This window comes from Bradyrhizobium sp. LB14.3 (assembly GCF_040547985.1).
GTDB lineage: Bacteria > Pseudomonadota > Alphaproteobacteria > Rhizobiales > Xanthobacteraceae > Bradyrhizobium.
The window spans coordinates 227,478-282,366 of the sequence record NZ_JBEPQT010000007.1 but is presented as its reverse complement, the minus strand read 5'-3'; the positions used below and the strand labels follow the sequence as shown (position 1 = coordinate 282,366).

Annotated in this window: 59 protein-coding genes, 1 pseudogene and 1 riboswitch; of the genes and pseudogenes, 27 read left to right on the top strand and 33 right to left on the bottom strand. The window is 64.1% G+C overall.

The genetic code is table 11. The features are described 5' to 3' along the window. Positions 1–189: 189 nt before the first annotated feature. Positions 190–396, top strand: a complete 207-nt coding sequence (locus ABIB00_RS17095) for a hypothetical protein (RefSeq protein ID WP_247347987.1) — start codon at positions 190–192, stop codon at positions 394–396. Between the two features lie 137 nt (positions 397–533). On the opposite strand, the gene ABIB00_RS17090 is transcribed toward ABIB00_RS17095, so the two are convergent. The 7 genes from ABIB00_RS17090 to ABIB00_RS17060 all read right to left on the bottom strand — a co-directional run bounded on the left by ABIB00_RS17090 (position 534) and on the right by ABIB00_RS17060 (position 5,141). Next, positions 534–782, bottom strand: a complete 249-nt coding sequence (locus ABIB00_RS17090; protein WP_247347989.1) for a hypothetical protein — start codon at positions 780–782, stop codon at positions 534–536. 169 nt (positions 783–951) lie between these two features. After that, a complete protein-coding gene (locus ABIB00_RS17085; protein WP_354105136.1) occupies positions 952–1,440 on the bottom strand; it encodes a DUF3147 family protein in 489 nt (162 codons plus the stop codon). Beyond that, complete coding sequence (locus tag ABIB00_RS17080) at positions 1,440–1,787, bottom strand: DUF3147 family protein (RefSeq protein WP_247347993.1); 348 nt, start codon at positions 1,785–1,787, stop codon at positions 1,440–1,442. Before ABIB00_RS17080 ends, ABIB00_RS17085 begins: the two co-directional genes overlap by 1 nt. Beyond that, positions 1,784–2,368: a phosphatase PAP2 family protein gene (locus ABIB00_RS17075; RefSeq protein WP_354045947.1), complete on the bottom strand. Its 585-nt coding sequence runs from the start codon at positions 2,366–2,368 to the stop codon at positions 1,784–1,786. The genes ABIB00_RS17080 and ABIB00_RS17075 overlap by 4 nt, the downstream gene beginning before the upstream one ends. A 110-nt stretch (positions 2,369–2,478) precedes the next feature. Continuing rightward, positions 2,479–3,030 (bottom strand): DUF4142 domain-containing protein, encoded by a 552-nt coding sequence (locus ABIB00_RS17070; RefSeq protein WP_354045949.1) that lies wholly within the window; start codon positions 3,028–3,030, stop codon positions 2,479–2,481. A gap of 87 nt (positions 3,031–3,117) precedes the next feature. Then, the gene (locus ABIB00_RS17065) at positions 3,118–3,345 is read right to left on the bottom strand and encodes a hypothetical protein (RefSeq protein WP_211397214.1); all 228 of its coding nucleotides are present in this window, start codon (positions 3,343–3,345) and stop codon (positions 3,118–3,120) included. An 8-nt stretch (positions 3,346–3,353) separates the two neighbouring features. Beyond that, a complete protein-coding gene (locus ABIB00_RS17060) occupies positions 3,354–5,141 on the bottom strand; it encodes a thiamine pyrophosphate-requiring protein (protein WP_354105135.1) in 1,788 nt (595 codons plus the stop codon). 156 nt (positions 5,142–5,297) lie between these two features. On the opposite strand from ABIB00_RS17060, the gene ABIB00_RS17055 reads away from it, so the two are divergent. From ABIB00_RS17055 to ABIB00_RS17020, 8 genes and pseudogenes are all read left to right on the top strand, one after another. Beyond that, entirely contained in the window at positions 5,298–5,672 is a 375-nt protein-coding gene (locus tag ABIB00_RS17055) for a PRC-barrel domain-containing protein (protein WP_027516524.1), read from the top strand. Positions 5,673–5,694: 22 nt separating this feature from the next. Continuing rightward, positions 5,695–5,853 (top strand): hypothetical protein, encoded by a 159-nt coding sequence (locus ABIB00_RS17050; protein WP_247348003.1) that lies wholly within the window; start codon positions 5,695–5,697, stop codon positions 5,851–5,853. Positions 5,854–6,036: 183 nt separating this feature from the next. Then, entirely contained in the window at positions 6,037–7,191 is a 1,155-nt protein-coding gene (locus ABIB00_RS17045) for an HlyD family secretion protein (RefSeq protein WP_354105134.1), read from the top strand. Beyond that, positions 7,188–8,807, top strand: a complete 1,620-nt coding sequence (locus tag ABIB00_RS17040) for a DHA2 family efflux MFS transporter permease subunit (RefSeq protein WP_354105133.1) — start codon at positions 7,188–7,190, stop codon at positions 8,805–8,807. The genes ABIB00_RS17045 and ABIB00_RS17040 overlap by 4 nt, the downstream gene beginning before the upstream one ends. Before the next feature lie 93 nt (positions 8,808–8,900). Then, entirely contained in the window at positions 8,901–9,902 is a 1,002-nt protein-coding gene (locus ABIB00_RS17035; protein WP_354105132.1) for an NAD(P)H-dependent flavin oxidoreductase, read from the top strand. Positions 9,903–10,012: 110 nt separating this feature from the next. Beyond that, the gene (locus tag ABIB00_RS17030; RefSeq protein ID WP_354105131.1) at positions 10,013–10,429 is read left to right on the top strand and encodes a hypothetical protein; all 417 of its coding nucleotides are present in this window, start codon (positions 10,013–10,015) and stop codon (positions 10,427–10,429) included. Between the two features lie 119 nt (positions 10,430–10,548). After that, positions 10,549–11,230 (top strand): annotated as a pseudogene (locus ABIB00_RS17025) (alkaline phosphatase D family protein); the annotation flags it as partial. A gap of 152 nt (positions 11,231–11,382) precedes the next feature. Further along, the gene (locus ABIB00_RS17020) at positions 11,383–12,201 is read left to right on the top strand and encodes an aldo/keto reductase (protein ID WP_354105130.1); all 819 of its coding nucleotides are present in this window, start codon (positions 11,383–11,385) and stop codon (positions 12,199–12,201) included. Between the two features lie 69 nt (positions 12,202–12,270). Here ABIB00_RS17020 and ABIB00_RS17015 read toward each other — a convergent pair whose 3' ends face one another. From ABIB00_RS17015 to ABIB00_RS17000, 4 genes are all read right to left on the bottom strand, one after another. After that, positions 12,271–12,495 (bottom strand): hypothetical protein, encoded by a 225-nt coding sequence (locus ABIB00_RS17015; protein WP_354068475.1) that lies wholly within the window; start codon positions 12,493–12,495, stop codon positions 12,271–12,273. Positions 12,496–12,741: 246 nt separating this feature from the next. Further along, positions 12,742–13,098: a hypothetical protein gene (locus ABIB00_RS17010; protein WP_354105129.1), complete on the bottom strand. Its 357-nt coding sequence runs from the start codon at positions 13,096–13,098 to the stop codon at positions 12,742–12,744. 167 nt (positions 13,099–13,265) lie between these two features. Then, positions 13,266–14,498, bottom strand: a complete 1,233-nt coding sequence (locus ABIB00_RS17005) for an aminotransferase-like domain-containing protein (RefSeq protein WP_354105128.1) — start codon at positions 14,496–14,498, stop codon at positions 13,266–13,268. A 64-nt stretch (positions 14,499–14,562) separates the two neighbouring features. Then, on the bottom strand, positions 14,563–15,090 hold the full coding sequence (locus tag ABIB00_RS17000) for a DUF3124 domain-containing protein (RefSeq protein WP_354105127.1): 528 nt from the start codon (positions 15,088–15,090) through the stop codon (positions 14,563–14,565). 67 nt (positions 15,091–15,157) lie between these two features. Between ABIB00_RS17000 and ABIB00_RS16995 the strand changes: the two genes are divergently transcribed. The 4 genes from ABIB00_RS16995 to ABIB00_RS16980 all read left to right on the top strand — a co-directional run bounded on the left by ABIB00_RS16995 (position 15,158) and on the right by ABIB00_RS16980 (position 20,575). Then, entirely contained in the window at positions 15,158–16,888 is a 1,731-nt protein-coding gene (locus tag ABIB00_RS16995) for a cation:proton antiporter domain-containing protein (RefSeq protein WP_354105126.1), read from the top strand. Positions 16,889–17,065: 177 nt separating this feature from the next. Beyond that, positions 17,066–18,142, top strand: coding sequence for a 3,4-dihydroxy-2-butanone-4-phosphate synthase (gene ribB / locus ABIB00_RS16990; RefSeq protein ID WP_247348021.1), 1,077 nt, complete (start codon positions 17,066–17,068; stop codon positions 18,140–18,142). A 136-nt stretch (positions 18,143–18,278) separates the two neighbouring features. Continuing rightward, a complete protein-coding gene (locus ABIB00_RS16985; protein WP_354105125.1) occupies positions 18,279–19,493 on the top strand; it encodes an acyl-CoA dehydrogenase in 1,215 nt (404 codons plus the stop codon). A gap of 158 nt (positions 19,494–19,651) precedes the next feature. Then, positions 19,652–20,575, top strand: a complete 924-nt coding sequence (locus ABIB00_RS16980; protein WP_354105124.1) for an MBL fold metallo-hydrolase — start codon at positions 19,652–19,654, stop codon at positions 20,573–20,575. A gap of 7 nt (positions 20,576–20,582) precedes the next feature. On the opposite strand, the gene ABIB00_RS16975 is transcribed toward ABIB00_RS16980, so the two are convergent. Further along, positions 20,583–21,437 carry a DUF1499 domain-containing protein gene (locus ABIB00_RS16975; protein ID WP_354105123.1) on the bottom strand — a complete coding sequence of 285 codons (855 nt, stop codon included), beginning with the start codon at positions 21,435–21,437 and terminating at the stop codon, positions 20,583–20,585. A 173-nt stretch (positions 21,438–21,610) separates the two neighbouring features. Then, the gene (locus ABIB00_RS16970; protein WP_354105122.1) at positions 21,611–23,239 is read right to left on the bottom strand and encodes a fatty-acid--CoA ligase; all 1,629 of its coding nucleotides are present in this window, start codon (positions 23,237–23,239) and stop codon (positions 21,611–21,613) included. A gap of 65 nt (positions 23,240–23,304) precedes the next feature. Between ABIB00_RS16970 and ABIB00_RS16965 the strand changes: the two genes are divergently transcribed. Further along, entirely contained in the window at positions 23,305–24,429 is a 1,125-nt protein-coding gene (locus ABIB00_RS16965) for an extensin family protein (protein ID WP_354105121.1), read from the top strand. A gap of 38 nt (positions 24,430–24,467) precedes the next feature. Here ABIB00_RS16965 and ABIB00_RS16960 read toward each other — a convergent pair whose 3' ends face one another. Then, positions 24,468–25,154, bottom strand: coding sequence for a L,D-transpeptidase (locus tag ABIB00_RS16960; protein ID WP_247348037.1), 687 nt, complete (start codon positions 25,152–25,154; stop codon positions 24,468–24,470). 335 nt (positions 25,155–25,489) lie between these two features. On the opposite strand from ABIB00_RS16960, the gene ABIB00_RS16955 reads away from it, so the two are divergent. The 3 genes from ABIB00_RS16955 (at position 25,490) to ABIB00_RS16945 (ending at position 27,753) form a co-directional block, all read left to right on the top strand. Then, a complete protein-coding gene (locus ABIB00_RS16955; RefSeq protein ID WP_247348038.1) occupies positions 25,490–26,467 on the top strand; it encodes a magnesium transporter CorA family protein in 978 nt (325 codons plus the stop codon). A 244-nt stretch (positions 26,468–26,711) separates the two neighbouring features. After that, positions 26,712–26,930 carry a hypothetical protein gene (locus ABIB00_RS16950; RefSeq protein WP_247348039.1) on the top strand — a complete coding sequence of 73 codons (219 nt, stop codon included), beginning with the start codon at positions 26,712–26,714 and terminating at the stop codon, positions 26,928–26,930. A gap of 196 nt (positions 26,931–27,126) precedes the next feature. Further along, positions 27,127–27,753, top strand: a complete 627-nt coding sequence (locus ABIB00_RS16945; RefSeq protein WP_354105120.1) for a Uma2 family endonuclease — start codon at positions 27,127–27,129, stop codon at positions 27,751–27,753. Positions 27,754–27,803: 50 nt separating this feature from the next. Here the strand turns inward: ABIB00_RS16945 and ABIB00_RS16940 are convergent, their stop codons facing one another. Both ABIB00_RS16940 and pdxH read right to left on the bottom strand, forming a co-directional pair. Next, a complete protein-coding gene (locus ABIB00_RS16940; protein ID WP_247348040.1) occupies positions 27,804–28,556 on the bottom strand; it encodes an SDR family NAD(P)-dependent oxidoreductase in 753 nt (250 codons plus the stop codon). A gap of 76 nt (positions 28,557–28,632) precedes the next feature. Continuing rightward, positions 28,633–29,274, bottom strand: a complete 642-nt coding sequence (pdxH, locus tag ABIB00_RS16935) for a pyridoxamine 5'-phosphate oxidase (RefSeq protein ID WP_354045980.1) — start codon at positions 29,272–29,274, stop codon at positions 28,633–28,635. Positions 29,275–29,387: 113 nt separating this feature from the next. Here pdxH and ABIB00_RS16930 point away from each other — a divergent pair, with 113 nt between their 5' ends. Continuing rightward, on the top strand, positions 29,388–29,795 hold the full coding sequence (locus tag ABIB00_RS16930; protein ID WP_345946830.1) for an RT0821/Lpp0805 family surface protein: 408 nt from the start codon (positions 29,388–29,390) through the stop codon (positions 29,793–29,795). 108 nt (positions 29,796–29,903) lie between these two features. Next, positions 29,904–30,872: a DnaJ C-terminal domain-containing protein gene (locus ABIB00_RS16925; protein ID WP_354105119.1), complete on the top strand. Its 969-nt coding sequence runs from the start codon at positions 29,904–29,906 to the stop codon at positions 30,870–30,872. Positions 30,873–31,198: 326 nt separating this feature from the next. Here the strand turns inward: ABIB00_RS16925 and ABIB00_RS16920 are convergent, their stop codons facing one another. Together ABIB00_RS16920 and ABIB00_RS16915 are read right to left on the bottom strand one after the other, a co-directional pair. After that, on the bottom strand, positions 31,199–31,969 hold the full coding sequence (locus tag ABIB00_RS16920; RefSeq protein ID WP_354105118.1) for an anti-sigma factor family protein: 771 nt from the start codon (positions 31,967–31,969) through the stop codon (positions 31,199–31,201). Positions 31,970–32,075: 106 nt separating this feature from the next. Then, positions 32,076–32,564: a sigma-70 family RNA polymerase sigma factor gene (locus ABIB00_RS16915; protein WP_354045984.1), complete on the bottom strand. Its 489-nt coding sequence runs from the start codon at positions 32,562–32,564 to the stop codon at positions 32,076–32,078. Positions 32,565–32,736: 172 nt separating this feature from the next. Between ABIB00_RS16915 and fabI the strand changes: the two genes are divergently transcribed. The 4 genes from fabI to ABIB00_RS16895 all read left to right on the top strand — a co-directional run bounded on the left by fabI (position 32,737) and on the right by ABIB00_RS16895 (position 36,613). Further along, positions 32,737–33,552: an enoyl-ACP reductase FabI gene (gene fabI / locus ABIB00_RS16910; protein ID WP_354105117.1), complete on the top strand. Its 816-nt coding sequence runs from the start codon at positions 32,737–32,739 to the stop codon at positions 33,550–33,552. Between the two features lie 12 nt (positions 33,553–33,564). After that, positions 33,565–34,164 carry a histidine phosphatase family protein gene (locus ABIB00_RS16905; protein WP_354105116.1) on the top strand — a complete coding sequence of 200 codons (600 nt, stop codon included), beginning with the start codon at positions 33,565–33,567 and terminating at the stop codon, positions 34,162–34,164. Between the two features lie 89 nt (positions 34,165–34,253). Continuing rightward, complete coding sequence (aroC, locus tag ABIB00_RS16900) at positions 34,254–35,342, top strand: chorismate synthase (RefSeq protein WP_354105115.1); 1,089 nt, start codon at positions 34,254–34,256, stop codon at positions 35,340–35,342. Positions 35,343–35,422: 80 nt separating this feature from the next. Continuing rightward, positions 35,423–36,613 (top strand): adenylate/guanylate cyclase domain-containing protein, encoded by a 1,191-nt coding sequence (locus tag ABIB00_RS16895; RefSeq protein WP_354105114.1) that lies wholly within the window; start codon positions 35,423–35,425, stop codon positions 36,611–36,613. A 3-nt stretch (positions 36,614–36,616) separates the two neighbouring features. On the opposite strand, the gene clpS is transcribed toward ABIB00_RS16895, so the two are convergent. Genes clpS through ABIB00_RS16870 form a run of 5 tightly spaced genes read right to left on the bottom strand, consistent with a single transcriptional unit; the run spans position 36,617 to position 39,362 of the window. Next, entirely contained in the window at positions 36,617–36,922 is a 306-nt protein-coding gene (gene clpS / locus ABIB00_RS16890) for an ATP-dependent Clp protease adapter ClpS (RefSeq protein ID WP_247441851.1), read from the bottom strand. 43 nt (positions 36,923–36,965) lie between these two features. Further along, positions 36,966–37,307, bottom strand: coding sequence for a DUF190 domain-containing protein (locus ABIB00_RS16885; RefSeq protein WP_247348056.1), 342 nt, complete (start codon positions 37,305–37,307; stop codon positions 36,966–36,968). A 2-nt stretch (positions 37,308–37,309) separates the two neighbouring features. After that, a complete protein-coding gene (gene crcB, locus ABIB00_RS16880; RefSeq protein ID WP_247348058.1) occupies positions 37,310–37,738 on the bottom strand; it encodes a fluoride efflux transporter CrcB in 429 nt (142 codons plus the stop codon). Positions 37,739–37,744: 6 nt separating this feature from the next. After that, positions 37,745–38,134 (bottom strand): fluoride efflux transporter CrcB, encoded by a 390-nt coding sequence (crcB, locus tag ABIB00_RS16875; RefSeq protein ID WP_456650910.1) that lies wholly within the window; start codon positions 38,132–38,134, stop codon positions 37,745–37,747. A gap of 19 nt (positions 38,135–38,153) precedes the next feature. Further along, the gene (locus ABIB00_RS16870) at positions 38,154–39,362 is read right to left on the bottom strand and encodes an MFS transporter (protein WP_354105113.1); all 1,209 of its coding nucleotides are present in this window, start codon (positions 39,360–39,362) and stop codon (positions 38,154–38,156) included. A 137-nt stretch (positions 39,363–39,499) separates the two neighbouring features. Continuing rightward, positions 39,500–39,577, bottom strand: a riboswitch (Fluoride riboswitch). 274 nt (positions 39,578–39,851) lie between these two features. Here ABIB00_RS16870 and ABIB00_RS16865 point away from each other — a divergent pair. Together ABIB00_RS16865 and ABIB00_RS16860 are read left to right on the top strand one after the other, a co-directional pair. Further along, positions 39,852–40,721: a DUF1194 domain-containing protein gene (locus tag ABIB00_RS16865; RefSeq protein WP_247348061.1), complete on the top strand. Its 870-nt coding sequence runs from the start codon at positions 39,852–39,854 to the stop codon at positions 40,719–40,721. 177 nt (positions 40,722–40,898) lie between these two features. After that, entirely contained in the window at positions 40,899–41,531 is a 633-nt protein-coding gene (locus tag ABIB00_RS16860; RefSeq protein WP_354045997.1) for a hypothetical protein, read from the top strand. 67 nt (positions 41,532–41,598) lie between these two features. Here ABIB00_RS16860 and ABIB00_RS16855 read toward each other — a convergent pair whose 3' ends face one another. Continuing rightward, the gene (locus tag ABIB00_RS16855; RefSeq protein WP_354105112.1) at positions 41,599–41,859 is read right to left on the bottom strand and encodes a hypothetical protein; all 261 of its coding nucleotides are present in this window, start codon (positions 41,857–41,859) and stop codon (positions 41,599–41,601) included. 50 nt (positions 41,860–41,909) lie between these two features. Here ABIB00_RS16855 and ABIB00_RS16850 point away from each other — a divergent pair, with 50 nt between their 5' ends. Beyond that, complete coding sequence (locus tag ABIB00_RS16850; protein ID WP_354045999.1) at positions 41,910–42,512, top strand: hypothetical protein; 603 nt, start codon at positions 41,910–41,912, stop codon at positions 42,510–42,512. A gap of 59 nt (positions 42,513–42,571) precedes the next feature. Here ABIB00_RS16850 and ABIB00_RS16845 read toward each other — a convergent pair whose 3' ends face one another. From ABIB00_RS16845 to ABIB00_RS16810, 8 genes are all read right to left on the bottom strand, one after another. Next, on the bottom strand, positions 42,572–43,819 hold the full coding sequence (locus ABIB00_RS16845; protein WP_354105111.1) for a class I SAM-dependent RNA methyltransferase: 1,248 nt from the start codon (positions 43,817–43,819) through the stop codon (positions 42,572–42,574). Next, positions 43,812–44,546: a TlyA family RNA methyltransferase gene (locus ABIB00_RS16840; protein ID WP_354105110.1), complete on the bottom strand. Its 735-nt coding sequence runs from the start codon at positions 44,544–44,546 to the stop codon at positions 43,812–43,814. The genes ABIB00_RS16845 and ABIB00_RS16840 overlap by 8 nt, the downstream gene beginning before the upstream one ends. A 25-nt stretch (positions 44,547–44,571) precedes the next feature. Then, positions 44,572–45,126, bottom strand: coding sequence for a nucleoside 2-deoxyribosyltransferase (locus ABIB00_RS16835; RefSeq protein WP_247441839.1), 555 nt, complete (start codon positions 45,124–45,126; stop codon positions 44,572–44,574). Between the two features lie 33 nt (positions 45,127–45,159). Continuing rightward, on the bottom strand, positions 45,160–47,088 hold the full coding sequence (gene dxs / locus ABIB00_RS16830) for a 1-deoxy-D-xylulose-5-phosphate synthase (protein WP_354105109.1): 1,929 nt from the start codon (positions 47,086–47,088) through the stop codon (positions 45,160–45,162). Positions 47,089–47,682: 594 nt separating this feature from the next. Beyond that, entirely contained in the window at positions 47,683–47,934 is a 252-nt protein-coding gene (locus tag ABIB00_RS16825) for an exodeoxyribonuclease VII small subunit (RefSeq protein ID WP_247441837.1), read from the bottom strand. Between the two features lie 73 nt (positions 47,935–48,007). Continuing rightward, entirely contained in the window at positions 48,008–48,937 is a 930-nt protein-coding gene (locus tag ABIB00_RS16820) for a histone deacetylase family protein (protein WP_354105108.1), read from the bottom strand. A 135-nt stretch (positions 48,938–49,072) separates the two neighbouring features. Continuing rightward, the gene (locus tag ABIB00_RS16815) at positions 49,073–50,731 is read right to left on the bottom strand and encodes a bifunctional metallophosphatase/5'-nucleotidase (protein ID WP_354105107.1); all 1,659 of its coding nucleotides are present in this window, start codon (positions 50,729–50,731) and stop codon (positions 49,073–49,075) included. A gap of 51 nt (positions 50,732–50,782) precedes the next feature. After that, positions 50,783–51,541, bottom strand: a complete 759-nt coding sequence (locus ABIB00_RS16810) for an enoyl-CoA hydratase-related protein (protein WP_354105106.1) — start codon at positions 51,539–51,541, stop codon at positions 50,783–50,785. Between the two features lie 301 nt (positions 51,542–51,842). Here ABIB00_RS16810 and ABIB00_RS16805 point away from each other — a divergent pair, with 301 nt between their 5' ends. Then, a complete protein-coding gene (locus tag ABIB00_RS16805) occupies positions 51,843–53,081 on the top strand; it encodes an MFS transporter (RefSeq protein WP_354105105.1) in 1,239 nt (412 codons plus the stop codon). Between the two features lie 15 nt (positions 53,082–53,096). On the opposite strand, the gene ABIB00_RS16800 is transcribed toward ABIB00_RS16805, so the two are convergent. Next, positions 53,097–54,875, bottom strand: a complete 1,779-nt coding sequence (locus ABIB00_RS16800) for an acyl-CoA dehydrogenase family protein (protein WP_354105104.1) — start codon at positions 54,873–54,875, stop codon at positions 53,097–53,099. Positions 54,876–54,889 lie beyond the last annotated feature (14 nt).

The window sequence follows — 54,889 nt, the reverse complement described above, 5'->3', positions numbered from 1 at the left end:
TCTCATTTTCGCCTTTGGCGTCTCGGTCGCATTTGCGACGGTGACGACGGTGCGGCAGGTGCATCATGAAAATGCAACGGCCGCAGTCCACGCGGCCCATAGTTAGCCGCAGCCTCTCTTGCTCTCGGAACCTTCGAGGCTCAGGCGCGTAAGCGCTTCGAGACGACACGAGAGAGGCGAGAGCACATCATGGCCCATTCCGACCAAGGCATCATCAGAGATCAGCGCGGTGAACAGCAGCCGCGGGACAAGCAGCGCGCGCAAACGGTGCACAAGTCGAAGCGAGAGGGCTCGCCCTCTCGCGAGGCCACGCGCGATCCCAAGTTGAACGACAACAGCAAGACACCCGGCTCCGGCATGGTGCCGGATGATTCCGGCGACGCGCCGAGCGGCTAATTCCACGAGGAACGAATCCCCGCGCGAAGAGTCGAGGGAATGCTTCTGGTTGTCATGCCCCCGGTGATCCGGAAGCAATCTCCAAGGGCGGCCCTGGCACCCCGTGCCGGGGCCGTTTGCTTGAGCATCAGGCCGGGCTAATCTTCGGACTCGCGCTGCGGATGCGGGTGCGTGTGGCCGTCCGGTCCGCGCCCGAAAACCCCGAACCTGCTCGATTTGACATTAGCCCCTGCATCAACCCCGGCGGCGGCCAGTCCGAGCTTGAGGAGCTCGCGTACCGCCGCGGCTCGTGTCGGCATGCGATGTTTGAACCGGAAGTCGTCCACCGCGGCCAGTTCTTCTGGTGACAGCATGACCTGGAGCCGCTCGGCGCGAAGGTCGTTCATGGTCAATCACCCAAAATGAGTATGTTGAGTAATCCACTCAACAAACTCATTCCACGAGGGTTCCACAAAATCCGAGCCACCAGATGGTCATCGAGCAGGTAGAGCGCTGGGCCAACAGCCTGGGCCTTCAACCGCCGAGATTGCAGCCTTCGACGCAAGCGAAAGCGAGCTAACGCTTCGCGAGGGGAGAGCTCTTTGCCGACAGCGAATGGGCTGATCGGTGCGGTTTGCGGGAGACGATGCGAAGCTTGCGCCTGAGCCACCAGGCCAATACCGAAACGACGGCCCAGACGATCAACGCGGCAGCGAAAGCGCCCGGAACGCTCGCAGCCACGGTGAGATGGAAGACGGCAGCGAATGCCAGGAGACCGGCACTTCCCCAGGCGGCGCCAGCCGCGTCGAGCGCGGCGGCCTCTTGCCCGCGGCGCGTGCCGCTGAGGCCGGCCTTCTCCTTGGTGCGGCGCTCATGGCTTTCGACCAGCGTGGCGCTCGCGCAGAAGATGGCGGGAAGCGCAAGGAATAGTCCGCCAACGGACACACCAAAGTGCGCTCCCAGTATCCCCGTGAGCACGGTCGCCAGGCCACCGAGCAGGAAACGAATGCCGTATTCGTACCAGCGTGTCTGCTTTAGCGCGGAGAGTGACAGCTTGACCGGCATCAGGCCGCACCTCCGAAGCCGGCGAGCAGGCCGAAGGCGACCGCAAGCCACACGACAACAGCGAGGACGGTCGCGGGCAGCGCGGACACACGGTATCCGATCAGCAGATGGCAGACGACAACGCTGTAGCAGCCGAGCGCGACCGCGCCATAGATCATCGTCCAGCTTTCGGCCGCAGCATATTGCGGGCCGTGCTGGACGACGGCGATGCCGAGCGTCGCCAGTGCGACTGACGGCGCTGCGCCGAGCAGCCCCGCAAAGCTTTTGGGTTTGAGCATATCGCCGAAGATCGCAAAGGCGGAGACGATGACGCCACCGGCAATGAATCGCAGGACATATTCGGTCACGGCCGTTCCCGCCGATTGACCTGCTCGCGGAACGATCGCGTCAGTGTCCATGGCCGCAAAAGTCTCTCTACGGCCGCGCCAAGCGCAAATCCTGCGACGACGTCGCTTGCCCAATGCGCGAGCACCGCGATCCGTGTCAGCGAAAGCGCGACCGCAACCGTGCGCACCAATCGACGCGGCGCTTCGGGCAGCAAGCCCGCAGCCGACGCAAGTGCGCCCATATGGACCGCGTGACCGGACGGGAAGGCGTCGCGCGCCTGTCCTGAGACGGGTACTCCATGTCGGTGTCCGCGTATGGTCAGCCGGTCTGGCCTGATCTGATCGAACACGGATTTCAGGACATGAGGCAGAACGGCCGTCGCTAGCGACACAGCCAGAACGTGATTTGCCACGGGCCGCTGTTGCGGCTGCCAAATATGAGCATAGAGCCACCCCGCTGCGGCCAGCGCGAGCAGCACGTGCTCGTCGGCCGCCCAGGTTAATGTCTGCGCGGTGTGCTCGACGCCTGAATTGGTGTGATCAGCGATCTCGTTCGCGATCGCGACGTCGATCCGGGTAGGTTTGACGTTGACTAAGGCCATCGGTCTGCAAGCGTGATGTCTCCCCATGACGGTCTTGCAAAGCCCGGAGGCAAAGAAGGTTCCTGAGCTCTGCCTCGTGGCATATGCAAGCCGGCGTCCTCGGAAACTCGTTACTTGGACTGGCCGACGCTCGGTGCCTTGCCGAGCTCCTTGGCCATGTCGAGGTGGTGCTTGAGCGCCGGCAGCGTCTTGCCGGCCCAATCCTTCAGGTCGGAATTGTCCCCGCCTTTGGCGTAACGCTCGAACAGCGAGACCGCGTCCTCATGGGCGCTGACCTGGTACGAATTGTAATCCGAGCTGAAGTCCTTGCCATTCGCGCTCTTGAGCTTGTCGAGCTTGCTCTGGTGCGAGCTGTCGACCGCTGTCGGCAGGGTTGCCTGCACCTTGCCGCCGCTGACCAGGCCCTTGAGTTCGCCGCTGGTCTTGGTGTGGTCGGTCACCATCTGTTGCGCAAAACTCTTCTCCTGCGCGTTGCCCTTCTGCTCGGCGAGCTTGCTCGATTCGATCTCGAACATGTCGCTGATGGCAACCTCCTTGACGAAGTCGGCGGTCGCAGGCGCGATGCCGAGCGCCGAATTGACGCCGGTCTTCTCACCGAGCGACTGGGCGAGCGCGGGGCCTGCGAAAAGCACGCAAGCAAGGGCGATGATGGTACGTTTCATGGTCCGGTCCCTCCGATTGAGCGCGCAGCCTCTCGCCGCGCGACGTGGCGCCGACCAACACGCCGCAGGGGCCGAGGTTCCTAACGGTTAATCCGTGGGATGCCGCCCGGTGCGCGGATTGATGGGGTCGGTCGGCTTGCGCCGAAGCCGTTCGGGCAGAAACGGCTCGGTCGGCGTGGCGGTGGCCTCGGCACGTACGTCTGCATGGCGTTGTGCCCGTTCATGCGGCGTCCGGTTGTCGTTGATCTGCCGCTTCACGTCGAGGCCATCGACGGGATCGTTGACGCCGTGCTGGATATCGCGGAAATCGCTCATGCTTCACCTCATTCCTTTCCAGGCAGGATCTTTTCCAACATCTGCCGCGCCGCTCCCTTGATCACTCCGCTCTCGTTGGGATCGCCCTTCATCAGGGCGAGCGAGAAATTCTTCGCCTGCTGCAAGGTGACGTGCGGCGGCAGCGGCGGCACTTCGGGGTCGGTCTTCACCTCCAGCACCACCGGCATCTCGCTCGCCAGCGCCTGCTCCCAGGCCGAGCCCAGCAACTGCGGGCTGTCGACGTAGATGCCGCGCAAGCCGATCAACTCGGCAAAGCGCGAATAGGACACGTTTGGGATGCGCTGCGATGCCTCGAATTTTGGATCGCCGTTGATGATGCGCTGCTCCCAGGTTACCTGGTTGAGGTCTTCGTTGTTGAAGACGCAGACGATGAAGCGCGGATCCTTCCAGTCGCGCCAATACTTCGCGGCGGTGATCAGCTCGGCCATGTTGTTCATCTGCATCGCGCCGTCGCCGACGAGTGCAATCACGGGGCGGTCGGGATGGGCGTATTTCGCGGCGAGCGCATAGGGCACCGCGGCACCCATGGAGGCGAGGCCGCCGGAGAGCGAGGCCGTCATGCCGCGGCGCATCTTCAGGTCGCGCGCGAACCAGTTGGCGCAGGAGCCGGAATCACTGGTGATGATGGCCAGGTCCGGCAGGCGCGGCGACAATTCCCAGGCGACGAGCTGCGGATTGACCGGTGCTGCGGGCTGATGTGCGCGGTCATCCAGCGTCTTCCACCATTTCGCGACGTCGGCTTCGATACCCTGGCGCCAGGCGCCGTCGCTCTTGGGTTTCAGTCGCGGCAGCAGTGCGCGCAGCGTCTCGGCGGCATCGCCGACGAGGCCGACCTCCATGGGAAAGCGGATCGACAACATGCTGGCGTCGATGTCGATCTGCACGCCGCGCGCCGCGCCTTCCTTCGGCAGGAATTCGGCATAGGGAAAGGCGGAGCCGACCATCAGCAGCGTGTCGCATTCCATCATCATGTTGTAGCTGGGCTCGGTGCCGAGCAGGCCGATCGAGCCGGTGACCCAGGGCAGGTCGTCGGGCAGCACAGCCTTGCCGAGCAGCGCTTTGGCACAGCCGGCCGACAGCCGGTCGGCGACCGCGATCGCCTCCTCGGTGGCATGCAGCGCGCCGGCGCCGACGAGCATCGCGACCTTCTTGCCGGCGTTGAGCACTTCGGCGGCACGGTCGAGATCAGCGTCACGAGGCTTGATGCTGGGAGCGCTATAGCCGATGCCAGAATGCAGGGTGCCGTGAGCGCGCGGCGGGTCCTCGTACGGCTCCTCCTGGATATCGTTGGGCAAGATGATCACGGTTGGCGTCCGCCGGGCCAGCGCGATCCGGATCGATCGATCAATCAGATGCCGAATCTGCGCCGGCGAGGATGCCTGCATGACGTAGGCGCCAGCCACATCCTTGAACATCGAGACGAGGTCAAGTTCCTGCTGATAGTGTCCGCCCAGTGCATTGCGTGCCTGCTGACCGACGATCCCAAGCACCGGCTGGTGATCGAGCAGGGCATCGTAGAACCCGGTAATCAAATGCGAGGCGCCGGGGCCCGAAGTTGCGATGCAGACGCCGAGCTGACCGGAGAACTTCGCATAGGCGGTCGCCATGAAGGCGGCCATCTCCTCGTGCCGGGCTTGGACAAAGCCGATCTTGCCCTCAGCACGCTGAAGGGCACCGAACACGCCGTTGATTCCGTCGCCGGGATAGCCAAAGAGGTGGCGCACTCCCCATTGATGCAGACGCTGAACGATGAAGTCGGAGACGGTCTGGGACATCGTGGGCGGCTCTTCGTTCCAGGAACTTTTGATTCGGGGACTTGAAGTCGAGAGAACCGCCTGTTTCAGGCGATGTTCCTCAACTCACGCGGAACAAGCTGGAACGATCGCTCACTCATTCGGGTTGTCTCAATACTGGCTGAGTGGAGAATTGAGATGTTGAATCAAGGCGAACTGGACCAAAACGAGATGGGCCGCTTGATCGGCAGCGACAAGGTCGAGGGAACATCGGTCTATGGCGCCGATCGCAACAAGATCGGCTCGATCGAACGCGTGATGATCGACAAGGTCAGCGGCAAGGTGTCCTACGCCGTGCTCGGTTTCGGCGGTTTCCTGGGCCTCGGCAACGACCACTATCCGCTACCGTGGCAGTCGCTGAAATACGACACGGAGCTTGGCGGCTACGTCACCGGCATTACCACTAAGGAGCTGGAAGGCGCGCCGAAATACGGCGAACGGAGTGATTGGAACTGGGGTGATGACGCCGCAGTTCGCGGTATCAACTCCTACTATGGCGTCCCCTTCGCTTAGGGATTCACGGAAAGGGAGTTCGATGAGCAAGGAACGGCCGAACGACGATCCCCGGCAGCAGAGCGACTGGGGTTCGCACAAGCAAACGGACAAGCCCTGGAAAGGCAATCCGGAAAAGGAGCAGGGATCGGGCGAGGTGAAACCCGATCTCGAAAAATGGCATGAGACCAATACGCACTGAGCAAGCTGTTAATAATGAATTCGCAGCAAGCGCGGCGTGCACGATGCCGCGCTTGTTCTTTGAGCAGTCACATTGACGTATGACACCGTCGCTTGCGCAGGCCGGAACCATGCCTTCGCACTGCGGTTAGGCCTCCGGTGCGAGCCGGACTGAGGCGGCTTAGTACCGACAGAGGTGTTCACCGTGGATGCTCAAACCCGGGAGCATGGGCCGTCCGCGGAGCCGCCGCAGAGGGCGAAGGAAGCTCCGGAGACATCTCCTGATCAGGCCCGCGACGCCAAAGATCAGAAGCCGGCGAAGATGCCATCGCTGCGAGATCGGATGCGCGAGCATTGGCTGCTCGCCACCGTCGGCGCCATTGTGTTGCTCGCGGCCCTGATCGCTGGCCTGCTCTACTGGCTCCAGGTGCGTCACTATGAATCCACCGACGACGCCTTCGTCGCGGCGCGCAGCTTTTCGGTGGCCGCGAAGGTCGGCGGCTACGTGACCGATATTCCGGTCACGTACAACCAGCATGCCAACGCCGGCGATCTCCTTGCCAAGATCGACGAGCGCGACTATCGCATCGCCATACAGCAGGCCGCGGCTCAAGTTGCGATCTCAACGGCGAACATCGCCAACGTCGAGGCCCAGATCGTTTCACAACAGGAACAGATCAAGCAGGCCCAGGCGCAGCTCGAACAAGCGCAGGCGCAGCTCCAGTTCTCGCAGGAGGAGTTCAAGCGCGCGGAAGATCTCGTCGAGAAGGGCGCCGGCACCGTGCAGCGCCAGCAACAGACCCGCTCCGATCTTCAGGCGCAGCAGGCCAACACTGAACGTGCGAAGACCGCGGTGACCGCCGCGCAAGTCGGCATCGAGACGCTGCAAGCGCAGCTCGAGGGCGCCCGCGCGCAGCTCGCGCAGTCGCAGGCGCAGCTCGATCAGGCCAAGTTGAACCTGCAATATACCAGCGTCATTGCTGCGCAGTCTGGCCGCGTCGTCAAGCTTAGTGGTGCCAAGGGTACTTTTGTCACTGCGGGACAAAGCCTGATGATGTTCGTGCCCGACGAGGTCTGGATCGTCGCCAACTACAGGGAGACGCAGCTCAATGACATGCGACCGGGCCAGCCGGTCGAGATCCGCATCGACGCCTATCCCGGCCGTAAGCTGACCGGCCATGTCGAGTCCGTGCAGCCGGGCTCCGGCACCGCGTTCAGCCTGCTGCCGGCGGAGAACGCCACCGGCAATTACGTCAAGGTGGTGCAGCGCGTGCCGGTGAAGATCGTGGTCGACAATTGGCCGGCGGATCTGCCTGTCGGTCCCGGCATGTCGGTCGTGCCCTGGATCAGGGTGCGATGACGGACGCCGTCGACAGCGGCGCATCCGCGGGCGGCTGGTCGCCGGAGCGCTCCGCGGCGGGTGGTCATAATCCTTATCTGATCGCCTTCGTCGTCTCGATCGCGACCTTCATGGAGGTGCTCGACACCACCATCGCCAATGTCGCGCTGCGACACATCGCGGGCAGCCTCGCGGTCGGTATCGACGAGAGCACCTACGTCATCACCAGCTATCTCGTCGCCAACGCCATTGTGCTGTCGATCTCGGGCTGGCTGTCGACCGTGATCGGCCGCAAACGCTTCTACATGATTTGCGTTGCGACCTTCACGGTCTCTTCGCTTTTGTGTGGCTTCGCATGGAATTTGCAGGCGCTGGTGCTGTTCCGCATCCTTCAGGGCCTTGGCGGCGGCGGCATGGCGACCAGTGAGCAGGCGATCCTCGCCGACTCCTTCCCGCCGCACAAGCGGGGCCAGGCCTTTGCGATCTATGGCATCGCCGTCGTGGTGGCGCCGGTGATAGGACCGACGCTCGGCGGCTGGATCACCGACACCTACACCTGGCACTGGGTGTTCCTGATCAACGTCCCCATGGGGGTGCTGTCGCTGTTCCTGGTCGGCACGCTGGTCAAGGAGCCGTCGGGCGCGGAGGAGGAGAGGAAGAAGCTGCTGAGCAAGGGGCTGCGGGTCGACTATGTCGGCTTCCTGCTGGTCGCGACCGGGCTCGGCTCGCTCGAATACGTGCTCGACGAAGGCCAGCGCAGCGACTGGTTCGGCTCGAACATGATCGTGTTCTTCGCCTTGCTTTCGGCCGTATCACTGCTTGCGCTGATCCCCTGGGAGCTGACACGCGAGGATCCCATCGTCGATCTCCGCCTGCTCGGCCGCCGCCAGTTCGCCGCCTGCTTCCTGGTCATGCTTGCTACCGGTGCGGTGCTGATCTCCACAACGCAGCTTTTGCCGCAACTGCTCCAGACCGAACTGAACTACACTGCGCTGCTCGCCGGTCTCGCATTGTCACCCGGAGGCATCGCGACGCTGGTGCTGATGCCCGTGGTCGGCCGCCTCACCGGCATCGTGCAGCCGAAATATCTCATCATGCTCGGCGCTGCCATCGTCGCGTTCTCGATGTGGCATCTCACGGGGCTCACCGGCGACATCACCTACGGCTACGCCGCGATGTCGCGCATCTTCCTCGCCCTCGGTCTGCCCTTCCTGTTCCTGCCGGTCACGACAGCGTCCTACGACGGCGTGCCGCCTGAAAAGACCAACCAAGCCTCCGCGCTGATCAACGTCGCTCGCAACATCGGCGGCTCCATGGGCGTCGCGTTGGCACAGACGGTCCTGGCGCAGCGCCAGCAATTCCACCAGAGCCGGCTGATCGAGCACGCCGCGCCATCCGATCTCGGCTACCAGCAGACCATCGAGACGATGACCCGCTTCTTCCAGGCTCAGGGCTCGAGCGCGAGCGATGCGGCCTCGCAGGCCGTCGCCTGGGTCGGCCGCATCTTGCAGCAGCAGGTCGATTTGCTCGCCTATATCGACGTGTTCTGGACCCTCGCGGTTGTTGCCGTGCTGATGATCCCCACTGCCGCCGTGCTGCGGCCAATCAATCTGAACGCGCCGGCAAAGGGACATTGAGCCAACGACCGTTGGGACAGAAAGGGTGACCGCGGCGCAAAAGTCCGGCTAGACTGGTCCGAACACCAAGCAAAAGTCCGGGAGGTAACTTAAGTGAAGACCGCGATCACCGAACTGTTCGGCATCGAGCACCCCATCATCCAGGGCGGCATGCATTTCGTCGGCTTTGCACAGCTGGCGGCCGCCGTCTCCAATGCGGGCGGGCTCGGCATCATCACCGGTCTCACGCAGAAGACGCCGGAGCTGCTGGCAAAAGAGATCGCGCGCTGCCGCGACATGACCGACAAGCCGTTCGGCGTGAACCTCACCTTCCTGCCGGCCTTCGCCGCGCCGCCTCATCCTGAATATATCGCCGCGATCGTCGAGGGCGGGGTCAAATCCGTGGAGACCGCGGGCCGCAGCCCGGAAACCTACATGCCGGCGCTGAAGGCGGCCGGCATCAAGGTCATCCACAAATGCACTTCGGTGCGCCACTCCCTGAAGGCTGAGCGCATCGGCTGCGACGCCGTCAGCGTTGACGGTTTTGAGTGCGGCGGCCATCCCGGCGAGGACGACATTCCCAACATGATCCTGCTGCCGCGCGCGGCGGAGGAATTGAAGATCCCGTTCGTCGCTTCCGGCGGCATGGCCGACGGACGCAGCCTGGTCGCGGCGCTGTCGCTGGGTGCGGCCGGCATGAACATGGGCACGCGCTTCATCGCCACCAAGGAAGCGCCGGTGCATCAGAACGTGAAGAACGCGCTGGTCGCGGCGACCGAACTCGACACCCGCCTGATCATGCGGAGCCTGCGCAACACCGAGCGCGTGCTGAAGAACGCCAATGTCGACCGCCTGCTCGAGATCGAACGCGAGAAGGGCGACAAGCTCAAGATCGACGACATCCACGATCAGGTCGCGGGCGTCTATCCCAGGATCATGCTGGACGGGAAGATGGATGCAGGCGCCTGGAGCTGCGGCATGGTCGCAGGGCTCATCCACGACATCCCCACCTGCAAGGAACTCGTCGACAGGATCATGGCTGAGGCGGAAACCATCATTCGCAACCGTCTGATGGGGTTCCTTGAAGGGACCGGTGCACCGCAAAGGGTCGCCTGACACCGCCAACTTCTTAACCACGGCGGCAGTTGACCGCTGGAATTGCGCGCGACGCCTCCTAAATAAATAGAGGTAAATTACCTCTTAACAATCAATTTCAGGAGGCGTCCGTGGTCCTGAAGAGCGTTCATTTTGCAGTTGCCGTTGCCCTCGTGCTCGCATGGGGCGGCATCGCGCGCGCTGACGAGTACAAGCCGAGTGAGTATCTAGGCCTCGATCTTTCGAAGGCCGTGTTGTCGCCGAAGCGGCTCGGGCCCGAAACCCAATTCGCGCCGCTCGCGCTGGAGGCGCGCGGCGGCAACGAGGCGCAGGCGCGCTCCGAGCCGTTCGGCGTGCCGAAGAAAGTCGCGGCCGAACGCGTGCATGTGTCGGAGCCGAAGGTCGTGCACGCCAAAGTAGCGCGATCCAAGGTTGCGCGCGCCAAGCTCGCGCATCGCCACAGCAATCCGCTCGACGCGCAGGCGAGGGATACCCGCATCCAGACCTGGCCCTGCCGCTCCGGCGGCATCTGCAACTGGCAGCGCTAAGGTCAGTGCCGAGCCGTCATCCGTACGTCGCAAAACCGTAGGCCCGGGGTCAAGAAACCGTAAGCCGGGAGTCAAACGACGCAGGCACCTTCGGTCGCGATTCGACGAAGGTTTCCTGAATGGCATCGCTCCGCGCCTCGCGCGCCTGGACCCGGCGGCAATTCCTGGTCCGCTCCACCTCCAGCCTCGCCGCCGCCACGCTCGCAAAGCCACATCTCAGCCGCGCCGCCGATCGTCCGCAGATCGCAGGCGGCATCCAGTCCGGCGACGCCTCGGATGGCTCCGCCGTGGTCCGGGCGCGCGCCGACCGGCCCGCGCGGATGCAGGTGGAGTGCTCGATCGTCGAGAGCTTCAAGACCATTATTGCGTCAGCTTCGAGCGATGCATTGCCGGATACCGACTTCACCTCAAAGCTGCTGCTGAACGATCTGCCCCTCGGGCAGGACATCTTCTATCGTGTGCGCTTCGACGACATCGCGATCGGCATCGCCGACGAAAGCCGCATCGGCCATTTCCGCACCGCGCCGGCTGCCGGCCGGTCGATCTCGTTCCTGTGGTCCGGCGACACCGCGGGGCAGGGCTGGGGCATCGACACATCGCGGCGGCTATCGCAGCTATCGCACCATGCTCGACAATCGTCCGGACTTCTTCATCCATTCCGGCGATCACACTTACGCCGACTGCACGATTCCCTCGGAGCGGAAGCTGCCGAACGGCGAGACCTGGCGGAATGCCGTGACCGAGGAGAAATCCGAGATCGCGCACACGCTGGCGCAGTTCCGCGGCAATTACAAATACAACCTCGTAGGTCGCTAACCCGATCTTGATTGGCGCTCCTGCGGCTCCCACACTATGCTGTACCTTCCCGCCACCTCTTTTCCATCACCGAAGAGTCTGCTCACACGGCATCGCCGCGCGCATCCGGTGGGTTGAAATATCTTAGGAGCCTTTTCATGGACAATCTGAAGACACAGGGCATCAGCATGCCCAAGCTCGGCCTCGGCACCTTCCGCATGCAGGGCGATGCCTGCCGCGCGGCGGTCGAGAGCGCGCTGTCGATCGGCTATCGCCATATCGACACCGCCGAGATGTACGGCAACGAAGAGCCGATCGGCGCGGCGCTCGCAGCGGCCGGCGTGCCGCGTGACGAGCTGCATATCACGACCAAGGTCTGGCACGAGAACCTCGCACCCGAAGCAATCCGCCGCGCCTTCGACGCCAGCCTGAAAAAACTCCGGCTCGACCATGTCGACCTCTATCTCGTGCACTGGCCGTCCAAGGCCGCGAACTGGGGTGCTGTGTTCGAGGCCTTGATGAAGCTGAAGGAGGAGGGGCGCACGCGGGCGATTGGCGTCGCCAATTTCACCACCGCGCTGCTCAAGACCGTGGTCGAAGACATCAAGGTGCCGATCGCCTGCAATCAGATCGAATATCACGCGATGCTCGATCAATCGAAGGTGCTGGCCTATCTCCAGGCCAAGTCGATCCCGCTGGTCGCCTATTGTCCGCTGGCGCAGGGGCGTGTCGCATCCGATCCGGTGCTGGCCGAGATCGGCGCCAAGCACGACGCGACCGCCGCGCAGGTCGCGCTGAAATGGCTGCTCGACCAGGATGGCGTCGCCGCGATTCCGAAGGCCTCACGCATCGAGAGCCAACAGGCCAATCTCGACGCGCTGAAGATCACGCTCGACGATGCCGACCGCAACAAGATCGCCGCGCTGCCGAAAGACAGCCGCTGCGTCAATCCCGGCTTCGCGCCGGCGTGGGACTAACCTCGCCGAACGTTTCGAACACGCAAAGAAATGGCCCCGTGAGGGGCCATTTCCGTATTGCGTTGCGCATTAGTCCCAGTGGCGATGACCGCCACGCTTGATCACGACGACCTTGTCGCGATGGTGCCAGCCGCGATGCCAGCCGTGATCGCGATGCATGCCGTATTCGGCGCGGGCGCCGTACGGGCCGTGATGATGACCGCGCTTGATCACCACCGTCTCCGCGCTGGCGAGCGTCGGCAATGCCACCGCGAGCGCGCCGATAGCAGCAATCACATAACCAAGTTTCTTCAAGATGTCCTCCTCCAATAGAATGCCAATCTAAACGGCGCATTCGCGTGAACGTTCCGGAGGAATCACCAGAGAATTCTGAACAGCTGTTCAGACAGAAAAGTGTGGAGCAGTTTTCGAGAGATCAAGCTCGAGGGTAATAGTCAATCGCAGCGTTGCTGTGCCGGTGTTGGCGCGCCTGTCGCGACGTATTTGCCGTCCCTGATCGTGTACTCGCCGTGCTCACTGCGATTGTAGATCGCGCGCAAGCTATCTTGCTTTGAGAGTAGCAGACCGAACTCGCGCGTCTGATGCAGCGAGGGGAAGTACACGGAAGTACACCATCACATTGAGCGGGCCCTCGGCACCGACCGTGGCGGACACCACTTCGTTCTCGTCCTTGGCCTCGCCGAAATTGCGCCGGTACATCACCCTTCCGTCCTTCCGGATCTCGTAAGTCAGCGCCGCGCCCTTGTCGCGGTCAGGGCGAGCCGCGCAATCGACCGCCCAGGAGCCGAGCAGGCCCCATTGCTCGACCGTCGCCGCAAGCGTCTCGGCGCCGGCCGCTGGCGTGAATGCAAGCCACAGCAGCGCCGCCGTGATCCAGCGGCTCGGACAACGCGTCATGTCCTGAAAAGCCCCACTTCTAATAATGCCAAAGTGTAGCATCCTGCTCGCATCGGTCCGCGGCAGCCGCCATTCGCGCGCGAATTTGATCCGCGTCGATGAGGCCGGCTGCTTCCGGGGTAGGATGGCGCGGCCTCCGCGATCCACGGCAGCCAGCCCCAGGTGGCTTAGGGCCGCTTCTCCACATTGGCGCTGCGGGCCGGCACGCCGAACTCCTTGCGGCACACTTCGGCCAGCACGGCGACGCCTTCGCGGATCTGCTGATGCGAAGGGCTCGCGAAGCACAGCCGCAGCCGCGAGCTGGAATGGCTTTTGTCGGTCGACCATTCTGGCCCTGGATTGATCGATACGCCGGCCGCGAGTGCGGCCTGATACAGTTTTAGCGTATCGACCTGATGGGGCAGCTTCACCCACAGGAAGATGCCGCCCTTCGGCTCCTCGAATTCGGCTGTCGTCCCGAATTGCTCGTTGAGGGCTTCCATCAGCGTGTCGAGCTTGGTGCGCAGCGCCTTTGTCAACGCCGGGACGTGGGTCGAAAAATGCGGCTTGCAGTAGGCGGCGAGCACCATCTGCTCCAGTGCGCCGGAGCCGGCGTCCGTCTTCAGCGCCAGCATCCGCGACATCACATCCCATGGCGCAACGATGAAGCCGACGCGCAGCGCCGGCGCAATCGACTTCGAGAACGAGCCGATATGGATCACGCCGCCGTTCTGGCTCATCGCATAGATCGCCGGCGGCCGCTGTCCTGACCAGACCAGATCGGCGTAGCAATCGTCCTCGAATACAGGCACGCCGTATTCTGCCGATAGGCGCAACAACTCCGCGCGGCGGCCTTCCGGCATGATGCTGCCGGTCGGGTTCTGTACCGTCGGAATGGTGTAGATGTATTTTGGCCGGATGCCGCGGCTCTTGAGGTCTGCCAGCGTCGTGGCCAGCACGTCCATGCGCATGCCGTCCTTGTCGAGGGGGATGCCTGTTACGTTGACCCCGAGCCGTGCCAGGCGGGTCAGCGAGCCCTGATAGCTGTCCTGCTCAAAGATCACGGTGTCGCCGCGCGTCAGCAGGGTCGCGTTGACGAGGTCGAGCGCCTGCAGCGAGCCGGAGACGATCATGAGATCGTCGACCGTACAGATGATGCCGGCATCGCGCTTGAGTTTTGCGACGAGAAATTCGCGCAGGGGCAAATAACCCTGCGGGCCATGCGCCAGGCCATAAGTGGAAAGGGATCGGCCCTCGCTCCGAAGTACAGTGTTGGCAGCCTCGACCAAATCGTCGAGCGGCACCTGCTCGGAATCGTTGTTGCCGCCGACGAAGCTATATTTGGCGAGGCCCGTCCAGCGCGCGGAAGGGGCCGGCAGCCCTGCGGGAAACAGGGGCGCGAAATCGAAGCTGGATGTCATGGGGCGTTCCTCGTTCTATTCTTGTCAGGCTGCCGGCTTTGCGCCGGTCAGTCGTGCTTCTTGCTTACTTCTTGCCGACGGTCCGGGTTGGACGGCCCTGGCTAATGAAGGCGTAATGCGCATTGGCGACGCCGCCAACCATCAAGGCCTCGACAACAGGCTCGGCGATTTCGCTTGTTGCGGCCCAGTCGACGAGGAAATTGGCTCCGGTCCCGCCGCGCACGTCGTCGGTCGGAACGAAGATCGAGACGGTGGCGAGCGGTTTGAGCGCGACCGGCGCCTTCAGATAGCTCTCGACCTGCTTGCCTGCGGTGTCGAAATAGGCAATGCGCTTGACCACCAGCGCCTGGGTCTCCGAGGCGTTGTGGATGCTCAGCGTCACCGAAAAATCAACGCGCAGCTTGCCCTGGCTCATTGCCACGCTGGAATAGGCCGGCACGTAGAAGCCGCCGGAGACTGCGGGCTCCTCCTTCGGCGTGGCGGTGAGCGAATCGGCAGAACTTTGCTCGATATTGACTTTGGGCTGGGCAAGCGCGGGCAGGGCGAACGCGAGCGGACATAACAGCATTGCAACGGCGAGCCTCATCCGCATGTGACGAATTGCTCGCTTGCCGCGCCGCACTCGATCATTAGGGTGCGGCAGAACGGACCAATCTGGCATGCACGAGCTCATTCGCGACATCACTCTCTGTATCCTGTTTGCCTGGATGCTGGGCCTGCTTGCCCACTTCTCCAGGCAGCCGCTGATCCTGGCCTACCTTATCGCCGGCTTCTGCATAGGTCCATTCGGCGCCGGCTGGGTCAAGTCGCAGGAATCGATCAGCGTCATCTCCGAGCTCGGCCTGATCTTCATGCTGTTCATGATCGGCCTGGAGATCGACCTGAAGAAGATCGTGCGGGCGGGAAAGGTGATCCTGTTCGCGGCGGGCGGCCAGCTCATCGGCGGCTGCCTGCTCGGGGTGCTGTTCTTCGCCGGCATCGGCCTGTCGCTCGGCGGGGGGCAGTTCGATGCGGTTTATCTCTGCGTCGCCTGCGCGCTGTCGAGCACCGTCATCATCGTCAAGGTGCTCTACGAGAAGCGCGAGCTCGACACGCTGCCCGGCCGCATCACGCTCGGCGTGCTGGTGCTCCAGGACATCTTCGCTATCCTGTTCTTGGCGGTGCAGCCGAGCCTTGCCAATCTGGAAGTCAGCGTCATCCTGCTCTCGATCGGCCGCGTCGCGGTGCTGGTCGCCGCTGCGCTGCTGGTCAGCCGCTACGTGCTGCCGCGCCTGTTTCACCAGATCGCCCGCCGCCCCGAGTTGATCCTGCTCGGCGCACTCGCCTGGTGTTTCCTGGTCGCCGAGACCGCCGAGCGGCTGTCGCTGTCGCGCGAAATGGGCGCCCTGATCGCCGGCGTCTCGCTCTCGACCTTTCCTTATGCGCTCGACGTCACGGCCAAGGTCACCACGCTGCGGGACTTCTTCATCACGCTGTTCTTCGTCGCTCTCGGCATGACCATTCCCGTGCCCGGCCTCTCCGTGATCGGCCTTGCCTTGCTGATCGCGGTGTTCACGGTGGCGAGCCGCCTCGTCACCACTTTCGCCCCGCTCTATCTGATGAAGCAGGGCTTGCGCGCCAGCCTGTTGCCGGCCCTGAACCTCGCGCAAATCTCCGAGTTCTCGCTGGTGGTGATCCAGACCGGCGTCGCCGACCACCACATCGCAGCCGAGACGGCGAATGCGGCCTCTTTCGCCTTCGTGGTGCTGGCTGTGGTCTCGACCTTCGCGATGACCCGCAGCGACGAGATCACCCGCTGGGCCATCGGGCCCCTGAAGCGGATCGGCCTGCGCGACCTCGACCATGGCAACGGCCACGGCGAGGAAGGCCACGAGGGCGGCCATGGCGAGGCCCGCCGCATCGTCATCCTTGGCTTTTTCCGTGCGGCGAGCGCGCTGCTGGCCGAGATCGAGCGGCAGACGCCGGTGCTGCTGGAGCAGATCACCGTGGTCGACTTCAACCCCAATGTGTACCAGACCCTGCTTTCGCGCGGCCTGCACGTGATCTATGGCGACATCAGCAGCGCCGATACGCTGCTCCATGCCGGGATCGGCAAGTCCGAGATGATCATCCTCAGCGTGCCGGATTCGCTGCTCAAGGGCGCTACCAACGAGAAGCTGGTCCGCCACGTCCGTGCGCTCAACCCGACCGCCCTGATCGTGGCGAGCGCCGATCTGCTGGCCGATGTCGGCGAGCTCTACGAGGCCGGCGCCAACTACGTCACCGTGACCCGGCTCAGCGATGCCCACGAGCTGTTCACCGTGATCGAGGCCGCCCAGGCCGGGCTTCTGGCCGACAAACGTGCCGAGCTCGATCAGCGCCTCGGCGAGCGGCGCGAAGTGCTGCCCTGACAGTGTCTGGCGATCTTCCTCCTGGACTACTCCTTGCTAAAATCCCTGGTATCTTCGGTGCAAGCCTGAAACCCTTTGGCCGGCCCGCCACCCGGAATATGCGGTTGCGTCCAGGACACTAGCGCCCCGGCCCAAGTCCGGCTAAGCCTCCGGGCCATAACCGATAGAGATTGGGAAATGCCCGATAACGTTCAGGAAGTCTTGCAGGCCTTTGCCCGCGGTGAGCTCGTGGTCGTCACCGACGACGACGACCGCGAGGGCGAGGGCGATCTGATCGTCGCCGCCTCGCTCTGCACCTCCGAGAAGATGGCGTTCATCATCCGCCACACCTCCGGCATCGTTTGCGCGCCGATCACCACCGAAGATGCGCGCCGCCTGCGGCTCGATCCGATGGTGGCCCACAACGATTCCGCGCACACCACCGCATTCACGGTCTCGATCGACTACAAGCCCGACGGGGGCACCGGCATCTCGGCCGAAGAGCGCGCCTCGTGCTGCCGCGCGCTGTCCAATCCCAACGCCGGCGCCAACGACTTCGCCCGTCCCGGCCACATCTTCCCGCTGATTGCCAAGGACGGCGGCGTGCTCCTGCGCTCCGGCCATACCGAGGCCGCAGTCGATCTGTGCAAGCTCTCCGGCCTGCCGCCGGTCGGCGTCATCAGCGAGTTGATGAACGACGACGGCAGCGTGATGAAGGGCGAGCAGGTCGCCCGCTTTGCCGCCGAGCACAAGCTCAAGCACGTCACCATCGCCGACATGATCGCCTACCGCCAGGTGCGCGAGAAGCTGATCGAGCGGGTCTCGACCTTCGTCACCGAGAGCCCGATCGGGCCGCTTCAGGGCTATGCCTACCGCTCGCCGTTCGATTCCATCGCCCACGTCGCCTTCGTCTACAACGGCGTCGGCGACGGCAAGAACGTCCTGACGCGCTTCCACAAGCCGAACATCGTCAAGGACATCTTCACCGGACACAAACGCATGGCGGTGGTGCTCGAGCACTTCAAGAAATCCGGCCGTGGCGTGCTAGTCTATCTGCGCGACGGCGCGGCCGGTGTCCCCGTGGCGCCGCTGCCCGATGAGAGCGCGACCGAGGCTGACCGCAACCGCCAGTGGCGCGAAGTCGGCGTCGGCGCGCAGATCCTGCGCGATCTCGGCGTCACCTCGATCCGGCATCTCACCTCTTCGGTGCACGACTACAAGGGCCTGTCGGGCTTCGGTATCGAGATCGTCGCCAACGAGCAGCTCGAAAGCTAGCGCTGTCATTCCGGGCGCGCGACGCGCGTCCCCGGGATCCACGCAGACCCATACATCTGCAACGCAATTGCACTTGTTGCCGCGGCGCTTTACTTTGTCGGGCAAATTTTGACGGAACCAGACGAAAGGACGTTTCATGACCGCGCGCCCTCAGGCCAAGGACAAGCCGATCTCGGCTTCTTTCCAGTGGGACGATCCGTTCCTGCTCGACGAGCAGCTCACCGAAGACGAGCGCATGGTGCGCGACACCGCGCGCGCCTACGCCCAGGACAAGTTGCTGCCGCGTGTCACCAAGGCCTATCTCGAAGAGACGACCGACCGCGAGATCTTCAACGAGATGGGCGAGCTCGGCCTGATCGGCATCACGCTGCCGGAGGAATATGGCTGCGCCAATGCAGGCTATGTCGCCTACGGCCTCGTCGCCCGCGAGATCGAGCGGGTCGATTCCGGCTACCGCTCGATGAACTCGGTGCAGTCCTCGCTGGTGATGTACCCGATCTACGCCTATGGCGACGAGAACCAGCGCAAGAAATACCTGCCGAAGCTCGCCAGCGGCGAGTGGGTCGGCTGCTTCGGCCTGACCGAGCCCGACGCCGGCTCCGATCCAGCCGGCATGAAGACGCGGGCGGAGAAGGTCTCGGACGGCTATCGCCTCACCGGCAGCAAGATGTGGATCTCGAACGCGCCGATCGCCGACGTGTTCGTGGTCTGGGCCAAGTCGGCCGAGCACGACAACCAGATCCGCGGCTTCGTGCTGGAGAAGGGCATGAAAGGCCTGTCCGCACCGAAGATCGGCGGCAAGCTGTCGCTTCGCGCCTCCATCACCGGCGAGGTCGTGATGGACGGCGTCGTGGTGCCGGAAGACGCGCTGCTGCCCAACGTCTCCGGCCTGAAGGGCCCGTTCGGCTGCCTCAACCGCGCCCGCTACGGCATTTCCTGGGGCGCGCTCGGCGCGGCCGAGGATTGCATGCACCGCGCCCGCCAGTACACGCTCGACCGCAAGCAGTTCGGCAAGCCGCTCGCCGCGACCCAGCTCGTGCAGAAGAAGCTCGCCGACATGGAGACCGAGATCGCGCTGGGCCTCCAGGGCTCGCTTCGCGTCGGCCGTCTGATGGACGAGGGCAAGTTCGCCCCCGAGATGATCTCGATCATGAAGCGGAACAATTGCGGCAAGGCGCTCGACATCGCCCGCGTCGCGCGCGACATGCACGGCGGCAACGGCATCTCGGCCGAGTACCACGTGATGCGTCATGTCCATAACCTCGAGACGGTCAACACCTACGAGGGCACCCACGACGTCCACGCCCTGATCCTGGGCCGCGCGATCACGGGCATTCAGGCGTTTTTCTGAGCAGACGTCTCGGCGTGGAATTGCGTCATGGCCGGGCAGAAGCGCGAAGCGCGTCTTCGCGCTAGACGTCCCGGCCATCCACGTTCTAGGCCGCACGAAGAACGTGGATGCCCGGCACAAGCCCGGGCAAGACGAAGTCAGCAAGGTATGAGCAAGCCATGTCCGACAACGACGACGTCCCGTTCAACCGCAACTTTCCGCTGAAGCCCGGCGTCGTCGAGGAAGTCCGCCCCGGTGTGCGGCGCGTGCTTTGTAACAATCCGAGCCCGTTCACCTTCACCGGCACGGTCAGTTACATCGTCGGCCAAGGCAACGTCGCGATCATCGATCCCGGTCCGGACGACGAGGCGCATGCGGCGGCGCTGCTCGATGCTGTCAGCGGCGAGACGGTGAGCCATATCTTCGTCACCCACACCCACCGCGACCATTCACCGAACACCGCGCGGATCAAGCAGGCGACCGGCGCGCCGGTCTATGCCGAAGGCCCGCACCGCGCCTCGCGCCCGCGTTTCGAGAGCGAGAAGCACAACCCGGAATCCGGCGCCGACCGCGACTTCGCGCCCGATATCAGGATCGCCCATGGCGACGTCGTCGAAGGCGACGGCTGGCGGCTCGAGGCCGTGGCGACGCCCGGCCACACCGCCAATCATCTTGCGTTCGCCTGGCCCGAGCGAAAATTCAACTTCGTCGGCGATCACGTGATGGGCTGGTCGACCTCGATCGTGGCGCCGCCCGACGGCTCGATGATCGACTACATGGAGTCACTCGACCGCCTGGCCGCACGCGAGGAGGATCTGTATTTCTCCGGCCACGGTCCCGAGATCCCGGACGGCCCGCGTTTCGTGCGCTTCCTGATCCGTCACCGCAAGGCGCGCGAGTCCTCGATCCTGCATCGCCTTGCCAAGGGCGAGACCGACATCCCGACCATGGTCCGCGCGATCTATATCGGCATCGATCCCAGGCTGACGACAGCTGCCGGGTATTCCGTGCTGGCGCATCTGGAAGATCTGGTCGCCCGCGGCGTGGTGGCGACGGACGGCGATCCCGTGATTGGCGGGACGTATCGGATGGCGAACGCTTAGTGTTCCGTCACTTCTTCACCGTCTTCGCCGGCGCCTTCGGCGGCATCACCGGGGTCTTCTTCACCGGCTTGAGTGCGTCGGCGTCGGCGGCGGTGTTGAGGTCGTCGATGAATTTTTTCACGCGCGCGGCGTTGCTGCCGAGGTCGCTCTCGAAATAGCGCGAGGCGGACCGGATATCGACGCGGGAATCGTCGCCGTCGGGCACGACGCGGATCGCGATGTCCTCGCGGAATCCCATGATCGGCGAGCGTGCCACAGCCTCGATGCGGCCGATGCGGCGCGGCGGCTGCGGCGCGCGCTCGTCGATGACCAGCCATTTGCGCTTGTTGACGAGCTGAAGCGCGATCGCATAGGCGCGGTCGACCGAAATCTCAAGCTCGATCGGCTCGATATCAGGATAGAACTGACGCTGCTGCTCGGCCGAATAGAGGCCGGCATAAACAGCGGTATTGGTGCCATCGCTGGTGCGCAGGCGGGCCAGTGCGTCGAAGCGCGGCGGGTCGATCGGGTCGGTGGTGATGTCGTGGATCGCCGGCAGCTTGCGGTATTGCAGGCCGAGATAAGCGGGATAGGCGAGGATCGCGCCGGCGATCAGGAAGGCAAGCAGGATGCGCGCCATGCCGCGCGAGCCGTTCTGCCAGATCGCGGCAAAGCCTGCGAGCCCGAACAGGATCGAGAGCGCGGCGATCCCGAGACCGCCGAAGAAAGTCGCGAGTGCCGGCTTCATCTCCAGGAAGCCGAACCGGAGGATGATGATCGAGACCACCACCGCCACCACTGCGAACACGGCCAAATTGCGCGCCCAACTCGCGAGGCTGGACACGGGCTCCGACTGATAGGGAGCGGAAAACCTGCGGGCCATCGGGTGAGCTCTGCCGGGGGTCTTGGGGGCGGTGTCGGCCGATTTGGCGCGACTATGGGCCGTTGAGATCACGGCCCGGAGTCAAATTCAAGGGTTCCCGGGATGTTACGGCCCTGTCATTCCGGATTCGATGCCGTTGGCCTCGCCCCGGAATCGGTGTTTGGTTCGGCCGCCTACGCCGCCGCGTTCGGGAAGCGATAGCCCTTGAACTGGTCACGCAGCGCGGTCTTCAGGATCTTGCCCGTCGCCGTGTGCGGGATGCCGTCGACGAAAGCGACGTCGTCGGGCATCCACCATTTGGCGATCTTGCCGTCCATGAACTTCAGGATGTCTTCGCGGCTGGCCTGCTGGCCCTGCTTGAGCTGCACGATCAGCAGCGGACGCTCGTCCCATTTGGGATGGAACACGCCGATCACGGCGGCTTCCGCCACCGCAGGATGGCCGATTGCGAGGTTTTCCAGGTCGATCGAGGAGATCCACTCGCCGCCGGACTTGATCACGTCCTTGGAGCGGTCGGTGATCCGCATGTAGCCGGCCTCGTCGATGGTCGCGACGTCGCCGGTGTCGAAGAAGCCGTCCTCGTCGAGGATGTTGGCGTCGATGCGGAAATAGGCCTTGGCGACGGCGGGGCCGGAGACTTTCAAACGGCCGAAGGTCGTGCCGTCCCATGGCAGTTCCTTGCCGGTATCGTCGGTGATCTTCATCTCGACGGCGAACGGCGCGTAGCCCTGCATCTGGAGCACGTCGAGCCGCGCATCGCCCGTCGCATTCTGGAACGGCGGCTTCAACGCCGCGACGCTCCCGATCGGGCTCATCTCGGTCATGCCCCAGGCGTGGCGGACGTTCGAGCCCATGTCGAGGAAGGCCTTGATCATCGAGCGCGGCATCGCCGAGCCGCCGCAGATCACCATCTTCAGATCCGGTAGCTTGAGATTGTTGGCGGCCATGTGCTGGAGCAGCATCAGCCACACCGTGGGCACGCCGGCGGTATGCGTCACTCTCTCGGTCGAGAGCAGTTCGTAGACCGAGGCGCCGTCAAGCTTGGCGCCGGGCATGACCAGCTTGGTGCCCTGCGAGGGTGCGGAGAAGGCGATGCCCCAGCTGTTGGCGTGGAAGAGCGGCACCACGGGGAGCATGGTCTCGGAGGCGCTGGTGCCGAGCGCGTCGACATTGTTCGCCATCAGCGCATGCAGCACGTTGGAGCGATGCGAATACAGTACGCCCTTGGGGTCGCCGGTGGTGCCTGACGTGTAGCACATCGCGGCCGCCGTGTTCTCGTCAAAGTCCTTCCATTTAAATTCGCCGTCGGCCTCCGCAATCCAGTCCTCGTAGGCGACCACATTCTTCAGCGTCGTCTGCGGCATGTGCGCCTTGTCGGTGAGCACGACGTAGCGTTCCACGCTTGTGAGCTTGTCGGCGATCTTCTCCAGGACCGGAACGAAAGTGATGTCGGTCATCACGATGCGGTCCTGCGCATGGTTGATGATCCAGGCGATCTGCTCGGGGAAAAGCCGGGGATTGACGGTATGGCAGATGGCGCCGATCCCCATGATGCCGTACCAGACCTCGAGATGTCGCCAGGTGTTCCAGGCGATCGTTGCGACACGGTCGCCGAGCTTGATGCCGCCGCGCTCCAGCATCTGCGAGACCTTGAGCGCGCGCTTGTGGATCTCGGCATAATTGGTGCGATGGATCGGTCCTTCGACCGAGCGCGTGACGACCTCCTGCTTGCCATGAATCCTGGCGGCGTGTTCGATGATCCGGTGGCAGAGCAGGGGCCAGTCTTGCATCAAACCAAGCATTCCGTCGTTCCTCCGAGAAGCCGCTGGGCGGATTGTCGCTCTCAGCGTTGGGCCAAAGAATTGTCATGAGTTTTAGCCTGCCGGCCCTTCGCCGCAAATGGTCTTGTCGCGGCTATATGTCCGCCGGCGCGGCAATGGTTACCGTCGCGCTCGTGCTCGCGGATCGGGCAGAGGCGCGAAAATATGCCTCCCCGCTGGATATCTTCGGCATTGCTGCACCACGGCCGCGCGCGACGGTTCATTCTGCCAAGGTCCCTGGCAAGATCCCGCTCCCGAGACCCCGCCCCGAGGAGGCCCCCAAAGCATCGGACGATGCCGCTCCGGAGAGCGCCGGCAAGCCTTCTGCGGAAAAGCCTTCCCCGGAAAAGCCTTCGCCCGACAAGCCTTCCGCGGACGAACCTGGCGCCAGCAAGCCCGCCGAGGCCGCGCCGCCGCCCGAGAAGCAGGCCTCGTCCTGCCGCCTCGCGCTGACCGAGGAGATCGCTATCGCGTCGTCCATTCCGGATATCCGCGGTCCGGGCGCTTGCGGCGGTGAGGATCTGGTGCGGCTCGAAGCCATCGTGCTACCGGACAAGCGCAAGGTAGCGGTCAAGCCGGCGGCGATCCTCCGCTGCACCATGGCGTCAGCGATCGCCGATTGGGTGCGCAAGGACATGGTGCCGCTGGCCGCGAGCCTCGGCTCGACCATCAGCGATCTCGACAATTTCGACAGTTTCGAGTGCCGCGGCCGCAATCGCGTTGTCGGCGCCACGCTGTCCGAGCACGGCAAGGCCAACGCGCTCGATGTCCGCGCCATCAAGCTGGTCAACGGGCAGTCGATCGGCCTGACCGACCGCACCATGCCGCGCGAGGTCCGCGAGCGCGTGCTGCATTCGGTCTGTTCGCGCTTTTCCACCGTACTTGGGCCGGGCTCGGACTGGTACCACGAGGACCACATCCATCTCGATCTGGCGCAGCGGCGCAATGACTACCGGATCTGCCAGTGGAACGTCTGGGATCCCCTGCCGCAGGTTGCCCCGCTCCTGCCGGCGGAACGGCCCGAGGAGGCGCCGCCGCGCGAGGTCGCGGCCAAGCCCGAGCCAAAGCAGGGAGCTGATGACGAGGCGGCGCAGAAATCCCCTTCGGACAAGCCGGCGGTCGACGGCAGCAAAGCCCAGCCGCACAAGCCGGCAACAAAAAAGCGCCGGTGAAACCGGCGCTTTTGAAGCTCGGAAAGATCAGGACGGGATCAGTAGCTGCCCGCCTGGCCAGTTCCGCCGGCGCCGAGCGCCAGCCGCGAATTATAGGGCGAGTCGCCATGCTTGGGTTCGAGCACGACCACAATCGTACCGACCTTGACGCGGGTATAGAGGTCAATCGCGTCCTCGTTGGTCATGCGGATACAGCCCGACGAAATCGAGGCGCCGATATATTCCGGCTGGTTGGTACCATGGATGCGGAACAGCGTGTCCTTGCCGCCCGAATAGAGATACATCGCGCGCGAGCCCATCGGATTGTCCGGACCGGGCGCAACGAAGGTCGGTACGCCCAGACGTGAAATCTCGCCCGGGGTCGGATGCCATGCCGGCCACTCGGTCATGCTGCCGACCTTGGCGATGCCCGACCAGGCCATGGCCTCTTCGCCGACCGTGATGCCGTAGCGGATCGCCTTTCCGCCATCCATCACCCAGTAAAGGTAGTGGTTGTCGGAATCGACCACGATCGAACCCGGTGATTCCTTGCGGTGATAGTCGACGATGGCGCGGCGGAATGGCTCTGCGACCGGGGTGTTCTCGTACCGAACCTTGGCAAGCAGTTCCTTGTCCTTCGGCTTGAAGGCCTTGGTGTCGGTCGCCTCAAAATGTGTGGCCTGCATGCAGCCCGACAGCATCAGGCCAGCGGCCAAAATACCCAGCATAACTTTCAGCGACGACATGATTTGGTTCCAATCGACAACAACAAACTTGCGTGGAGCTTGGACCAAGCCCAAAGACCACGACTCCGTTGGCCCCATTATCGTTGAAATCTGCCACAATTCCAGCGTTTCGAAGCTTTTCCCGCGCTGCAAGACCTTACCTGTGGCTTTTCTGCCGCAAGTTTTGCGGTCCAGCGACGGTTTCTGGGCAACGCGCGCGCATGTGTGTTTTCGTGCCACAGTTGAGCCACGGCGCCGCCACAAATGCAAACGCTCCGTTAATGTGCTTGTCATCATGAACTTGTCAGAATCGCGCTAAACGCTGTCATTCTGTCGCAGGTTCTCTGGAGTTGTTCATGTTTTCGGTATTTGTTCCCTCCGAATCCTCCCTCAAGAAGGCCATCGTCGAGGATCTGGCGGCAGTACCGGAGCACGCGGTCTGGATCGACCTGGTCAACCCGACCGCGGCCGAGGACAAGGCCGTGGAGAAGCTGTCGGGGATCGCGATCCCCACCCGGGAGGACATGCAGGAGATCGAGATCTCCAGCCGCCTCTATATCGAGAACGGCGCGCGCTACATGACGGCGACGCTGATGTGCCAATCCGATACCGACATGCCCCGGACCACGGCCGTCACCTTCATTCTCGGCGACCATCGCCTGGTGACAGTGCGCTACGACCAGCCGAAGCCCTTTGCGCTGGTGGAAGCCAAGCTTGCCCGGTCCTGCACGCCTGCGATCACCGGCGAGATGGTGCTGATGGAACTGCTGGACGCGGTGATCGACCGGTGCGCCGACATTCTGGAACGCTGCGGCGCCGACATTGACCAGGTCTCCCATGACATCTTCGAGCCGGAGAGCGAGCGTCACGGCCACGCCAAGCAATACTCGCAAATCCTGATCTCGATCGGCCGCAAGGGCGACCTGACCTCCAAGGTCCGCGAGAGCCTGGTGTCGATCGGCCGCGTCGTCACCTTCCTCTCGGCGATCGTCGAAGGCGTGAAATGGTCGAAGGACATGCGCGAGCAGCTCAAGACCATGCAGCGCGACGTCTCCTCGCTGACCGACCACGCCTCCTACCTCTCCAGCAAGATCACCTTCGTGCTCGACGCCATGCTCGGCGTCGTCAATCTCGAGCAGAACAACATCATCAAGCTGTTTTCGGTCATGGCCGTTGTCCTGATGCCGCCGACGCTGATCGCCTCGATCTACGGCATGAACTTCAAGTCGATGCCGGAACTCGATTGGGCGCACGGCTATCCGTACGCGCTGGTTCTAATGCTGATCGCGGCGATCGTTCCTTACTGGATCTTCAAGTGGAAGAAGTGGCTGTAGGCGCATGATCCGGAAAAGTGTGCAGCGGTTTTCCGAAAAGATCATGCTCAAGCAAAGATACCTACCGAGACCTTACGCCGGTCACAGAGAGATGGCGTTGGGTGTTGCAGAATAGATCGGGATTGAGGCCGTGCGGTGATGTGTGCGCAGCGCCCCAATTCCTCCGGTAAAATTTGAGCGGTGGGCTGAACGTTTGCGCGAAACTTGTCTGCGATAAGCAGCATGTTAGCCGCGAGGAACAGCCATGGTTGAAAAACACATAACGTCGCCCCGCAACGTCATCGATCTGGCGAATTATCGTCAGGTCCTGGCGAGCGGCAAGGCGTCGTCGATGTCGGCACGCATGTGCCGGCACTGTGGTGCTCCGCTGCTCGACGGCGAGAACGACGACGACTGCTCGACTGCAATCACTTCCGCAGCTCCCCGGCTGCGCGAACAGCCGCGTCGGTTTCGCGCCGATTGACAACGGAAGGTAAGGGCGATCCAGGTCTTGCGGCGGCGTTGTCTGGATCGCCTTGCTTCCGTTCCCGTAGCTCTTCCCCACATTTGGCTCGCAGCGTCTGACGGGGACGGTGGCGTCCCCTGCCAGCCCTTCTTATCTCTATTGGCGTTCACGGCGGAGCCGATTAGGCTCGCGCCCGGTGACGTCGGAGACGCCGATGGGTGTTGGAATCGAAGAACCCACCACGGCCGGGCGCATGTCCGGCGAGCACTTCCGCCTGTTCCAGGAAGGTCGGCCGGACCATGAGCGCTGGGAGCTTGTCGGAGGTGTCGCGATGATGATGACGCCGCCAACGATTGCGCACAACCGCATCGCGGGAAATCTTGAGCGTCTGCTCAATGACGCGCTGGCGAGTCACGATCAGAGTCGCATCGCAATGCAGCGTCCCGGCATCGAACTCGGGTCGGGCGAATTCCGCCCTGAGCCGGATGTTGCCGTCATCGACGCCGAGTACGAGCCGGACCAGAGGTTCGTCGAGCGAGCCTATCTGTTGGCAGAGATCGTCTCCGCCACTGACGACACGCGGGTGCCCGCCACCGAGAAGAGGTGGATCGACGTCAAACGAACCATCTACCTCGCGCATGCGGCCTGCGAGGCGGTGCTCATCATCGAGCAGGACCGAATGGAGGTCCGTCTCGACGCCAGAACGCCGAGTGGTTGGAACTCGCAAACACTCGGCGGGTCCGAGGAATTCAAGCTGCCTGCATTCGGACCGCAATGCGCCGTCGCTGATCTCTATGAGGGGACGCCGTTGCAGCCACGTCGCCGGAAGCGCCCTGCTTGAAGGGCTGTCAGACTCGCCGCAACTGACCTTCATTCAATGACGACGAGAGATTACACGTGCTGACCGCCGTTGATGTGGATCTCGGCGCCGTTGACATAGGACGAGGTGTCCGTGCACAGCACGTAGATGATCTTGGCGACCTCGTCGGGCGTGCCGAGGCGGTGCATCGGGATCTGCTGGTCGACGATCTTCTCGGTGCCCGGCGACAGGATCGAGGTGTCGATCTCGCCCGGCGCGATCGCGTTGACGCGAACGCCGACGCGGCCGAAGTCGGAGGCCATCTCGCGCGTCAGGGATGCGAGCGCGGCCTTCGAGGTTGCGTAGGCGGCGCCCGCGAAGGGATGTACGCGCGAGCCGGCGATCGAAGTGACGTTGACCACCGATCCCCTGGCCGCCTTCAACTCCTCGATCAGCCCCCGCGCCATCATGATCGGAGCGAAGAAGTTGACGTTGAACACGTGCGTCCAGGTCTCGAGGTCAGTGTCGACCGAGCCGAGCCTGGAGCCGCCGACACCCTTTGGCGAGATCGCGGCGTTGTTGACCAGCGCATGCAGCATGCCGCCTTCGAGGCGGTCGCGGATGTCGGAGATCGCGCGCGTGGTATCGGTGGGGGTGGCGAGGTCGACCTGGATATGGTCCTCAGGGCCCGCATCCCAGGGACAATCCTCCGGGAACGGATGCCGCGAACAGGTGATGACGCGCCAGCCGGCCGAGGAAAATCGGATTACGGTCGCGTGGCCGATGCCGCGGCTGGCTCCGGTCAGGAGCAGCGTACGGCGTGGCGCGTTGGAAGACTGCGACATGAAGCTCTTTCAGGTTGGAGCATGATCCGGAAAATTGTGCAGCGGTTTTCCGAAAAGATCATGCTCAAACAAAATACTAAGGATACATCCGCGCCTTGGACCATGGTTGGCCGGCCGCGTCACGACGAAATTCGATGCGGTCGTGCAGGCGGAATGGGCGATCGTGCCAGAACTCGATACGCGACGGCGTGATGCGCCAGCCGCTCCAGCCCGGCGGTCGCGGCACCTCGCCGATCATGTGCTTGGCGGCGACCTTGGCGATCGCCTGCTCGAAGGCGAAGCGGCTCTCTAGCTCTTGCGACTGCTTGCTCGCCCAGGCGCCGATCTGCGCCTGCTTCGGACGGGTGGCGAAATAGGCGTCGGCTTCGGCCTCGCTTACCGGCGTCACGTTGCCGCGGATGCGGACCTGCCGGCGCAGCGACTTCCAGTGAAAAAGTAACGCGGCCTTAGGATTTGCGGCGAGTTCGCGGCCCTTCTGGCTGGCGATGTGGCTGTAGAAGACGAAACCCTCGGTATCGAAGCCTTTCATCAGCACCATGCGCACGTCCGGCAGGCCGTCGGCGTCGACGGTCGAGAGCGCCATGGCGTTCGGATCGTTCGGCTCGCTCTTGATCGCCTCGTTCAGCCAAGCCTCGAACAGCGCAAAAGGTTCGTCGGCGGCGGTGAAATCACCGGATGTTAAGGGTGTCTGGTGTTTCATCGGGGTCGTGTCGGTCATGTCTGGAGTCCGAGTTGCGTCCTGCGGCCCAAAACGCGTTGTTGTCCGCTACCGCCCTATATAGGGCATGGGGACGCGTTGGCCTATCGACGATCCGGCCGTCCGGCGTCGTCATGACGATCGTTCTGATCGGGCTTGGCACCGGCGGTTGCAGCTTTTCCCGCAATGACAAGAGTGCCTACGCCAAGGCCGACGACAGCGATCTCACCGGCTCGATCACGATGTCGGCGAAGGAGGCGGCTCCGACCGAGACCGATCTCGCCTTCGCCCGCAATGCCGCCTCGGACATCCTGAGCAAGGGCGACAAGGATTCCAGCCAACACTGGGAGAATCCCGAGACCGGCGCCCGCGGTTCGGTGACGCCGATCGCGCAATCCTATGCCGCCGAGGACGGCCGCAAGTGCCGCGACTTCCTCGCGAGCTATGTCAACGGCACCACCGAAAGCTGGCTCCAGGGCGCCGGCTGCCAAAGCAGCCGTGGCCGTTGGGAGATTCATACGCTAAAGCCGTGGCGGAGTTAGAAATCGGCTCCGCGAGCTAGTTGCAAAAATGCCACTCGCCCCCACATGAAGCCCAGGTGGGGCGGGGAGCCCTTTGAACATATCGATTTCCTGAAGGAGACGTGACGGATGCGCGACCCCTACGAGGTCTTGGGGGTGCCGCGGAGCGCCAATGCTGCCGCGATCAAGAGCGCCTATCGCAAGCTTGCCAAGAAGCACCATCCCGACAACAACCAGAACGATCCGCGGGCCGCCGAGCACTTCGCCGAGATCAACACGGCCAACGAGATCCTCGGCGACGAGGATAAGCGCAAGCAGTTTGATCGCGGTGAGATCGGCGCCGACGGCAAGCCGCGGTTCCAGGGCTTTCCCGGCGGCGGCGCCAGCGGGCCGCGCGGTCGCGCCGGTCCCGGCGGGTTCGAAAGCTACACGTTCCGCAGTGGCGGCGCGGGTCCTGGGCAGGGCGGCGGCGCGTTCGAGGACATCCTCAACAGCATGTTCGGCGGTGGGCAGCGTCCGCGGCCCGGGGCCGGCGGTGCCGGGCAGTTCGAATTCGACACCGGCGGAATCGGGGTCGATCTCGACCTGAATGTAGCCATGACCGTTTCGCTGGAAGAGTCGGTGCAGGGCGGGGAGAAGCGCGTCCGGCTGCCGACGGGCAAGGAACTCAACGTCAAGATTCCGGTCGGCGTGGTCAGCGGCCAGCAGATCCGGCTGAAGGGGCAGGGCGAGACCGCGCAGGGCCACCCGCCGGGCGATCTCCTGATCACGATTACCATTGCACCGCATTCGTTTTTCAAGGTCGAGGGTGCCGACCTCAGGATCGACCTACCGGTCACGCTCTATGAGGCGGTGCTTGGCGGTAAGGTCCGCGTGCCCACACTCGGCAATGCAGTGGAGCTGTCGGTCCCGAAAAACACGTCCAGCGGCCGGACCTTCCGCCTTAAGGGCAAAGGATTGCCAAAAGCAGGCGGAACCGGGGATCTCTTCGTCACTATCAGGATTATGCTACCGGACGGGAACGACGCCGAGCTTGAAGCATTGATGGAAAAGTGGCGGGACCAACACCCCTACAATCCACGTAGCGGGCTCGGTTAGGGCGAGATCGGCAGCTGAAGGGGTTCTCCTAAAGACTGAGAGCGTCGTCCATGGAGATGATGCTCATCATATGCCGAGGCGTGGTAGCCCCTGTTGGCTCACGTGCTCGACGTGTCGGCTGCCCGGCGGGGCAGCCGATAAAAAGGTGCGGCCTCGAGAGGGGGACCAGCGCGGTACCAAAAACCCCAATCGAGGCCGCCCGCGTCGATCGGCGGATCGAACGCTGCTCATTTTCGCGTGATCATCCGGTGCGATAATGAGACGCGCCGATGTCTTGATTCCAAATTTTCAATGTCGGAATCGAGGCACCGCGTTTGCGTGGTTGTCTAGGTGCCTTTTTTCTCTGCCTGGTCGTAGACCGCCTGCGCCACTTTGGTCAGCCGGTCCCGGTCGCCGCCACCGCTGACGACGTAGCCGACGCCGCGCTCGGCCCAGAACAGCGCCCCGTCCTTTTCCGTTCTGGCGTAGCGCATCTGCGTCGCGCCGTTCTCGGTCTTGGCGGTGTAGATCGTGTACCGCTCGCCCGAGGCGCCCTCGTACATCAGGAACGACGCCGGACCGTTCGGCCCAGGCAGGAGCCGGCCGCCGACGAGCTTCAGCCCGCTCGCCTCCAGGTTCGGTGCAAACACGGTCCAGCCGCAGCGCCGGGTCAGCCAGGCCTGAAGGTGGTCGCGCTCGTTGCCACCGACCTCGACGGGGTGGCGAACCTCGACGACGTAGAGGCGGTGTGCGTCGAGCGCGTCGGTCGTAAAGTTCTGGAAGGTCGAGGGGGCATTGGCGGCGCCATGCGCGACCCAGCCGGCGGTGCCGCCGGCGACGAAGGCAACAAGCATCGCCGCGGCGGCGCCATAGAGCCACTGGCGGGGCCGGCGCTCCAGCCGCTCGAGCTCCAGCCGCGCCGGCACCTGCTCCTGGGCGACGGAATCGTAGCGGGCGTGCAGCATCTCGGCCACGGCGCGCCAGGACTGCACGCGCTCGGCATCGTCAGGGTGGGCGACTAGCCAGGCCTCGACGTCGGTGCTGCGCTCGGCCGGCAGCTCGCCGTCGACATAGGCGTGCAGTTCGTCTTCTGTGAGGGGAATATTGCGGTCGTTCATATCGGTCGTCTCTGGCTCTGCGGCCCAAAATATCTTACGCGGTTCAACTGCGCTGCTTCCCACTCCACGCAGGGCAAGCGACATGCGCAATGCATCCACCCTGCCATTACTTCACCCGCTTGAGCGCCGGGCGCTCACCCTCCAGCGAGGCTTTAACGTGGGCACGGGCGCGGGCCAGGCGCGACATCACGGTGCCGATCGGCACGCCCTGGATGTCGGCGACCTCGCGATAGCTCATGCCCTCCAGCATCACCAGGAGCAGCACCGAGCGTTGCTCCTCGACGAGCGTCGCCAGTGCCTTCTCGATATCGCGCCCTTCGGCTTCGGTCCCGCTGGCATCCGGGTTGTTCTCCGTCAGCTGCATGAATTGCGGGCGCCTTGCCAGCGAGCGCCGCCGGTTCTTGTTGAGGTTGGTCAGGATCGTGTAGAGCCAGCTCCTGACATCGCCCCCGAGGAACAGGCGCTCTGAACGCAGCGCCCGCACCAATGTATCCTGCACCAGATCGTCGGCCGCATCCGCCTCGCGCGTGAGCGCGCGGGCGTAGCGGCGCAACGCCGGGATCATTGCTTCCACACTTTGTCGAAACGCACTCATTGCGGTCTTGACGTCCTGGTGTCCGGCGCGAGTGCCACAACGATCATAACACCCGAGCGGAACAGCTATTCCGGCGCTCGAAACAGCGTTAACGCCGCGTATTAGGACTGTACCGCAAAGGAGGGCTGGTGTACCTCCAGACCTCACCGAGAGCTCGACGGGACGTTAGCAAATGGCGCAGAATTCAGGTCTGATGCAGGGCAAGCGCGGGGTCATCCTCGGTGTTGCCAATAACCGTTCGATCGCCTGGGGCATCGCCAAGGCATGCCACGCGGCCGGCGCCGAGCTCGCCTTCACCTATCAGGGCGATGCGCTGAAGAAGCGCGTGGAGCCGCTCGCCGCCGAGATCGGCGGGCTCGTGCTCGGCCATTGCGACGTCACCGATGCCGCGACCATCGACGCGGCCTTCGCGGTGCTGAAGGAGAAGTGGGGCAAGATCGATTTCCTGGTGCACGCGATCGCCTATGGCGAGCAGCTGGATGGTCGCTACGTCGACACCACGCAGGAGAATTTTTCGAAGTCCATGCTGATCTCCTGCTATTCGTTCACGGCCGTGGCGCAGCGCGCCGAGAAGCTGATGACCGACGGCGGCTCGCTGATCACGCTCAGCTATTACGGCGCCGAGAAGTGGATGCCGCATTACAACGTGATGGGCGTGGCGAAGGCGGCGCTCGAAGCGAGCGTGCGCTATCTCGCGGCCGATCTCGGCGAGAAGAACATCCGCGTCAACGCGATCTCGGCGGGTCCGATCAAGACGCTCGCGGCGTCCGGCATCGGCGATTTCCGCTATATCCTGAAGTGGAACGAGGCCAACGCACCGATGCGGCGCAACGTGACCACTGAAGATGTCGGCGGCAGCGCGCTGTATTTCCTCTCGGACCTGTCGCGAGGCGTCACTGGCGAGGTGCACCACGTCGATTCCGGCTATCACGTGCTCGGCATGAAGCGCCCCGACGCGCCTGACATTTCGTTCGGTAGCAAGGACTAACCTTTACCTGGAATGCCCGTGCCTACGATCTATTACCTTCGCCACGGCGAGACCGAGTGGAATGCGCTCGGGCGGCTTCAGGGCACCAAGGACATTCCGCTGAACGCGCGCGGCCGCGGTCAGGCTGTGCAGGCCGGGGGCATTCTCGCCGATCTGTTCAAGCGCGACGGCCGCGACAAGACTGCATTTCCCTACGTGTCGAGCCCGCTTGGCCGCGCGCGGCAGACCATGGAACTGGCGCGGGGCAAGCTCGAACTGCCGCCTGCGGACTACATGCTCGACGATCGCCTGCGCGAGATCGGCTACGGCGCCTGGGAGGGACTGACGCTGGCCGAGAGCGAGGCCTCCGATCCCAATGTCTACGCCCGGCGTCTCGCCGACAAATGGACGGTGGGCTCCGCGGACGGGGAGACCTACGCCGAAGTACAGGTCCGCGTGCGCGCCTGGTACGACCAGCTTCGGACCGACACCGTCGCGGTTGCCCATGGCGGCACCTGCCGGGCCCTGATGGTTTCACTCGGCCTGGAGACGCCGTCGAGCGCCGCCGAACTCTATATCGAGCAGGGCGCAGTCTATGTGTTCCGCGACGGGCGGCTGGAGAAGTTTAGTTAAGCCGGTTGGCCGTCTCCCGTGGCGGCTGCGGGTTTGACCCCCGGCCCCCCGCGCGTTACCACACGCGGGAACCAAGCCAGCGAGCCGCGATGTCCTTCAACACCTTCGGCCACATGTTCCGCGTCACCACCTTCGGCGAGAGCCATGGGGTGGCGATCGGCTGCGTGGTCGACGGCTGCCCGCCCATGATCCCGCTCGTCGAGGCAGACATCCAGGGCGATCTTGATCGCCGCCGGCCCGGCCAGTCGCGCTTCACGACCCAGCGCCGGGAGCCAGATCAGGTGAAGATCCTCTCCGGCGTGATGGCGCATCCGGAGACCGGCGTACAGGTGACGACGGGCACGCCGATCGGGCTGCTGATCGAGAACACCGACCAGCGCTCGAAGGATTATTCCGAGATCAAGGACAAGTTTCGCCCGGGTCATGCCGACTTCACCTACGAGGCCAAATACGGCCTGCGCGATTACCGCGGTGGCGGTCGCTCTTCGGCGCGCGAGACGGCGACGCGCGTTGCCGCCGGTGCGATCGCACGAAAAGTGCTGCCCGACGTCAGGGTGCGCGGCGCGCTGGTGCAGATCGGTCCGCACAAGATCGACCGCGACAAGTGGGACTGGGACGAGATTGCCAAAAACCCGTTCTTCTGTCCCGACAAGGACAAGGCCGCGTTCTTCGAGACCTATCTCGACCGCATCCGCAAGAGCGGCTCCTCGATCGGCGCGGTGGTCGAGGTCGTCGCCGAAGGCGTGCCGGCCGGCCTTGGTGCGCCGATCTATGCGAAGCTCGATTCCGAGTTGGCAGCCGCGATGATGACCATCAACGCGGTGAAGGGCGTCGAGATCGGCGCCGGCTTTGGCGCGGCGGAATTGACCGGCGAAGAGAACGCCGACGAGATGCGCACCGGCAATGACGGCACGCGCTTTCTGTCCAACCACGCCGGCGGCGTGCTGGGCGGCATCTCCACGGGACAGCCGGTGGTGGTGCGCTTTGCGGTGAAGCCGACCTCGTCGATCCTGCAGCCGCGTTTGACGGTCGATCGCAACGGCGCCGACACCGAGATATTCACCAAGGGCCGCCACGACCCCTGCGTCGGCATCCGCGCCGTCCCCGTCGGCGAAGCCATGATGGCCTGCGTCTTGGCCGATCATTTTTTGCGCGACCGCGGGCAGGTGGGGCGCTAGCGCTGGGTGGGTCGCTTGTGTCGCGCCACCAGCCCACCGCGCAGCTTGACGATCCCACAACTTCGTCCGCAAATGCGGACATGCAAAACTCCGAACTCCAGCGCATCACCAACTGGTTGATCGACGGCGCCAGGTCATCGGGGACCCCGTCGGAGATGATCGCCGACGTCTGCGAACATCTGGTCGAAGCCGGCTTGCCGCTGTGGCGGTTCGGCATCTTCATTCGCACGCTGCATCCGGAAATCTTCGGCCGCAATTTCATCTGGCGGGAAGGTCAGAAGGTCGAGATCGGGACCGTCGATTTCGATATCCTGGACACGCCCGAATTCGCCAGGAGCCCGCTTCGTATCGTGTTCGAAGAGGGGATCGAGGTCAGGGGCCGCATGGACGACCCCGACAGCAAGCGCTTTCCGTTCCTCGATGACATGCGCGCCGAAGGCGTGACCGACTATATCGCGGTGCCGATGCCGTATTTCGACGGCTCGATCCACGCAACGAGTTGGGTCACGCGGGATCCCGGCGGCTTCAGCGATGACGACATCGCGGCGATCCGCACCCTCATAGCACCGCTTGCGCGCGTCAGCGAGATCATCAGCCTGCGCCGCACCGCCGAGATGCTGCTCGACACCTATGTCGGCAATCGTGCCGGCGCGCGTATCCTCGGCGGCCAGATCCGCCGCGGCCACAACGACACCATGCAGGCTGCGATCTGGCTCTCCGACCTGCGCGGCTTCACCGCGCTGTCGGACCGGCTGCCGGCCGAAACTGTGGTCGAGATCCTCAATCACTATTTCGACTGTCAGGTCACCGCGATCCGGGGCCATGGCGGCGAAGTCCTGAAATTCATGGGCGACGGCTTGCTCGCGGTGTTCCCGATCGACGAGTATGTCGGCGATGCCGCCCATGTCTGCTCGCGCGTGCTGGAGGCGGCGCGCGAATCCCGCGCCAGCGTCGAGGCGCTCGCCTTTCCGGTCGGCGACGTCATCGAGCGCTTCCGCTTCGGCGTCGCGCTCCATGTCGGCAACATCCTCTACGGCAATATTGGCGGCGGCAACCGCCTCGACTTCACTTGCATCGGCCCCGCGGTCAACCTTGCCGCCAGGCTCGAGAAGATCACGGGTCGGCTAGGGCGGACCATCGTGGCCTCGGAAGGCTTTGCCAATGTCTGCCAACACGACTGGCACGAGCTCGGAGAATTCCCGATCGCGGGATTTTCCAAGGCGCAGCGCGTGTACGGGCTGGCGGAGGAAGCGCCGGCGCTGGTCGACTGAGTGCTACTCCTCCGGCTCCGTCGTGAACAGCAGCGGATAACCCTTGGTGCGGGCGGCATCCGTTGCGCGGGTGGCCTTGGTCTCGGCGACGTCCCTGGTGAACACCGCGACCACGCAAGCGCCGAGCTTGTGGGCGGTGATCATCACCTTGTAGGCCTGATCCTCGGTCATCCGGAATTCGGCCTTGAGGATCATGGTGACGAATTCGCGCGGCGTAAAGTCGTCGTTGATCAGGATGACCTTGTGCAGCTTCGGGCGCTCGACCTTGGTCTTCGTCCTGGTTTTCGGCTTGATGACGGTGTCGTTCATTCCGCCTCCCGGATACGGCGGGCTCGGGTTCCTGCCGGCGCGCTCAGCGCGCGGCCTTCTCACCATATTGCAGGACGTGCACCTTCTCCAAGGTGATCAGGCCGCTCGACATCATGCCATCCAGGAAGGGCAGGAATGCGTTGATGTTGTCCTCGCTGTCGACGATCTCGATCAGCAGCGGTAGGTCTTCCGACAGCCGCAGGATTTTCGAAGTGTGCAGCCGGCTGGACTTTCCGAAGCCCATCGGACCGCGCAGCACGGTGGCGCCGGCCAGATGCCGCTCGCGCGCCGTCATCACGATCGCTTCATAGAGCGGCTTGCCGTCGAAATGGTCGTTCTCGCCAATGAAGATCCGGAGCGAAACTGCCTGATTGGGAATTTGCATGGTCAGCTCCTTGTCAAGCGGTTGGTGCGGCTGGCCATCATATGGCCTGCCCATACCGATACCAGCCAGCAGATGACGGACGCCGCGATATAGGCGAGCGCCGTATATTTCATGCCGTCGTGGAACAGGCGGAAGGTCTCCAGGCTGAAGGTCGAAAAGGTCGTGTAGCCGCCGCAGAACCCGGTCATGACGAACTGCCGGTGCTCGGGCCGCGCCAGCACGCGGCCGTCGGGCCCGGTCAGCGTCGCGTAGAAGCCGATGATCAGCGAGCCGGTGGCGTTGATGAACAGCGTCGCGACGGGGAAGCCGGGGCCGGTGTCGAGCGCGAGCCCGACGAGGTAGCGCGTGAGCCCGCCGACGATGCTGCCGGCGGTAACCCAGGCATAGAGCATCGCGGTGCGCCGGCGATCGGCGGAGGAGGGGGACTTCATCTGCCTCTAGACTCCCAGAGTGTCCGCGAGGAGGAAGCCGCAACTGACGGCCGCAAGGCACAGCCCGACCGAGCACACGACATTGCCAAACGCGTGCATCGGCTCGCCGTTCCGCGCCAGCGTCAGCGTTTGCAGGCTGAACGAGGACACCGTGGTGTAGCAGCCGAGAAAGCCGGTCACCGCGAACAGCCATGGATTGGGCGTGGCGAAGGCCGAGCCGGGATGGGTCGCCAGTGCGCCAAAAATCCCGATCAGGAAGGCGCCGGTGACGTTGATGGTCATGGTGCCCCATGGAAACGTCTCGCCCATCCGTCGCGCGATCGCGCCGGAGACGAAATAGCGCGCACAGCCGCCCAGCACGCTGCCGATGATGATCGCAAGCACTCCGCTCAGCACGACAAACAGCCCCCCGTCATCATTTTTGCTCCGTTGCCAGCCCGTTGCCGACGGCGAACAGCCCCATAAGCGCGACCAGCGCGAAGCCGAGCCCGGCCAGGAACGTGCCGGCCGGACCATAAGTATCCCACAGCGCGCCGGCGATCACGCTTGCGGCCAGCAAGGCAAGGCCGGTGAACAGGTTGAAATAGCCGAACGCGGTGCCGCGCAAGCTCGGTGGCGCGGCGTCGGCGACGAGGGCCGAGAGCAGGCCTTGCGTCAATCCCATATGCAGCCCCCATAGCACGACGCCGAGTGCGAGGCCCCCAAGGCTTGGTAGCAGCGCGAGCGCGAGATCGGCGCCGGCGAGCAAGACGAGGCCGAGCGCGAGCAAGCCGGTGCGGTTGATCCGGTCCGAGAGCACGCCGGCCGGATAGGCCGACAACGCATAGGCGATGTTCATCAGCACCAGCACGGCCGGCACCCACATCACATTGAGCCCAATGTGCTGTGCGCGCAGGATCAAAAAGGCCTCGCTGAAACGCGCGAGCGTGAAGACCACGCCGACCGCCACGACGCGCCAGTACACGGATCCGAGCTGCCGCATCGCGGCGCGATTGAGCGGGTTTTTTGCAAGCTCCCGGCTCGGATCTGGCTCCGGTTCACTCACCGCGAACGCGATCAGTCCGAATGACAGGAAAGCCGGCAGCACCGCCACCCAGAACACCGCCGTAAAATTGTCCGCCGTCCACCACATCAGGGCGATCGCCACGAGCGGCCCGACGAACGCGCCGACGGTGTCGAGCGACTGCCGCAGGCCGAAGCTCGCGCCGCGCAGGCCGACGGGTGCGATATCGGCGATCAGCGCATCGCGCGGCGCGCCGCGAATGCCCTTGCCGACGCGGTCGATGAAGCGCGCGGCAACCAGCCATCCGACGCTGGGGGCAAGCGGGAATAGCGGTTTTGTCAGCGCTGCTAGCCCGTAGCCGAGCGCTGCAAGGAGCTTGCGCCGGCCGAGCCAGTCGGACAATGCGCCGGAGAAGATTTTCGTGATCGAGGCGGTCGCCTCCGCAATGCCCTCGATGAAGCCGACCGTGAGCGTGGAGGCGCCGAGCACGGTGACGAGATAGACCGGCAGCAGCGCGTGGATCATCTCGGAGGAGACGTCCATCAGCATCGACACGAAGCCGAGCACCCAGATTCCCCTGGGCAGCCCCGCACGCGCAGCAATCGGTGTCGTCGTCGTCACGTCCAGGACTTCTCCTTGCCTTCTCCTTGGCCTCCCCTTGGGCCTGCTCCTTGGCCTTCGCGTCCAGCCAACAAAAAACCCGCCAGCGGCGGGTTTGTCCATGCTCCCGCAAAAGGCAGAGGCTTCATGTTGCCCCTCCTCAAGCAGGAGTCATCAGCCCACTACGGTCACAGGCCGGCGGGCGGTTGTCGGGGGACTCCATCCCCATCTGTGCGGCCAGCCTAGCATGGAAATCGCGCCGGACAAATGGGCGGGGCGCTCTGTCCAGTGGCCCGTCATTCCGGGAGGGCACCGCGAGCGACGCCATGACGATGCCGGCGATCGCGCAGTTCCAGCGGCGCGAGCGCGGCAACATGGCGGCAGCTTTGCGTAAAGCGACGCAAATCCCAACTCGCAAATCCCTAACTGGAATGTGAAGCGCAAGCGATCTTCGGACTTTGCGGCAAGGCGTTTGCATGTCACCATCGCGCCATACGACGGGAGGCTGCGATGCGCTTGCTGTTCTCGATCGGGGTTGTGCTGGTGACCGGCATGTTTGCCGGAGGGGACGTCGCGGGCATCGCGGCACCAGGACCCAAATTCGAGTCGCCTAAAAATCAGCCGCAGCGGCAAGCAGCCGACAGGGACGCGCAGACGGTCGATGTCGAGCTGATCCTCGCGGTCGACGTATCCTACTCCATGGACATGGACGAACTCGCGATCCAGCGCGAAGGCTATGCCCAGGCGATCCAGTCGAAGGAATTCTTGCAGGCGCTGAAGCTGGGTCCGAACGGCCGGATCGCCGTGACCTATTTCGAGTGGGCCGCCTCGACCGACCAGAAGATCATCATTCCCTGGCGGCTGATCGACGGACCGGAGACCGCCGATGCCGTCGCCGCCGAAATCCTGAAGACGCCGATCCGTCGTGCCTCGCGCACCTCGATCTCCGGCGCGATCACTTTCGCGATGCCGCTGTTCGATGAAGATCCCTATCGGGGCTTGCGGCGCGTGATCGACATTTCCGGCGACGGTCCCAACAACAATGGCACTCCGGTCACGGTGGCGCGCGATGCAGCGATCGAGAAGGGCATCGTCATCAACGGCCTGCCGATCATGGTCAAGGAGCCGTCCTATTCGACCATGGATATCGACAATCTCGACTTCTACTATGAGGACTGCGTCATCGGCGGCCCCGGTTCTTTCGTGATTACGATCAAGGACCGCGACAAGTTCAAGGAAGCCATCCGTACAAAGCTCTTGATGGAGGTTGCGGGCCGTATGCCGGAGCGTCCGGTGATGCGCGTTGCGGGCAAGGACAAGGAGCCGCGTGTGAACTGCATGATCGGCGAAAAGATCTGGTCGGACCGCTGGGGGCGCTAAACGCGCTACCGCCGAATGAGACGTTTTGCCCTATTTGCTTCTGATAGAATTTTAACCATGCGTTAACCGTCGCGTGGCCCTAATTGGCTGTTTCCAATTGTTTCCGGATAAAGTTCTGACCTTGTTGTCGGGGCGCGAACGAAGCGGACCTGTCAGACAAATCCGCCGAGCAATCAAATGGCCATCGTCACGTCGAGCACCAGCCAGATTTCGCCCGCCAACGAGCGGGTTTATCACCAGAGCGCCCTGCTCGGTGACTGGAAGGGCAATTGGGCGGGCAACAACCAGCCCGTCGGCTTCAAGGTCGTGAACATCCGCGGTGCCCGGGCGCAGGTCGAGTACACCCATAACGGACACACCGAGCGCGGTTTTGGCGAGGTCAGTGGCGCGCTTCTCACCTTCGGTAACATCACGGTCGGCACCAAGGACGGCAAGAGTTTGGTGCTCTTGTCCTCCGCGGGCGCTGGCAAGCAGACCGCGACGCTGGATAAGCAGGCGCCGCCGGCCTCGGACAGCCGTCTGATGGGAAGCTGGGGCGGCTATTCCAGTGACAATGGCAAGAGCGCGAGCTTCCGTGTGCTCGGGGTCAACGGCAACGAGGCCCAGGTCAGCGTCACCACTGACGGCGTCACCCGGCAGGGCACCGGCACCGTCTACAAGAACGTCATCATGTTCGGGCAAGCGCAGATTGCGACCGATGACGGGCAGAACGGCAAGATCATCTACCAGGTCGGCAACAAGTCGTTCATGGTTCCCGTGACGAAATATCCGCCGTCCGATACGTCGTCTTCGGTCGACAAGACCGCTTAACGCCTCACCGTCGTTTGCTTGCGGCATGATCTCAGCGCCGCCACGGTACTGCAATCGAACGCTCCGGCTACTTGGCGGCGAGCGGTTGCAGTCGCAGCACGCCGTTGTCCGGCGCTTCCGCCTGCATGGTGATCAGCGTCATCGAGACCAGGTCGTAATAGCCAATCAGGCCGATGATATCCGTGATGCCGCGCCCGTCGAATTTCTGTTGCGCCGCGCGGTAGATTCGTCGGAGCCCTTCTTGGCGCGGTGCGAACCGTGCAAGAGCTCGGGAACGCATGCGGGAGTTGAATGGAACGACGCCCGGGCGTGTCAGCTCCACTGGCATTCGCGGCAACCGTCGCGTATAATTTCCGCACTTCCTTGACGGTCACCTGAATGCTCAGTCTCGCAGCTCCACGCGCCCTCGCAACTGTCTTCGCCGTGCTTTGCCTCGGCGGAGCAACGGCTCATGCACAAGTGGCGCCTCTGAGGTATTGGATACCGGGCGGTGCTTTCGGCTTTGGCGGAACTAGCAGCCAAAGAGCCGATGCCTACGGTAATTTTCCAAGCTTCAAGGCCGGCGATGCAGACGGAAGCTACGATTTTCGTCCCGGGTTCTTTGTCGGGAGCGAACGCGGCAGTCTCGGTTTGAACGGTCTCAGCCAGAGCGCCTCCGTCGGCAATTTCAGCGCGCTCTCTTATGATGGCACGCAGTTCGGTTACAACACCAAGACCGCGGGCGGCATGCCCGTCACGTTCTTTGCCGGTTTCGACACGCTGAAATACAGTGGCGGCATTGGCAGCTCGCTTGCGCCGCTCACCTCCAGCGCCTCGCCCGGCTACGGCGCATTTGCAGGTGTCGAGTTCAAGCCGACCTCCAACCTCAGTCTGTCGTTCGGCGCCGGTTTCATTCAGCAGCAATCGGGAAACATGGACAGCGACATCAACTCGTCGATGCTGCCCGGCGAGTCGCCGGCATTGGGCGTCCTTCGGCGGTAGAGCATGACCCCGGAAGGTATGCCGCGGTTTCCCGAAAAGTGCACCCTCAAACATAAGAACTAGCGCGTAAAGCGCGCCACCAGCTCGACATGCGGCGTGTGGCGGAACTGGTCCACCGGCACGACGCCGTCGATCCTGTAGCCGCCATCGATCAAGAGCCGTGCGTCGCGGGCAAAGGTCGCGACGTTGCAGGAGACCGCGACCACCACGGGCACCTTGCTCGCGGCGAGCTTCAACGCCTGGGCCTGCGCGCCCTGGCGCGGCGGGTCGAACACCACGGCATCGAAGTCGCGCAGCTCCGGCGGCACCAGAGGGCGGCGGAACAGGTCGCGCGGCTCGGCCTTGATCGGCTTGAGCCCCGGCGTACGCGCGGCTTTTTCGAGCGCTGCAATGGCGCCGGCGTCGTTGTCATGGGCGGTGACGCGGGCCTTTTCGGCGAGCCGCAACGCAAACGGGCCGACGCCGCAGAAGAGGTCGAGCACGTTCTTGGCCTTGCCGATGCGCTCCGCGACGAGAGATGCCAGCGTCTCTTCGCCCGCAACGGTTGCTTGCAGGAACGAGCCCGGCGGCAGCGTCACCTCGGCGCGACCCATCTGCAGGGTCGGCGCCAGGCGTTGCAGCACCAGCTCGCCATGCCGCGTCAGCCGCGCCAGGCGGTGCTGCTCGGCGACGCGCGACAGCGCCGTCACAAGGGGCGTTGGCAGTGGGCCGGAGCCGCGCAAATGGACATCGAGACCGTTGGCAGTGGCAGTGACCTGGATGTCCAGCGGCTTTGTCACCGACATCTTCGACGTCAGCAGCTCGGAGAGTGCCCAACCCGCATCGAGCGCACCCTCGAGCCCGGGATCGAGGATCGGGCAGCGATGGATCGGGATGACATCGTGTGAGCTAGCAGCAGAAAAACCCACCTTGAGGATGTCATGCGTGCCGAACCGGCCGTGCAGCGTGACGCGCCTGCGGCCCGCGCCGTGGGCGTCGACCAGTGGCGCCACCTCGCAGTCGATGCCGGCTTGCGCCAGCGTCTCGACCACGATGCCGCGCTTCCAGACCTGATACGGTTCAGTCGCCCAGTGCTGGATCGCGCAGCCGCCACAGACGCCGAAATGCGGACAGAACGGTGCGATGCGCTCCGGGCTTGCGACATCCACCGCCAGCAGCATGCGGCGGTCAGGATGGTTGCCGGCGACGTGGCCGACCTCGACGGTCTCGCCGCCGAGCGTGTAGGGTACATAGACCGCATCGCCCGCAGCCCGCGAGACGCCGTCGCCACGATGGCCGACGTGATCAATCTTCACGCGCTCAACCACGTCGCGCGCCCAGGAAGAATTCGATATTGCCGTCGCCGCCGGTGATTGCCGACGGGAACACTTCGATATCGGTACAGCCGAGCGAGGCGGCAAAGGCGGCGACGTCGTTGCAGATCTCCTGACGCACGGCGGCGTCGCGGATGATGCCCTTCTTATTGTGCTTCCGGTCCGCCTCGAATTGCGGCTTGATCAGCGCCAGCAGGCTCATCGGTGCGGCCGCCAGGGATAGCGCCACGGGCAGCACCGTCTTGAGCGAGATGAAGCTGACGTCGATAACGACGACATCGGGCCGCGCCGGCAAGCGCTTGCCATCATAGGCGCGGATGTCGGTCTCTTCCATCGACACGATTTTGGAGTGACCGCGCAGCGAGGGATGCAACTGGTTGGTGCCGACATCGACGGCAAAGACGAGGCTCGCGCCGTTCGCCAGCAGCACCTCGGTGAATCCGCCAGTGGAAGCGCCGACGTCGAGGCAGACATGGTCCTCGATCTCGATCCTGTAGCGCTCAAGCGCGCCGGCGAGCTTGACGCCGCCGCGGGAGACATAGGGGTGTGCGGGCTCGGCCCGGATCACCGCATCCTCGGCGATGGTCTCCGACGGTTTTGCGACCTGCTTGTCATCGGCAGTGACGAGCCCAGCCTCGATCGCCGCGCGCGCCCGCGCCCGGCTCTCGAACAGGCCACGCTCGACCAGCAATACATCCGCGCGCTTGCGGGCAGGGGACATCGGTTCTCCGAAAGAGAATTTGCGCTTATATAGCGATCAATCGCGCGGCTGCCATCCGGACGCAAGCCTCGAAGGCGGCCAGATCGTGCCAGACGTCGATCGGCATCTGCGCAGGCGTCACCAGCGGGCAGCCATGCAGCTCCAACGCGTGGATCATCATAAGATTATCGACGAGTCCAAAGTCTTCGACCGTCAGCCCCTGCGCGTCGACCAGCCGCCCCTCTTCGGACGTCACATCCACGAAGCGCCCGACACGGTCGGCATAGGCAGCGCCGTCGTTGGAATAGGCGAGGCAGAACTTGCGGCGGCCGGCCATGTAGCCGAGCTCGTAGACGGTGCCGGGATCGGCGCCGGCGCCGCGGAACGGCGTGAGGTTTGCGATGATGGCATCGGCCGCGTCCATCATCGCCTCGTTGCCGCAAAAGATCTGCCGCGACGCATCAGGCGCGGCGAGGTCGATCTCGTTGTCGAGGGGATAGAGGCCGGTGAGGCCGTGAGCGGCGCAGATCGCGGCTTTCTGCCGGCCGATCTCGACCGCATCTGGCAGGAACACGTCGGGGCCTGCCAGATAGATTTTCATGAGAGCTGCTTCCCAGAAGGTCGAAGCTCGCTGTTAGGCGAGCTTGACCGTCTCGGCCTTGACGTCCTTGCCGAGCGCCTCGAATACCTTGGCGACGATGCCCTTGGCATCGAGACCGGCACGGCCATACATCGCGGCCGGCGTATCGTGGTCCTGGAACACGTCGGGCAGCACCAGGGAGCGGAAACGCACCATGCCGCTGTCGAGCGCGCCCTGATCGGTCAGGAATTGGGCGACATGCGAACCGAAACCGCCGACCGAGCCTTCCTCGATCGTGATCAGGATCTCGTGGTCGCGGGCGAGCTTGAGCACCAGCTCGGTGTCGAGCGGCTTCATGAAGCGCGCGTCGGCGATCGTGGTGGAGAGGCCGTGAGCTGCGAGCTCGTCGGCCGCCTTCTCGCATTCGGCGAGGCGCGTGCCGAAGGAGAGCAGGGCGATCTTGCTGCCCTCGCGGACCACACGGCCCTTGCCGATTTCGAGGGGAACGCCGACGTCGGGCATTTCGACGCCGCGGCCTTCGCCGCGCGGATAGCGCAGCGCGCTCGGGTGGTCGTTAATCGCGACCTGGGTTGCGACCATGTGGACCATTTCGGCTTCGTCGGACGGCGCCATGATGACCATGTTCGGCAGACAGCCGAGATAGGCGTTGTCGAACGAGCCGGCATGCGTCGCGCCGTCGGCGCCGACGAGGCCGGCGCGGTCGATGGCGAAGCGGACGGGCAGGTTCTGGATCGCGACGTCATGCACGATCTGGTCGTAGCCGCGCTGCAGGAAGGTCGAGTAGATCGCGCAGAACGGCTTGTAGCCTTCGGTGGCAAGACCTGCGGCGAAGGTCACCGCGTGCTGCTCGGCGATACCGACGTCGAAGGTGCGGTCGGGAAACGCCTTGTTGAAGATGTCGACGCCGGTGCCGGACGGCATCGCCGCGGTGATGGCGACGATCTTGTCGTCCTTTTCGGCTTCCTTGACGAGGCTCGCGCCGAATACGTTCTGATAGGCCGGCGCATTCGGCTTGGACTTGGCCTGGGTGCCGGTCGCGACGTCGAACTTGACGACGGCGTGGTACTTGTCGGCGGAAGCTTCCGCCGGGCCGTAGCCCTTGCCCTTCTGGGTCACGACGTGGACCAGGATCGGGCCGGTCTCCATGTCGCGGACGTTCTTCAGTACGGGCAGGAGATGGTCGAGGTTATGGCCGTCGATCGGGCCGACGTAATAGAAGCCGAGCTCCTCGAACAGAGTGCCGCCGTCCATCATGAAGCCGCGGGAGTATTCCTCGACGCGGTTGGCGCGGTTGGCGAGGATCTTCGGCAGGCGCTTGTTGATCTGCTTGGCCGCATCGCGCAGCGTGCGATAGGTCTTGCCCGAGTAGAGCCGCGACAGATAGGCACTCATCGCGCCGACCGGCGGCGCGATCGACATGTCGTTGTCGTTGAGGATGACGATCAGGCGCGAATTCATCGCGCCCGCATTGTTCATGGCTTCGTAAGCCATGCCGGCTGACATCGCGCCGTCACCGATCACGGCGATAACGTTGTTGGTGCCACCGGAGAGGTCGCGCGCGACCGCCATGCCGAGCCCGGCAGAGATCGAGGTCGAGGAATGGGCCGCGCCGAACGGATCGTAATCGCTCTCGCTGCGCTTGGTGAAGCCGGACAGGCCGCCACCGGTGCGCAGCGTGCGGATGCGGTCACGCCGGCCGGTGAGGATCTTGTGCGGATAGGCCTGGTGGCCGACGTCCCAGATCAGCCGGTCGCGCGGCGTGTCGAAGACGTAATGGATCGCGGTGGTGAGTTCGACCACGCCGAGGCCCGCGCCGAAGTGACCGCCGGTGACCGAAACAGCATCGATGGTCTCCTGCCGCAGCTCGTCGGCGACCTGACGAACCTGCTCGATCTTGAGCTTGCGCAAATCATCCGGCGTCCGGATGGTGTCGAGAAGCGGCGTCTTACTGTATGCGTTCACGGCGATTTCCAATTTGTCAGCGCCGGAAGATCGTTCCGGCGCGCGATGGGTTTGCACAATATCGGCGCAGCGCGAGTCCTTAAACCGTCGGAGCCACCTGCATGGGGCAATGCCCCGTCTTCAAGCTTAGGTGAGCCTAAGTGCGCTCCGGTTCAGTCTCTGTGATCCATGTCACGTAGGTCGGCTTCGTCCGGTCCCAACCAATTTCATCAGCAGTTTGAAGCCCTTGTTGTCGGTAATCGGTGCCCACACAAGGCTTACAAAAAGCCACACTGCGCGCAGCTTTACACCAAAGCTTGGGCCAAAGCCAACCCGCTGGCCTGCTTACGGGGCATGCCGGTGCAACTGGCGGGCCAGAGTGGTTAATCGTGGCGGGAGCGGAAGAGTTCCAGTTTTGCCCGGTTCCTCGGCAGGATTTCAGCCGAGAGGGAGGTCGTTTCGATCGGATTTGCGGAGCCGGAGCGCTTCCGCGCAGGCAAATTCTTGGGGTTCCCGCCTGGCTGCTGGGCCTCATGATCGGGAGATCGGCGTGCGATCGTGAAAAATTGCGGGGCGGCGGATGCTTGAGACGGGCGGCTTTGAAGTGCGGCGCCCTTACTGGACGTCGAGCGGCGCGGTGCCGGTGGCCTGGCCGCTGGCATCGGTGGTGATCTTGTCGACGCGCGCCTCGGCTTGGCGCAGCAACTCCTCGCAGCGGCGCTTCAGGGCCTCGCCGCGCTCGTAGATTGTCACGGATTCCTCAAGCGGCACCTTGCCGTCCTCGAGCCGCTTCACGATCGTTTCGAGCTCCTCAATGGCGCGTTCGAAGGTCAGCCTGGAGATGTCCATTTGGGTATTTTCGGCCATATAAGTTTCCGATTGCCCGATTCGCTTCAGATCAGAAAAAGCAGAGTTTTGCGGGCGTAATGTGGCGAGTGCGTCAGGCGCCCATCAGGGCGCCGACATGCGCCGTAACAGATTCTTTCAATCCTTGCAGATCGTAGCCGCCTTCGAGCACAGAAACAACGCGGCCCCCGGCGCTCTTGTCGGCGAGGTCCATCAGCTTGCGCGTCACCCATGCATAATCCTCGGCGCGCAAATTCAGCGACGCCAATGGATCGCGATAATGCGCGTCGAAGCCGGCGGAGATGACGAGCAACTCCGGGCTGAATTTTTCGAGCTGCGGCAGGATCAAATTCTCGAACGCAATGCGGAATTCCGGCCCGCCATCCTCGGAGGCGAGCGGCGCGTTGACGATGGTGTCGTGGTCGCCGCGCTCGCCTTTCGCGCCAGTGCCCGGAAACAGCGGCATCTGGTGCGTCGAGCAGTACATCACGGTCGGGTCCGACCAGAAAATGTCCTGCGTGCCGTTGCCGTGATGCACGTCGAAATCGACGATGGCCGCGCGTTGGATGCCGTATTTGCGCTGCGCGTGGCGCGCGGCGATTGCGACGTTGTCGAAGAAGCAAAAGCCCATCGGCTTGCCGATCTCTGCGTGGTGGCCGGGCGGGCGTACCGCGACGAAGGCGTTGCGATGCTCGCCCGCCATCACCGCATCGGTCGCCGCGACCGCGCCGCCGACGCCGCGCATCACCGCTTCCCACGTGCCCGGCGACATCGAGGTGTCGCCGTCGATATAGACCTGGCCGCTGGTCGGCGCGATGTGGCGCAGCTCCGTGACGTAGTCCTCGTTGTGGCAGAGCGTGACGAGATCGAGATCGCCCTCCGGCGCCAGGTCGCGCACCAGGAACTGGAAGCGCTCATGCGACAGCGCTTCCTCCACGGCGCGCAGGCGGTCCGGCCTTTCAGGGTGTCCCGGCGGCGTGACGTGGTCGAGGCAGGCCTTGTGGGAGAGGAGAAGCGTACTCATCAGGTCGGCCTCATGGAAATGCGGGCTCTCGACGTCGCTTGGCGCATCCGGCGCCAAAACGCAAATGCAAACCCAATCTATGCGTTCCCCCGGGAATGGCAAAGGGTGGTCCTGGACCGATCCGTTTAATCCGGATCAATTCACGCGCAGGATGCGGCTCAGCGGCAACGGCCCGATCGGTCCGTGCGCTCTGAAGAACGCGAACAGCGCGTCAGCGTCGTAGCCGCCATATTGCGGCTCCGTGCCCTGTTTGGCGGTTGTAAAGCCGTCGCCACCGAGTGCGAGGTAATCGTTGAGAGTGACGCGGTAGCCGCTTCCAGCTTCGATCAGCCTGCCATTGAGCGTCATCTTGTCGGCGAGGACGCGCTCGCCGAACGGCTTCGCCGCATCCCAGGCATAGTTGAATCCGTTCGAGACCTGGAGAATCCGCGGCCGCTTCGGGTCGAGCCATTGCTGCTCCAGCATGTCCTTGAGCTGGCTGCCCGTGAGCGTCATGGTGACGAGCCGGTTGCGGAACGGCTGGCTCGCGAAAACGTCGCCGAAGGATATCGCGCCGTTCTCCTTTGGCACGATGTCGGTGCGGATGCCGCCGGGATTGGTGAGCGCGATGACAGCGCCGCCGTCCTTGGCGTTCCTGGTCGCGGCGAGCTGCGCGTCCGCGATGACGTCGCCGAGCGCGCTTTCGCCCGCCTCGTTCGGAATCCGTGACAGCGTCTGCGTCACCGATCCGGCCGGCCGGTTGGCGATCGGCGCCGAAAGCCTGTCGTATGCGTCGATCAGCGCGGTCTGCTCGGGATCCTTTGGCAACGAGGCATTGGCGACGATGACGTTCTCGGCCCTGGCGCCTACGATGTCGCGCGTTGCCGGATCGAGCTTGAGGTCGATCGCAGTGACCAGCGTGCCGTATTTGTCGCCGCTGGTGACGAGCCGCCCGTCGACCTGGCAAACATAAGCTCGATGAGTGTGGCCGCTGACGACGACATCGACGGCGCGATCGAATTTTTTGACGATGTCGACGATCGGTCCCGTAATAGCAGGGCATTCATTGTAGTCGCCGGCCGGCTCGCCGCCCTGGTGGATCAGCACCACGATCGCCTCGACCCCACGCGCCTTCAGCTGCGCGACCTGCGCATTCACCGTCTCGGCCTCGTCGCGGAATTCAAGGCCGGTGATGCCTGATGGCGAGACGATGCCCGCGGTCTCTTTCAAGGTCAGTCCGATGAAGGCGACGGGGATGCCCTCGAACTCCCTGATCTCGTAAGGCGGCAGCACGCTCTTGCCGGTCGCCGTCTCGATGGTGGACGCCGCGAGATAGTGGAATTTGGCGCCGAGGAAGGGATGCGGCCCCTGACAGCCGTCGACTGGATGACAACCGCCGTTCTGCATCCGCAACAGCTCGGTCTTGCCCTCGTCGAATTCGTGATTGCCGACCGAAGTGATCGCGAGCCCCATCATCGAGAGCGCCTCGATCGAAGGCTCGTCGTGGAACATCGCCGACAGGAACGGGCTCGCGCCGATCAGATCGCCGGCGGCGACGAAGATCGTGTTCTTGTGTCCCTCGCGCAGCTGCTTCACCAGCGTCGCCATGTATTCCGCACCGCCGGCCGCCACCATCACCTTCCTGGACCCATCCTCGGGATCACTGATCCGAATGCCGCCCGGCGGCGGGCGCAGATTGCCGTGGAAATCGTTGAGGGCGAGAATGCGCAGCTCAACGGGTGGGGCAGTTTGCGCGGACGCGGGCAGGGTGGCGAGCGTGAGCGAGAAGGCGGTCAGGCGGAGAACGTGTCGCATGGAACCAGACTAGTCGTTGCGCACGAAGATTTCACCAAAGTTCTCGGTACCCTATTTTTTCTTCCTGTCCGCAAACGTGTTGAACGCGGCGGTGGCTTCTTCCGACTTCAGCCGCTCGCCGAACAGATGGGCTTCCTGGTCGATACGGCGGGTGAGCTCTTCCGGCGCGGCGCGCAGCAATTTGCGGGAGATTGCGACCGCCTCGGCCGGAAGCTTGCAAATCTCGCGCGCCACTTTGCGGGCCTCGACCTCGGTGTGTCCCGATGACACCACCGCGTTGACGAAGCCTGCGGTATGGGCCTCCGCGGCGGTGAAAGTCCGCCCCATCACCAACATCGCAAAAGCGCGCTGGTACCCCATCGTGTTCGGCATCAGCAGGCTGGAAGCCCCGACCGGGACCAGCCCAAGACGGATGTAAGGTGCGGAAAAAGTAGCTGCCGTGGATGCGAGCACGTAGTCGCAGTGAAACAACATCACCGTGCCAATGCCGATCGACGCGCCATCCACGGCAGCGATGATTGGCTTGACGTTCAGGGCGAGTGAATAGAGGAATCTCGCTCCGTCCGTCAGCGTCTCGGGGCGAGACGTGTCGGCGTGTATGAAATCGTCGATGTCGTCGCCGGCGGTGAACACGCCGGAGCCGCCGGTGATGATCATGCAGCGAATGTCGGGATTGTTCTGCGCCGTGTCGATGGCGCGGCTCATCTCGCGATACATGTCCTGCGTGATGGCGTTCTTCTTGCTCGGCCGGCGCAGCGTGATCACGCGCGTTCCACGCTCTTCCGTGACGACGATATTGCCATTCGGCATAAGGGGCCCCTGCGGTCGCCGCGACGCTGACGAGTCTTGTAGTCCTCAGCCTACATCATCTTGCAGGCGTGCCAATCCGCTCGTGCCGGCTTTTCGACGATCCCCCTGTGCCGGGATGCCTGGCGTCCAGCCTTGGCTCGCGTTCCCTGCGTGGCGCCGCATCACATCGGATCACACGCGCCGTTTTACGCTTTATCCGCCGTTGCGCGTTGCAACAATTAGCTACAATGTTTCATTTGAAAAACCGGTGGTTGTGCGGCACGATGGCCCGTCGCGTTCCATTTGGCCGATTGCTCGATTGATGACTGCCGCCACTGATGTTGACGAATCCTCGTTCCACTACCGCGGCTGGCGCGTCGTGCTGGCCTGCTTCCTGATGGCCTTCTTCATGTTCGGCTTCGGCCTGTACGGCCAGGGCGTCTATCTCGCCGAGCTCCAACGCGCCCATGGCTGGCCGGGTACACTGGTCTCCGCGGCCAGCACCTTCTCCTTTCTCCTGACCTCCGTCCTCGTCATCTTCACCGACGATCTGCTTGCCCGTATCGGGCTGCGGTCGCTGATCCTGTGCGGCCTGTCGGCGCTCGGCGCGTCGACGGTGCTGCTGGCGCTGCTGCAGACGCCCTGGCAGCTCTATCTCGCCTATGCGTTGATGTCGGTCGGCTGGACCGGCATGGGCACCGTGGTGATCGCGACCGTGCTGAACTCCTGGTTCGAACGGCGCCGCGGGCTGGCGCTCAGCCTCGCCTACAACGGCGCGACCTGCGGCGGCATCGTCCTCGTTCCGCTGCTGCTGACGCTAAGCGGCAGTATCGGCTTCCGTTCCGCCATGCTGGCGGCCACGATCGCGATGGTGGTGCTGGTGCTGCCGGTGGTCGTGATCTTCATCGGCTGGCCCGACCGGACGTCGCGGGCATCGGGTGGAACTGCGTCTGGTGGTGGCACGGCCGCGCCGACGCAGTCCCGCAAGGCGCTGCTCGCCAACGCGGCGTTCTGGACTATGGTGCTGCCGATCGCGATCGCGCTGCTGGCGCAGATGGGATTCATTATCCACCAGGTGACGTTTCTCGAACCGCTGATCGGCCGCGCCAGTGCGGGCCTTGCCGTCACCCTCATGGCGGCGATGGCGGTGGTCGGGCGTCTGTCGCTCGGTCTGTTCGTGGACCGGCTCGATCCGCGGCTCGCCTGCGCGGCCTCGATGACGAGCCAGGCGGCGGCACTGTTCGTTCTGGTGCAGAGCACGAGCCCGACCGTGCTGCTCGTGTGCTGCGCCGTGTACGGCTTCTCGATCGGCAACATGATCACGTTCCCGCCCCTGATCATCCAGCGCGAGATCGGCGCCAGCGCCTTCGCCGCCGCGATGGGACTGGGCACGTCGATCAGCGGCATCGTCAGCGCCTTCGGCCCCGGCATCGTCGGTCTCGTGCGCAGCGTGACCGGCGATTACACGACGGCGTTTGCGATGTGCGTCGTGCTGGACCTTGTGGCGGCGGGGATTGTGCTGTGGCGGCCGGGGAGGCGCGCAAAGCTCGCAGCCTCGTAGCCCTACGCGTCCCAGCTACCCCAGCAGCACCGCATCCGCCGCCGCGACCGACTCCGCGCTCTCCGTCACCGTGCGCTCGAGCGCGCCGGCCTGCACGGTGATGTTCTCGGCGAAGAAGCGCGCCAGCGAGACGTAGCGCGCGGCGTCCGTGTTGCCGTCGGCTTTCGCGGCGAGCGCTTCGGAGGCGAGCATGCATCCCCCGAGCGTGGCGCCGAATTGCTGCAGATACGGCGTCGCGCCCGCCAGGGCCTCATTCGGCGCGGACCCGACGCGCTCCAGGAGCCATTTGCTGGTGCGCGTCAGCGCCTCCAGTGCCTCGCGCAGTTTCACGCCCGTGGTGCCGAAGGCAGGATCGTTGGAGGCTTCGACCTGCTTCACGGTTGCGGAGAGCTCGTCGAGCAGCGCCCACACCGACGCGCCGCCGTTGGCTGCGAGCTTTCGCGTGACGAGGTCGATGGCCTGGATGCCGTTGGTGCCCTCGTAAATCGCGGTGATGCGGGCATCGCGATAGTGCTGGGCCGCGCCGGTCTCCTCGATGAAGCCCATGCCGCCATGCACCTGCACGCCGAGATAGGCGACCTCGTTGCCGACATCGGTCGAATAACCCTTGGCCATCGGCGTCAGAAGCGCCGCGCGCGCGGCAGCATCCGCGCGGACCCTCGGATCCCTGGCGCGCGTCGAGACGTCGATCGCGACGGCGGTCGCATAGCAGATGGTGCGTGCCGCCGCGGTCTGCGCCCGCATCCGCATCAACATGCGCTTGACGTCCGGATGCACGAAGATCGCATCGGAGCCGTCACCCTTTTTGCCGAGGGCGCGGCCCTGCTTGCGTTCCTGTGCGTAGGCGAGGGCCTGCTGGTAGGCGCGGTCGGCAACGCCGACGCCTTCGAGGCCGACGCCGAGGCGGGCCTGGTTCATCATCGTGAACATGCAGCGCATGCCCTGGTTCTCTTCGCCGACCAGGAAGCCGATCGCGCCGCCATGATCGCCCATGGTCATGGTGCAGGTCGGGGAGGCATGCATGCCGAGCTTGTGCTCGACGCCAGAGGCAAAAATGTCGTTGCGCTGCCCCAGCGAGCCGTCTTCGTTGACCATGAATTTCGGCACGAGAAACAGCGAGATCCCCTTGGTGCCGGCGGGCGCGTCCGGGAGACGCGCCAGCACGAAATGCACGATGTTGTCGGTCATGTCGTGTTCGCCATAGGTGATGAAGATCTTCGTCCCCTTGATGCGATAGGTGCCGTCGGTGGCCTTTTCGGCGCGGGTGCGCAGCGCACCGACGTCGGAGCCGGCCTGCGGCTCGGTCAGCTGCATCGTGCCGGTCCATTCGCCGGAGACGAGCTTTTCGAGATAGATTTTTTTCAGCTCGTCGCTGCCATGCGCGTCCAGCGCCTCCATCGCCGACGCCGTCAGCAGCGGACAGAGGCCGAAGGCGACGTTCGAGGCGCTCCAGATCTCGGTGCAGGCCGCGTTGATCGCGATCGGCAGGCCCTGGCCGCCAAAATCCTCGGGGCCGGAGACTGCGTTCCAGCCCCCCTCGGTCCAGCGCTTGTAGGCATCCGGCCAGCCCGGCGCGGTCGTGACCTTGCCGGCATCGAGCTTGATGCCGTGCTCGTCGCCGACCCTGTTGAGCGGCGCCAGCACGTCGGTTGCGAATTTGCCGGCTTCCTCCAGCACGGCGCTCACGATGTCGCCGTCGAAATCGCCGTAATGGCCGGCCTCCACGGCAGCCTTCAGGCCGGCGCCGTGGTTGAGCGACAGCAGCATGTCAGAGATCGGCGCGCGGTAGGTCATGGCTCACTCCCGTG

Bases quoted from the DNA above. Each gene is read 5' to 3' on its own strand.
- clpS (WP_247441851.1), bottom strand. From the start codon at position 36,922: ATGAACGACACCGTCATCAAGCCGAAAACCAGGACGAAGACCAAGGTC.
- ABIB00_RS16820 (WP_354105108.1), bottom strand. From the start codon at position 48,937: ATGAGTACGCTTCTCCTCTCCCACAAGGCCTGCCTCGACCACGTCACG.
- ABIB00_RS16940 (WP_247348040.1), bottom strand. From the start codon at position 28,556: ATGTCGCAGTCTTCCAACGCGCCACGCCGTACGCTGCTCCTGACCGGA.
- ABIB00_RS16985 (WP_354105125.1), top strand. From the start codon at position 18,279: ATGACCGCGCGCCCTCAGGCCAAGGACAAGCCGATCTCGGCTTCTTTC.
- ABIB00_RS16840 (WP_354105110.1), bottom strand. From the start codon at position 44,546: ATGTCCCCTGCCCGCAAGCGCGCGGATGTATTGCTGGTCGAGCGTGGC.
- ABIB00_RS17010 (WP_354105129.1), bottom strand. From the start codon at position 13,098: ATGACGCGTTGTCCGAGCCGCTGGATCACGGCGGCGCTGCTGTGGCTT.
- ABIB00_RS17065 (WP_211397214.1), bottom strand. From the start codon at position 3,345: ATGAGCGATTTCCGCGATATCCAGCACGGCGTCAACGATCCCGTCGAT.
- ABIB00_RS17040 (WP_354105133.1), top strand. From the start codon at position 7,188: ATGACGGACGCCGTCGACAGCGGCGCATCCGCGGGCGGCTGGTCGCCG.
- ABIB00_RS16800 (WP_354105104.1), bottom strand. From the start codon at position 54,875: ATGACCTACCGCGCGCCGATCTCTGACATGCTGCTGTCGCTCAACCAC.
- ABIB00_RS17050 (WP_247348003.1), top strand. From the start codon at position 5,695: ATGAGCAAGGAACGGCCGAACGACGATCCCCGGCAGCAGAGCGACTGG.
- ABIB00_RS16980 (WP_354105124.1), top strand. From the start codon at position 19,652: ATGTCCGACAACGACGACGTCCCGTTCAACCGCAACTTTCCGCTGAAG.
- ABIB00_RS16810 (WP_354105106.1), bottom strand. From the start codon at position 51,541: ATGCCGAATGGCAATATCGTCGTCACGGAAGAGCGTGGAACGCGCGTG.
- ABIB00_RS16925 (WP_354105119.1), top strand. From the start codon at position 29,904: ATGCGCGACCCCTACGAGGTCTTGGGGGTGCCGCGGAGCGCCAATGCT.
- ABIB00_RS17005 (WP_354105128.1), bottom strand. From the start codon at position 14,498: ATGACATCCAGCTTCGATTTCGCGCCCCTGTTTCCCGCAGGGCTGCCG.
- ABIB00_RS16865 (WP_247348061.1), top strand. From the start codon at position 39,852: ATGCGCTTGCTGTTCTCGATCGGGGTTGTGCTGGTGACCGGCATGTTT.
- ABIB00_RS16815 (WP_354105107.1), bottom strand. From the start codon at position 50,731: ATGCGACACGTTCTCCGCCTGACCGCCTTCTCGCTCACGCTCGCCACC.
- ABIB00_RS17000 (WP_354105127.1), bottom strand. From the start codon at position 15,090: ATGCGGATGAGGCTCGCCGTTGCAATGCTGTTATGTCCGCTCGCGTTC.
- ABIB00_RS16970 (WP_354105122.1), bottom strand. From the start codon at position 23,239: ATGCTTGGTTTGATGCAAGACTGGCCCCTGCTCTGCCACCGGATCATC.
- ABIB00_RS16950 (WP_247348039.1), top strand. From the start codon at position 26,712: ATGGTTGAAAAACACATAACGTCGCCCCGCAACGTCATCGATCTGGCG.
- pdxH (WP_354045980.1), bottom strand. From the start codon at position 29,274: ATGACCGACACGACCCCGATGAAACACCAGACACCCTTAACATCCGGT.
- ABIB00_RS16835 (WP_247441839.1), bottom strand. From the start codon at position 45,126: ATGAAAATCTATCTGGCAGGCCCCGACGTGTTCCTGCCAGATGCGGTC.
- ABIB00_RS16975 (WP_354105123.1), bottom strand. From the start codon at position 21,437: ATGGCCCGCAGGTTTTCCGCTCCCTATCAGTCGGAGCCCGTGTCCAGC.
- ABIB00_RS17020 (WP_354105130.1), top strand. From the start codon at position 11,383: ATGGACAATCTGAAGACACAGGGCATCAGCATGCCCAAGCTCGGCCTC.
- ABIB00_RS16905 (WP_354105116.1), top strand. From the start codon at position 33,565: ATGCCCGTGCCTACGATCTATTACCTTCGCCACGGCGAGACCGAGTGG.
- ABIB00_RS16895 (WP_354105114.1), top strand. From the start codon at position 35,423: ATGCAAAACTCCGAACTCCAGCGCATCACCAACTGGTTGATCGACGGC.
- ABIB00_RS17075 (WP_354045947.1), bottom strand. From the start codon at position 2,368: ATGGCCTTAGTCAACGTCAAACCTACCCGGATCGACGTCGCGATCGCG.
- ABIB00_RS17090 (WP_247347989.1), bottom strand. From the start codon at position 782: ATGAACGACCTTCGCGCCGAGCGGCTCCAGGTCATGCTGTCACCAGAA.
- ABIB00_RS16965 (WP_354105121.1), top strand. From the start codon at position 23,305: ATGAGTTTTAGCCTGCCGGCCCTTCGCCGCAAATGGTCTTGTCGCGGC.
- ABIB00_RS17085 (WP_354105136.1), bottom strand. From the start codon at position 1,440: ATGCCGGTCAAGCTGTCACTCTCCGCGCTAAAGCAGACACGCTGGTAC.
- ABIB00_RS16915 (WP_354045984.1), bottom strand. From the start codon at position 32,564: ATGAGTGCGTTTCGACAAAGTGTGGAAGCAATGATCCCGGCGTTGCGC.
- ABIB00_RS16850 (WP_354045999.1), top strand. From the start codon at position 41,910: ATGCTCAGTCTCGCAGCTCCACGCGCCCTCGCAACTGTCTTCGCCGTG.
- ABIB00_RS16920 (WP_354105118.1), bottom strand. From the start codon at position 31,969: ATGAACGACCGCAATATTCCCCTCACAGAAGACGAACTGCACGCCTAT.
- ABIB00_RS16960 (WP_247348037.1), bottom strand. From the start codon at position 25,154: ATGTCGTCGCTGAAAGTTATGCTGGGTATTTTGGCCGCTGGCCTGATG.
- ABIB00_RS16995 (WP_354105126.1), top strand. From the start codon at position 15,158: ATGCACGAGCTCATTCGCGACATCACTCTCTGTATCCTGTTTGCCTGG.
- ABIB00_RS16860 (WP_354045997.1), top strand. From the start codon at position 40,899: ATGGCCATCGTCACGTCGAGCACCAGCCAGATTTCGCCCGCCAACGAG.
- aroC (WP_354105115.1), top strand. From the start codon at position 34,254: ATGTCCTTCAACACCTTCGGCCACATGTTCCGCGTCACCACCTTCGGC.
- ABIB00_RS17095 (WP_247347987.1), top strand. From the start codon at position 190: ATGGCCCATTCCGACCAAGGCATCATCAGAGATCAGCGCGGTGAACAG.
- ABIB00_RS16805 (WP_354105105.1), top strand. From the start codon at position 51,843: ATGACTGCCGCCACTGATGTTGACGAATCCTCGTTCCACTACCGCGGC.
- ABIB00_RS16930 (WP_345946830.1), top strand. From the start codon at position 29,388: ATGACGATCGTTCTGATCGGGCTTGGCACCGGCGGTTGCAGCTTTTCC.
- fabI (WP_354105117.1), top strand. From the start codon at position 32,737: ATGGCGCAGAATTCAGGTCTGATGCAGGGCAAGCGCGGGGTCATCCTC.
- ABIB00_RS17055 (WP_027516524.1), top strand. From the start codon at position 5,298: ATGTTGAATCAAGGCGAACTGGACCAAAACGAGATGGGCCGCTTGATC.
- ABIB00_RS16955 (WP_247348038.1), top strand. From the start codon at position 25,490: ATGTTTTCGGTATTTGTTCCCTCCGAATCCTCCCTCAAGAAGGCCATC.
- ABIB00_RS16855 (WP_354105112.1), bottom strand. From the start codon at position 41,859: ATGCCAGTGGAGCTGACACGCCCGGGCGTCGTTCCATTCAACTCCCGC.
- crcB (WP_247348058.1), bottom strand. From the start codon at position 37,738: ATGAAGTCCCCCTCCTCCGCCGATCGCCGGCGCACCGCGATGCTCTAT.
- ABIB00_RS16885 (WP_247348056.1), bottom strand. From the start codon at position 37,307: ATGCAAATTCCCAATCAGGCAGTTTCGCTCCGGATCTTCATTGGCGAG.
- ABIB00_RS16945 (WP_354105120.1), top strand. From the start codon at position 27,127: ATGGGTGTTGGAATCGAAGAACCCACCACGGCCGGGCGCATGTCCGGC.
- ABIB00_RS17060 (WP_354105135.1), bottom strand. From the start codon at position 5,141: ATGTCCCAGACCGTCTCCGACTTCATCGTTCAGCGTCTGCATCAATGG.
- ABIB00_RS17070 (WP_354045949.1), bottom strand. From the start codon at position 3,030: ATGAAACGTACCATCATCGCCCTTGCTTGCGTGCTTTTCGCAGGCCCC.
- ABIB00_RS16825 (WP_247441837.1), bottom strand. From the start codon at position 47,934: ATGGCCGAAAATACCCAAATGGACATCTCCAGGCTGACCTTCGAACGC.
- ribB (WP_247348021.1), top strand. From the start codon at position 17,066: ATGCCCGATAACGTTCAGGAAGTCTTGCAGGCCTTTGCCCGCGGTGAG.